Raw genomic sequence first — 57,671 nt, 5'->3', positions numbered from 1 at the left:
GATTGTGGGCATTTCGGTTTTCCATAGAGTTTTTGAAAGAAAATCAAGAAGATTTTGAATCAAAACTTATACTCAATATGGGACAAATATTATCTATACCTCTTATTGGAGCAGGTATATATTTATTTTATAAAATAAAAAAGAAAACTATTGAGAAACAACCACAAAAGGAGGGTAAGATTATAAAATAGAAATGAACGGTTTACAAACTCTGAAAGGATACCATTTATTTCACACTATCAATGTTTTAATTATTGGTAGGTTCTAAAAATTGATTTCTTCAAAAAATAGTAGAGACGTAATGCATTACGTCTCTACTATTGGTTTTTAAGAGATACAGTTTTTAGGATTTGAATTTTTAGAACCCCTCTATATTACATCGTAATTTTTAAAGCAAATGAGGAGACCATACTCTTATTTATTGAAAAGAGTAATTTCTACTCTTCTATTATAAGCTCTTTTCTCTTCGGATGCCTCTTGAGAGTAGAGAGGTCGTGTATTCCCGAATCCTTTACCTTCTAATCTCTGTTTATTGATGCCATTTTGTATCAAATACTTTATAATAGTATCTACTCTTTTTTGAGACAACAGCATATTGTGATTTTCATCTCCCAAAACATCGGTATGCCCCGCAATAAATATATGTATATCCTTATTTTTGTTGAGAAAAGAGAGCAAATTGTTTAACTCGGGAATGGAACTTTCTAATAAAACCTCTTTCCCTTGCTGAAAAAGGATAGTATTGAGAGTAATGGTCTGTCCTATTTTTGCAGAATCTAAATCTGCAAAAGTATTGTTTTGAGGAGATGCTTGTTGTATTCGTATTCTTTTTATATCACTATACCCAATAGAATTTTGAGTGGAAGAAAAATAAGCATATTCGGTTTCGGGAATAAAAAAAAAACCCAGCTCGGTTCCATTGGTATTCACAGGGGGTGAAACACTGATCACCTCAGTCCAATTTTTCCAAGTATCATCAACTCTTTGAGAGGTAAAAATATCAAAACTTCCTTTTCCATTTCTGCCATTTGTGGAAAAATAAAGAGTTTTTCCATCATTAAAAAGATAGGGGGTTTTTTCTTGCAAAGGCGTGTTTATTGTACTTCCTACATTTTTTAATTCTGTAAAAGAAGTATCGGAAGTTCTAAAACAGACATATATATCCTCTGCACCCTGTCGGGGAATGGATTCTATTGCGAGGATAAGCGTATATCCGTCTAATGTTATAGAGCCACTTATATGTTCGGAATATATTGGAAAATAGGGAATATGTAGTGGATTCGGTTTCTGCCATTGATTTTTATGTTGTTTACTTATTGCAATGAGGGAACGCTTTCTGCTTTGCGCATCTACAAAATTTATTGCAAGGAACATTTCATCTTGCTTGGTAAAACCCAATAGACGAGCGGAATGTCTGTCATTTAATGGAATACGTGTGGGTGAGGAAATACGATTGTTGTGCATTGTGGAAACCCAAATATCCCCTTCATCCGCTACTCCACCCACATTTTCAGAATGTTTTATGCGTGTGATATAGAGTTCTTTTTGAGAAGGATGGATTATAGGAGTTTCTTCATTGTACTTTGAGTTTACAGGGAGAGATTCTATATTCTCAAAAAAACTTATGGATTGAGATTTTGCAAAAAAAGAAAGAAAAAAAATAGAAGAGAGAATAAAAAATTTCATTTTGGATTCGTGAATTTATAATATTTTCCGGGAAGCGATTTTATATATCCCGCAAATTCTAATTGCAGTAAGGCATTAAATAATTGGTTTATGGGAATTTGTGTTGCCCAGCTCAGAAGATCTATATGTTCTCCGGTTTCTTTTTCTTGGAGATATTGTAGTATCTTTTTTTCTTCTATGGTAAAATCTTCGGGAATATTAAAAATAGAAGGAGTTTTTGTGTTGGCATTATTAGTATTCTTGCCCAAGTCCCAATTCATCAGAGCAGTAATATCTTCGGGTTTGGTATAGATATGTGCTTTATGATTGAGTATCAAATGATTACAGCCCTGGGAGAAAATTTGATTGATATTTCCTGGCACTGCTAAGATATCTTTTTCGTAAGAGTTTGCTATTTCAGCAGAGATTAAACTACCACCTTTCAGTGCGGTTTCTACTATTATAATAATGTCTGCAAGTGCCACAATAATTCTATTTCTTGCCGGAAAATTACCGGGGTCAGGGTCTGTACCAGGAGTAAATTCACTTACTACGCCGCTTCCGGCGGCATGTATCATTTTATCTGCTATTTTTTGATGGAGTTTTGGATATATTATATCTACTCCGCTTCCCATAATAGCAATAGTTGGCAATTCGTTATGGAGCGATTGTTTATGTGCCTCTATATCTATCCCGTAGGCGAGTCCGCTGACTATAAGAGGGTTATACTTTTTTACTCCTTCAATAATTTCTTTGGTGATTGTTTTCCCATAGTCGGTTGCATTGCGTGTGCCTATAATTGCTATGGATTTTTGAGGATTAAAATCTATATTTCCTTTTGAGAAAAGGATAACGGGAGAATCAATGATATTTTTAAAACGAGATGGGTAATTTGGATCGGTATAAAAAGTAATAGAAAGAGCATCTTTTTCACATTTTTTTAATATCTCTTCTGCTTTTTGAATCCATTGCTTGTCCTTTATACTATTCACTGTTTTTTCTCCTATTCCTGGTATTTTGAGGAGAGATGCTTTTGCGGATTTATAAACATTAGATGCACTCCCCGTATAGTTTATAAGGTTTTTTATACTTACAGGACCAACTCCAGGCGTAGCATTGAGAGCAAGCTGAAATATCTTTTCTTGCATAGAAGGATCTACTTAACCGATTCCGATATTTTTACTAAAAATTCCCTCAATCGCATCAAACTATCTATAAGCTTCATTTTTTGAGTAATTTCTTCTGAATCTTTTCTACTCAATTGTTCTTTTATGCCCTCCAAAGTAAAATGTTTATCTTTTAGATATTTTACTTTGAGTATCTTTTCAATATCTTCTTGAGTAAAACATCTATTTTTACTATTCGGAAATGTTCTGATACCTATGAGTTCTTCTAATTCGTGCTGCCAATATCTGATAGTTGCCTCGGAAACACCTGTTTTTTGTGTTACTTCTCCTATGGAATAGTATCTTTTTTCTATTATATGTGCTTTATATGGCATAATATTATAAATGGTATGTAATAACTGTTAATAATATATTTGTGATACATAATAATACATAATCTCTTTCTCTTTGTCGTATCCACTTCGCAAAGTTATGTATCTTTTTATAAATTTTAATATATACCAAATTACGAAATATAAATTGTAAATTATTTGATAGAAATAGGTTTGAATAATGAAAAAAAATATGTTTTTTTGTTATCCATATATATTATGCCATTTTGTCCTAAAAAGAATGAAAAAATGAAAGGCATTACATTTGTATTTTGGAATTACATATAAGTATAGAATTATTTACTCAATTAAAAACACACCATGTCAACAACAGAAAAAGGAACACTTTCCATCAATACGGAAAATATTTTTCCCATAATTAAAAAATTTTTATACTCTGACCAAGAGATATTTTTAAGAGAATTAGTTTCAAACGCAGTAGATGCCACGAGCAAACTGACACAATTAGCCAATCAAGGAGAATTTTCTCAAGATATAGGGGATACAAAAATTACAGTTTCTATCAATGAAGCCCTTAAAACTATTACTATTTCCGATAGAGGCATAGGTATGACCGGGGACGAGGTTAAAAAATACATAAATCAAATAGCATTTTCGGGTGCTACAGAATTTATAGAAAAATTCAAAGATGCTGACGCTCATAAGCAGATTATAGGGCATTTTGGTTTAGGTTTTTACTCGGCTTTTATGGTAGCAAAGAAAGTAGAAATCTATACTCTTTCTTATAAAGAAGGTGCGGAAGCAATTCGTTGGGAATGCGATGGTTCTACAGAATTTGAAATAACTCCTCATGTAAAACAAGAAAGAGGAACTGAGGTGGTTATCCATCTTATGGACGATTGTCTTGAGTTTTTAGAAAAAAATAAGATAGATACTATGCTCAAAAAGTATTGCAAGTTTTTGCCCGTAGAAATAGAATTTAATGGAAAGGTTATTAATAACCCAAAACCTCTTTGGACTAAGCCACCAATTGATTTGAAAGACGAGGACTATACTCAGTTTTACAAAGAATTATATCCTTTTGCGGAAGAACCTCTTTTTTGGATCCATCTCAATGTAGATTATCCTTTTAACCTCACCGGGGTATTGTATTTTCCGAGGATGAAGAAAGACTTTAGCACTTCCCAAGAGAAAATACAGCTCTATAGCCGACAAGTATTTATTACCGATGAAGTAAAAGATATAGTTCCTGAGTTTCTGACGCTTCTGCGAGGAGTTATAGATTCCCCCGATATACCTTTAAATGTTTCTCGAAGCTACTTACAAGCGGATTCTAACGTAAAAAAAATACATACCTATATTACTAAAAAAGTAGGGGACAAATTAGTAGAATTATCTAATAAAAATAGAGAAGAGTTTGAAAAAAAATGGAAAGATATAGGACTTTTTGTAAAATATGGAATGGTTACAGATGAAAAATTCCAAGAGAAGCTCAAGGATTCCCTCCTTATAGAGGATGTAAATGAAAAATTTTACACTCTCAAAGAAGCACAAGAATCATTTGGAACGAATCAATTAGATAAAGATGGAAATTTTGTGATTCTCTATACGAATGATTCAGAAAAACAACACAGTTACATTCAAAATGCCATAAAACAGGGCTTTACAGTCATAAAAATGGACAGTCCAATAGACAATCATTTTATGAATCATTTTGAAATGAAATTAGAAAAAATAAATTGGAAGCGAGTAGATGCAGACATATTAGAAAAATTAATCCCCAAAAATGAAGAAAGGCATTCTGTTTTATCCACATCGGAGGAAGAAAAAATAAAAGAATTATTCAAAAAAGTAATAAATAATAATTCTGTGACGATACATTTAGAAGGAATGTCTCCCGAGTTTTTTCCTGCGGTTATTACACTTCCTGAGTTTTTTAGACGAATGAAAGATATGTCCCTGATGATGGATAGAAGTGGAAGTAAAAATATGCCTGATATGTTCGATTTGTCTATAAATACAAATCATTCCGTAATATCAAAGATATTAAAAACAGAAACCGAAGAAGAGCAAATAAATATCGTAAGTCAGGTGTATGATTTAGCATTACTTTCTCAAAATATGCTCTTAGGAGAAAAACTCACAGCTTTTATGGAACGAAGTATCAAAATTATCTAATAGCAATAATAATTATTTCTATAATTTTGAATAAAACCCTTATTGTAATTGCGGGTGCTACAGGAGTAGGAAAGACAGAGGTCGCCTATTCCTTAGCAAAAGCATTTCAAACAGAAATTATTTCCGCTGATTCTCGTCAAATATATAAAGAATTAGAAATAGGCACTTCTAAACCTACTCTTTCTATGTTAGAAACCATTCCTCACCATTTTATAAATACAAAATCCATTACAGAATCTTATTCTGCGGGAAAATTTGGAGAAGAAGCAGAAAAAAAATTAAATGAATTATTTCAAAAACACGAAATAATTGTTATGGTAGGAGGTTCAGGGTTGTATATCCAATCTGTTTGTGATGGTTTTGATGAAATGCCCGAGGTAGAAGATAATATAAGAGAGAAATGGAATACCGTATATCAAGAAAGAGGACTTTTTTTTATTCAAGAATATATAAGAACTCATGATTTTTTCTACTATAATCGGGTAGATTTGCAGAATGCTCAACGTCTCATAAGAGCAGCAGAAATTATAGATTCTACAGGTATACCCTTTTCTACTTTTAGAAAACAAAAAAAATCTGCTAAAACATATTCTATATTGAAAATACTCTTGGAAAGAGAGAGAGAGGAACTCTATAACGTTATTAATAATCGTATGGATAGAATGATAGAAGATGGTTTATTTGAAGAGGCAACCAATTTGTATACTTTTAAGCAATACCCTGCATTACAAACGGTTGGTTATAAGGAAATTTTTGATTTTTTGGATAAAAGATATGATAAAAATATGGCTATACAGCTTTTGAAGCAACATAGTAGAAATTACGCCAAGAGACAAATTACTTGGTTTAAGAGAGATGCCGAATTTTCTTCGTTTCATCCTGCTAACACAAAAAAAATTTTTGAATTTATTGACTCTATAGTAGAAAAAAAGAGAGTGTTGAATATAGATAGATAAAAATATTTTTTGAAATTCGTTATATAAAGTATACTTTCATGCAAAGCCCAAACAATTCTTAATTTATATCAAACATCATAATTGATTTACTAACTACTTTTGTTCGTCTTGCCATTATAGATAAATAATGTCTTGTATTTGAATTGTTTTGTTCTATTTTATATCTGTTTTGTTTACCTTGTACAAAGGCGGGTTCTAAAAATTGATTTTTAGAACTCACATAACTTAGCCCTCCTATTTTTTTTTACAAAAGTAAATAACTTCCTCTATGGGTAATCCATATTTTTGGATTTCTTCTGGAGAAAGGGTTTTTATAAACATGTTTTCTTCTACATCAAATCCCACATTACTGATTCTCTTGGGGTAATCCTTACCGTATTTTCTCAAATGGTCATCTTGTCCGTAGTGTTGAAATCGTGCTTCGGGGGAAATGATATTTGGATCTTCTAAAGTTATTTCAGGTATAGGTTCAAAAAAAGGAACTTGTAAGATAGCCCAACCGCCTTTTTTTAATACCCTAAATAACTCGGATAAAACTTTTGTATCGGATTCTACATGCTCTAGTACATGGTTACAAAGAATAACGTCAAAAAAATTATCACTATAAGGTATGTGATGAATGTCCATTTTTACTTTTGCTAAAGGAGATTCTATGTCCGCTGTAATATAGGTATCGGTATGTACCTTTTCAAATTTTTTGAAGAAACAAACCTCAGGTGCTATGTGCAAAACATTGTTCTTTTGCTGAAAAAAAGAGGTCTTATGACTCATAAAGAGATATATTAATCGATGCCTTTCTAATGAGAGACAGTTCGGGCAAAGGGCATTATCTCGGGGGATCCTTCCGTATGGTAAAAACTTTTTCAAGCGTGTATGACAAAGAGGGCATTCTACTTTATTACCTCTATACAAAATTTTTATTATGAAAAAAAAGGAAGGTGAAAATATTTGAAGATATTTTCTCGGTATTTTTTTGAGTAGATAAGATATGATTATTTTCATTTTGTATATATAAGATAAGATGGTTAAATTTTTTTCCTTTGTGGTGTTTTTTATATCTATTTAAGATTATAACGTATTCAAAGTATCTCTAATTTTTGAAACAGAAAGCTTATTTTTCCATCCCGTAGAGAGAATTTGTATTTGTTTTCCTGTGAGTTTTATATCTTTTTGAGTCGTATACATGCTACCCTTCGTTTAATATGTCTAATCCTGATTCAACTGTTTTTTTTATTTTTTTTCTATTCTTGCTGTTCGGATGACATCTTTTTTTTGTAATTTCAAATTATTTTAGGAATGTATTATCTAAAAAAACTTAAAAATAAAAAAAATGTCAACATGTACTTTGTGAAAAATATTATTCTGTTAGTATTTTCTTTAATTTAACCAAAAATTAAAATAAAAATGGTACAAGTATATCACTAAAACAAAAAGACAAATAATAAATTCGTTTAGAAGAAAAAATGTTTTTAATCATTTTTGTAAAAAAAATAAAATCCAAAAAAAGATTTTACTGTAGAAAATTCAAAAATAAATGTTTTAAATCAATGAATCTATTTTGAAAAGTCATTTTCACAAAACTATTAAGTTTTAAAACCATTGGTAATCAAATAGTTGCCAAATTGAGACCGTTGCAAAACTAAATTAGAAAAAAATTGATACATTTTCATCAAAATGAATCGTTATATGACTCATTATATAAAATAAAGTAAAAATACACTATTTTAGTAAAAAAATAAAAATAAATAATTATGGAAATAAATACGAAATAAAAAGCATTTTCGAGTACATTGTTATTTCATCCTAAGAAGAAAAATACTTTTGATATCAAGTGAGTAAGCTTATAGATTGGGGTAAGATAAGATAGAAAATGTAATAAAAGATAATTATTTTTTTATCCTTTCGAGATTTTTTGTTTTTTAAGTTTCACAAAGACAAAAAAGTAAACACAAAAAACTAATGAAAAGAAACATATTTTTAATAAACTTTGTTTATACTAAAAAAACTATTATATTTGCATAGTTACTAAAAACGATTTTATTTTGATTTATAATTTTTTATAGATATAGAAGAGAAAAACCTAATTTTGAAATGGAACAAACAATTTTATTATTATTAATTTGCTTAATTGCAGCATGTGCTTTTGAATTCATTAATGGATTTCATGATACTGCAAATGCTGTTGCAACAGTTATATATAGTAAATCACTAAAACCTTGGAAAGCTGTGTTGTTAAGTGGGGTGATGAATAGCATAGGGGTTATACTAGGAGGAGTTGGTGTTGCAATGGGGATAACAAACTTAATTCCTATGGATATGCTTATAGCTTCTGGAACGGAACAAAGCGTAATACTAGTGATGGCATTACTTACAAGCGCTATTATATGGAATTTTACTACTTGGTATTTTGGTATTCCTTGTTCGAGTTCTCACACTCTTGTTGGTAGTATATTAGGTGCGGGGATTGCTTTTTCGTATATACAGGGGCAAGGATACGAAGGGGTGAATTGGTCTAAAGCAGGAGATATAGGATTGAGTTTATTAATATCTCCTTTTTTAGGATTTTGTTTAGCAATAATATGTTATATAATACTTCGGAAAATAATTAAAAATGACACTATATTTAAAGCACCGAAAGAAAAAACTTCTCCGCCTCTTTGGATAAGAGTATTGCTCATATTTACCTGCTCCAGCGTCAGCTATAGCCATGGAAGTAACGATGGGCAAAAAGGAATAGGACTCATTATGATATTTTTAATAATTCTTTTACCTGCATCAACGGTAATAAATCCAAATACACTTCCCGAAGACTTAATACAGAGCACAAGAAAAATAGAATCTATACTGCAAAAACAAAAAAATATAGATGGAGTAAATACGGAAAATTCTTACAGCAGGGAAATCCTACAATCTATTCAAAATATTAATACTCAAATACATTCTGCAACAGAATTGAAACAAATAGAAAATGCACAGTTATTTACGATAAGAAAAGAAATACAGAGAGTCATAAAACTGAGTAAGCTTTTAACAGAAGACAGGGTCATAAAAACAAAAGAAGATGTGAAAGAATACAAAAAAAATATCTCTTATTTGAAAAATAATATAGAATATGTTCCGTATTGGGTTGTAATTTTAGTATCTATTTCTTTAGGAATAGGTACTATGATTGGTTGGAAAAGAATAGTTGTGACCATCGGAGAAAAAATTGGAAAACAGGACCTTACATACGCTCAGGGAGCTTCCGCAGAATTAGTAGCAGCTGGAACAATATCTTTAGCAAGCATTTTTTCTCTTCCCGTCAGCACTACTCAAATACTTTCTTCGGGTATAATGGGAACAATGGTTGCAAGTAAAGGAATAAAAAACCTTCGTGCCAAAACAATAAAAAATATAATTCTTGCCTGGGTGCTTACTCTCCCGGTCACTATAATTTTATCTGCTTTATTGTTTATGATTTTTAAAAATATATTTCTAAAATAATTAGAGAATAAAAAAAAACAAAACAAAAATATAATATAACTTATGAATTTTAACACACACATAAAATTAGTAGTAGCAGTAGTAGTAGGGATATCATTATATACATATAAATCAAGTGCTCAGTGTACTGTCAGTATTGTTTCTCCTGCACCGGTGGGTAAAAGATATGAAGTTATTTCTAATTGTGCTAAGAATTGGGCAAGTGCATCCTCTGATGCTGTCAGTAGAGGAGGACGGCTTTTAGAAATTAATTCTTCTGCAGAATACGACACCATAAGAACGTATTTACAAAGTATCACTACCAGTTCTTATCCTACAGCGAATGACGGTGGAGGAGTTCGTTATGTATGGACAGGCGGTAGAAGAGGAACGTCGACAAATCAAGGGAATTTTTATTGGGATGGAAGAAATATTTCGTCTACTACAAGTCAATTTTGGCAGGGAAATGTAAGCGGTAATCGTGGAAGTACTTTTAACTCTGTTTACCAAAATTTTGGAAATCAAGAACCCGATAATTATACAGATGCGACCTATTCTCCATCAGGTCAAAAATCTGTAGCAATAGGACTTGCAGGATGGCCCGCAGCAAACCCTGGTGGGAATGGGAATGCGTATCAATGGAACGATTTAAATGATGCAGATATTCTCAATTATATAGTAGAATATCCACTCAATAATAATCTACTTATCACAACAGGAATTCTATCCCCTGCGGGGGTAGGTTCTACGGGATCGTCTGGAAATCTTATTCTATGGCTTGATGGACGAGATATAAATGGAAATGGAACCAATCCTACAGTAAATTCATCAGTTCAAACATGGACGGATAAATCAGGAAGAAGAAATAATGCTACGCAATCTACCCCTGCAAACCAAGCAACATTTATTTCTCTCACAAATAACGGTGGTGGACTCTTATTTGATGGAAGTAATGATAACTATCCCATGGGCACTTCGGGACTTCCTACCGGAACTTCCGCTAGATCTCTTTTTATAGTTGCACATACAAATGATATAAGTACTTCGGGATACAGACATATACTTGCTTATGCAGACAACGTTGGTAGTGCTAGTAAAAATTTTGGATTTGGAAAAACATCTGCTAATAAGGTGGGTTTTTTTGGATGGGCAAATGATGTGAATCCTGATAATGCAAATACGGATATACATCTATTCCATGCAAACATGGTTTCGGGAACCGCAAAATATAATTTTGATAATGATGTGAGATCTGATGCAACAGGATTAAATACTGGTAGCGGAGTATTTCGTTTAGGAAATAATAGAGCAGGAACCGAACATTGGCAAGGTTCTATTAGAGAAGCTATTTTATATAATAGAATAGTTAATGGGGCAGAACAAAATATAATAGCCAATTATCTATCCGCAAAATATAATTTTTCTATAACGAATGATTTTTATACCATGGATAATCCAGGAAATGGAAATTTAGATTTTAATGTCGCGGGTATAGGAAGAGCTGGTAGTGCTACAGATACTTTGAGAATATCCAGAGGAACGGGCATAGTAACTATTTCTAGTGCTGGTATAAGTAATACTAACTCCTATTTCTTATGGGGAGATAATAACTTATCTACCACTATAAATACCAATAGAAATGTAAGGATAAGGGACACGGGATATTTCCTTATGGAGAGAAGATATGGTTTTAATAATATAAATAATATAGGACAGATAACCATATCATTTGAAGTTCCTAATCCATCTGCTGCTTATAGATTGTTAATTTCTAGTGCTATAGATACCAGTTTTACCACACTTCCTCAGAATATTGTAGCCATTAAACCTTCAATAGTTGGTACTTCTCGAATAAGTTTTGTGTATAATCCTTCTATTACGACTGGTGTTTTTGTTCTATCTCAATCACTATTAAAACAAAGTATTACATTCCCTGCTATTATTTCAAAAGCAATTACAGATAATCCTTTTTTAGTAGGTGCTACCACAGATAGTTTTTTACCACTTACATATAGTAGTTCTAATACTTACGTAGCCAGTATTCAATCGGACACAATAGCTATAAATGGAGCTGGTACAACTGTTATAAAAGTATCCCAATCGGGTAATACCCAATATGATTCTGCTTCCGTTTCTCAAATTTTAAGAGTGGATAAACTGCCTCAAACCATCAGTTTTACTAATATTAGTCCTAAAACTTTTGGAGATACACCTTTTTTATTTACCGCATCTACTAATAGTGGTTTGGCACTTTCTTATTATTCTTCGGATACAAAAATTGCTATATATACATCTGGGAGCATTACTATTTTACAAAGTGGATCTACTTCTATAACTGTTTTTCAATCCGGAAATAGTATATATGATACCGCTTCAGTATCTCAAACTCTTTTTGTTTCTAAGCAACAACAAAATATTGTATGGAACCCTCCTTCTCAAAAAACGTATGGAGATCCTAATTTCTTTGTTTCCTATACGAACAGTTCTCCTTTATCTCTTGCTTTTAGTTCTTCTAATACCAATATAGTTCAATGTGTTAATGGCATAAATCAAATAAAAATTACAGGAGTAGGATCTGTAACTATTACGGCTTATAATTATGGAGATATAAACTATATTATGAAAGACACTACCTTTTCCCTGACAGTTGTAAAAGGTAATCAATCTATTTCTCTTCCTCAATTGAGAGATAGGAGTACATCGGAAGGAATTTTTTTAATGGATGCTACCAGTACTTCTGGTCTCCCTATAAGTTATTCCAGTTCCGATCCCTCAGTTGCGTCTATTAATGGAGCATCTATTACTATTACATCAGTTGGTACATGCACTATCACTGCTATTCAAACAGGAAATAGTAATTATAACCCTGCATTATCAGTTTCTAGAACTCTTCGTGTGGTAAATAATACAGTGCAAGTAATCACTTTTGATAATGAAACTACAAACTCTAAAATATACGGAGCAAATAAAAATATATTTGCTCTCAAATATACTGCTAATTCTACTTTACTCATTTCTTTTAGCAGTTCTTCTACCATTGCACAGATATTTTCTTCTTTGGGAAAAGATAGTATTCGTATATTAAGCACGGGAAGTACCTTTATTACCGCTTTTAATAGCGGAGATGCTACTTATAATCCTTTGAATCAATCCTTTCTTTTATATATAGATAAAGGAAGACAAACGGTATTATTTTCTATCGATCCTACTACATACGGAGCATCTCCGCTTGTAGTCCCACAGAATTCTGATGTGAATTTACCACTCATCTATTCGACTTCTAACACGAGAGTTATTTCTATTAATGGAAATACTCTTACTCTTATTGGAGCAGGGGAAGCTCTTATAACAGCATACAATACGGGAAATATTGGTTACTATCCCGTAGAATATTCACAAAATCTATCTGTATCTCAAAAAACATTACATATATTTCCTGTCGTTGGGTCTGATCACTTATTGGGGCATGCCGGACCTATAGAAACATTTACGTATTCGGGATTTGTAACAGGAGATAATCAAAATAATTCACTCTCTCGTTTACCTACTCCGAATTTTGCTTTGGTAGATACTTTTAGAATAGGAACGTATACTTTACAAGTAGATACTACAGGATTGAGAAGTAGTAAATACAGTATTGTAATAGAAAATACTACTTATAGAGTAGTAGAAGGAAATACTACTATCGGAGGAACCTCTTTAGAAAATTTAGTATTATGGCTTGATGGACGTGATATACATGGCAATGGTAACGCAGTTATTCCTTATAGTAGCGTTTCTCAATGGAGAGATAAATCAGGAAGAGGAAATCATGCTATGATACATAGTTCGGGATTAGGTTCTACCTTAGCAGATCCATTAGGTGGATTCTATTTTGATAGAACGAATCAAGAATATTTTGAAGTGCCATCTTTACAAGGATTTTCTTCAGGGGAAAGAACCATTATAGCAGTTTTAAAAAATAATATTACTTCTGGCGACGAGGTAGCACTTTCTTATGGAGTTCCACAATCAGGAAATGGTTTTTTCTTGGGTAAAAATAATAGTAATAATTATTTTACAGGTGCTTATAGTGGAACAGATATAAACACTTCTATTGCAGCAAATACCTTTGAAATACTATCACTTACAGAAGACGGTAATAATAACGGAACAGATATAAAGATAGGAGATAGTTTTTCATCGGGTTATGAAAACTATGGTTTTAATACTTCCGTAAATTCTCCATTCCGAATAGGTGCTGAAATAGGAACTGCTCAAAAATTCTGGAATGGAAACATCTATGAAGTTCTCTTCTTCAATACGGTATTAAGACAAATAGATTATAATATTCTACTCAATAATCTTTCTGCAAAATACAATACATTGCTTACTTCAAAAGATTTTTATATATTAGATAATCTTAATAGAGGAAATTTTGATTATAACGTAGCAGGAATAGGTATAGATACAGACGGAGAAACCCTTATTACAAGTAAAGGAACAGGAATATTAAGAGTATCTGTTCCTCTTGTATCTGGAGATGAGAAATATTTTATATGGGGAGATAATAATGAAAATGCCACTATACCCAACTCTACTACTAACATTGATGGAAAATCATATTATATAATGCATAAAAAATATGGATTTCAACAGTATAAAGCAAACTCTTCCGAAATATTTCATAATTTTACCTTTCATTTTTCTATTCCTAACTTAGATACTACTTACAGATTAATCATCAGTAAAAATCAAAATTTTGAAAATGCAAATATTCTAAAACCTATTACAGTATCCAATAACCAAATAGTATTTTCGACTTCTATTAATAGTATAGATACAGGTTATTTTGTGTTAGGAAAATATTCTACTATTTCAGTAGCACAGAGTTCAACAGGTACCACAACAAATATTGGAAATGTAAATAACACCTTTCATAATATTAGTTTTTCATCATTACCGCATAGAACTTATGGTAATGCATCATTCCGACTCACAGGCAGTGTGAGTTCAGAGATTCCTATTCTATTTAGTAGTTCTAACACTGCTATAGCCAGTGTTTTTGGAGATTCCATCAGAATAAATGGAGCAGGAACTACTCATATTACTGCCTACGTTAACACAAATGATTTTTTTGTTCCTGTTACTCATACTTTGAGAGTATTTCGTCAATCTTTGAATATACTGGTGGATAATAAACAAAAAATACAAACGAATCCTAACCCTCTATTTACCTACTCATATAATGGATTTGTAAATAATGACCTTTTTGTAAATATACTATATACACCAACTCTTTTCACTACTCCAGCAAATCCTAATGTAAATGGTAACTACACTATTTCTGTAGACACTACCACAAATGGGGGATGGACAGCTAATGTTCCTAATTATAAACTTACTTCTATAACTACGGGAACTTTAGAAGTATTATTACCAACACCTACGGTAACAAATGGGCCTGCAGGAGTCGATATTACTGGGAGTACAAGCAATTTGATTCTATGGCTTGATGGACGAGATATCAATGGAAATGGTATAAACCCTGCTGCATCGTCTTCTGTTGCCACATGGACAGATAAATCTGGGAGAGGGAATAACGCTACCCAATCTACTTCTGCAAACCAAGCAACATTTATTTCTCCCGCAAACAATGGAGGAGGACTCTTATTTGATGGTAGTAATGATAACTATCCCATGGGCACTTCGGGACTTCCTACCGGAACTTCCGCTCGATCTCTTTTTATAGTTGCACATACCAATGATATAAGTACTTCGGGATACAGACATATACTTGCTTATGGAGATAATGCTGGTACTGGTAATAAAAACTTTGGATTTGGAAAAACATCAACTAGTAGATTAGGTTTTTTTGGATGGGGAAATGATGTGTTTCCCGATAATGCAAATACAAATATACATCTATTCCATGCAAATATGGTTTCGGGAACGGCAAAATATAATTTTGATAATGGCGTGAGATCTGATGCAACAGGATTAAATACCGGTAGCGGAGTATTTCGTTTAGGAAATAACAGAATAGGAGGTGAATATTGGCAAGGTTCTATTAGAGAAGCTATTTTATATAATAGAATAGTTAATGGGGCAGAACAAAATATAATAGCCAATTATCTATCCGCAAAATATAATTTTTCTATAACGAATGATTTGTATAGTATGGACGATGCTGTCAGAGGAAATTTTGATTTTCAGGTTGCGGGTATAGGAAAAGATGCTTCAGGAAATCAAACATCTTTATCCGTACAAACCCATAGAAGTATTCTAAGAATAACAAAAACCCAAGATATACCATCAAACGGAACATATTTTATATGGGGGGAAAACAACACCGCAGACAGTACTTTTACAAACACTCCTACAACAGTAATCGGGACATTGTATGAAAACAGATTAGTAAAAACGTACGCTTTCCATCAAACAGGATCTATTGGAAATATGAATTTGCTATTCACTATACGAAATACTCATGCAGGATATAGATTAGTACTATCAGCGGACAGTACTTTTTCTACCACACCTTTGGTTCTTTCTCCTACTAATATAACTTCTACCACTATAGAATTTCAAAATATAAATGTAGGAAATAGAACATCCGGTTATTTTACTTTGGTAAGAAATAAAGCTGTTCAATCTCTTACTTTTTCAAATATAATTTCACAGAAAACATACGGAGATAAGAACATAAAACTCAGTATAACAGGTACGGTATCCGGCATCCCTTTATTATTTTCTAGTAGTAATACATCTGTAGTTTCTATTATATCTCCCGATTCTTTACGAATACAAGGTTCAGGTATTGCATCTGTTACTGCATACCATACAGGAAATGCATCTTATTCATCACAAAATGTAACCCAAACAATTACTGTTGTAAAAGCAAACCAAACTATTGATTTTGGAACCGTACCCATTTTATCTATCCTTCATAGAAGCTTTTATAATGTAAAACCTACTGCCAGTTCCCGATTACCAATTCAATATACATTGGACTTTCTGCCTATGATAGCAAGAATTGTTAATTCTAACGATAGCATAATAATAACAGGCACACCACCAGCTACTACTACCATTACCGCACAACAAACAGGAAATGCCAATTATAATCCCGCTGACCCTATTACTCAAACACTCATAATAACCAGTAAATATTTGAGTACAGTAACATTTTCAGGGATAACAAACCATACTTTTGGGGATGATCCTTTTCGTATTAACGGAAAAGCGAATACTTCTGATGGGAAAGTATTTCCTGTTTTATATAGCAGTTCTAATACCAATATTGCACAAGTAATAACCACACAAATCGATACCACAATAAAAATAAACGAAGGGGGAACTGTAACCATAACTGCTTATTACCCTGAGAATACAAATTATCTATCCAGCTCCACTACCCGTATTTTAAATATTACAAAAAACACACAGTATATAACATTTTTAGGAATCAATAATAAAGTATACGGCGATTCTCCTTTTATCCTTATAGCATCTACTTCTTCAGGATTACCCGTGTATTTTTCTAGTTCTAGTACTCTCATTTCTATACATTCAAATACTCTATCTATAAGAGGAGCAGGTAATAATATCCCTATTACTGCATATCAATCAGGAGCAAATCAATACTCGCCTGCATACCCCATTATTAGATATTTTTCTATAGATAAAGCCCCATTAACAATAAAAGCAGACGATAAAACAATTACTTCCATTCCTAATAATTCTTTATTTACTGTATCGTATTCAGGGTTTAAATACTCCGATGGGGAAGAAATTATATATCCAAAACCGCTTGTAACAACAACTATCCCTGTTACTACCAATGGTTCTTATCAAATAGATGTAAATATACCAAATAACCTTTCTTCTCAAAATTATTTTTTTATTATCCAATCGGGAACTTTAAATTTTGTAAATCCTAATGGCCCTGCAGGGATAGGATCTTCTCAAGATTTAGTATTATGGCTTGACGGAAAAGATATTTTTGGAACCGGAGAAAATCCATCCGCTTCTACCCCTGTGTATCAATGGAAAGATAAATCTAATAAAAATAATAATGCAACCCAAACTAATCAAGTTCCTCTATTTGCAGGTTCAAATGGAAATGAGGGAGGGTTTTTGTTTAACGGGAGCACCAATTTTTATGAATTTGGATCTAATGCTATTCCTGTTTCTAATCAAAATAGAACCATACTTATTGCCCTGAAAAATACAAATATTAAAAAGATTACCTCTTCTCAATATGCTTTGGCTTATGGAACGAATACCTCAAATAACCTTGTAGGATTGGGTATAGATACCTCTCAAAATCTTTCTTTTTTTGGAGGAGGTACCACTAGTATTGTATCTTCTATAAAATTAGCAACACCTCAAATAGCTATATGGAAGATGAATAATGGAAATGGTAGTTTTATAAATACTTCACAAAATATAAACACTTCCCTTTTTCTTACTCTTCCTAATAGTATGTATAGATTAGGAGTTTTAGATAATACAATCCCCAATCAATTCTTTAGAGGACAAATATACGAAGTCCTTATTTATAATAGGGCATTAAATAGCACCGAACAAAATATACTTCAAGAATATATTTCTGCAAAATACAATACTGAGGCACCACTACAGAATATTTATACTATGGATGAACCATCCAATGGAAATTTTGATTTTCATGTAGCTGGTATTGGTGCTGAAAACGATGGAATTGTACTATCCGCTAAAGGAACAAGTATTGCTCACATAACCTCACGAGATCTTCTTTCTCCAAATTCTTATTTTATATGGGGAGATAATAATTTATCTACAGATTTTTCAAATATTTCCGTAACCAAAAATTCACAAACTACCCATTTTTTATCCACTCATAAACAATTTGCATTTAGTAATAAAAACGGAAGTAAAAACATAAGCTTTCAATTCTATATTCCCAATCTCAACTCCCAATACCTACTACTCATAAGCTCACAAAAAGACCTATCAAATTACGATACCATTACCCCCACAAGTTTTAATAGCACAAGTATTACCTATAATGCAACAGTATCTTTACCCACAGGATATTTTACCATAATAAAAGTATTAAAACCACAATCAATACAATTCTCTTTATCATCCCAACAAACATACGGAAATCAGGTAGTATTAAATGCATCTGCTACATCAGGTCTACCAATTTCTTACGTATCCCAACAGACAAATGTAGTCCGTATCAATCAAAATAATTTTTACATGGTAGGAGTAGGCACATCTACTATATCTCTTATACAATCAGGTAATGAAAATTATTTTCCCACTACTATTAACATAGTGATTACAGTGGAAAAAGCACTCCTTACCGTAACCCCTGATAATAAAACTAAGTATGTCAATACCTCTAACCCAAGTTTGACAATATCTTACTCGGGATTTGTATGGAATGATAATGTATATAGTTTAGGAATTCAAAGACCCAATCTCACTACAACTGCTAATACCAATTCATCCATTGGTACATATCCCATTACTTTTATAGATACTTCGGGATTAAATAATGCTTCTACTCTGGCATATAGATATACATACAATCCATCCGGAACCCTTACGATTACTTCTAACACCAATGGACCAGGAGGAATAGGAAGTGTTTTATCAAATAATGATTTGGTCCTTTGGTTAGATGGGAGAGATATAAATGGAAATGCTACAAATCCAAGTAATGGAGTATCTGTTTCCACATGGACGGATAAATCAGGAAGAGGAAATAATGCTACGCAATCTACTTCTGCAAACCAAGCAACATTTATTTCTCTCGCAAACAACGGAGGAGGATTGTTATTCGACGGTAGTAATGATAACTATCCCATGGGCAATTCGGGACTTCCTACCGGAACTTCCGCTCGATCTCTTTTTATAGTTGCGCATACAAATGATATAAATGAATCAGTATATAGATGGCTTAATGCATATGGAGGAGTATCTGCCCAATCTCAGCATTTTGGTTTTGGGAAATATCCCACTAGTTTAGGTTTTATTGGGTGGCAGAATGACCATGCTACAGATAATGCGAACATCAATAATCACTTGTTCCAAGCAAACATGTCAAATACTGTAGCTGGAGATATTATTTACAATTTTGATAATGCATATAGAACAGCATTATCAAATTTCAATACAGGTACTACAACATTTAGATTAGGAAATAATGTATGGGGAACCGAGTTTTGGAAAGGGTCTATTCGTGAGTTTATTTTATATAATAGAGAAGTTAACACAGTAGAACAAAATATAATAGCCAATTATCTATCCGCAAAATATAATTTTTCTATAACGAATGATTTGTATAGTATGGACGATGTTGTCAGAGGAAATTTTGATTTTCATGTTGCGGGTATAGGAAGAAACTCTGCCACAGAAATCGTTACGAATACTAAAGGATCCGGAATCTTATTAGTATCGGTGCCACAAATTACCAACAATGGGTACTTTATATGGGGAGAAAATGATAGATCTACTAATATTGATAATACTCAAAAAACGATTATTAGCAATATACCCTACGCTCTTATGAATAAAAAATATGGGTTTAACCAAACCACCTACATGGGAGAAATAACATTTGTATTTTATGTAAATAATACAAACCCAAACAACTACAAATTGTTACTCTATCCAAATAGCACAGATACTACTTTTAGTAGTAATAATGTCGTAGTAATAGAACCGAATATTCAAAATAGTAATATATATCAAATAGAATACAAAATAAATACAACAGCAAGTTCCGGAATATTTGCCCTAGCAAAACCGATTATACCACAAACAATAACCTTCTCTCCTATAGCGTCTCGGCAGTATGGAAGTGGTTCTATACCATTACATGCATCTGCTTCTTCTGGATTACCCGTTTCTTATTCTATATCATCTATTCCAGCGTCTGGGGTTACTTCTCTTATCGGTAATACTCTTACACTCTTAGGAATAGGACAAGTAACAGTAACAGCTACACAATCAGGACGTCCGGATACCGCGGCCGCATCCCCAGTATCCAGAATTTTTCTCATAAATAAAGCCAACCAATCTCTCACATTTCCTCTCACCACAATATATAGAAATGCGAGCAATACAGCCCCTTATACACTCATCAGTACTACAAATGCAGGACTCCCCATAACATACAGCACATCTGCAACAAACTTAGTATTGATTTCTGGAAGTACGGTTCTTTTTAAAGGGATAGCAGGGACAGCTACTATTATTGCTTATCAACCAGGGAATGCCAATTATAGTCAACTAACACCTCATACAGCACTTATTATTAATATAAATAATCTTATTATTCCTCCTATTACTTTTGGAGGCAATCAACTGAACTCTATAACATATAGTGCAAATATACTCCCGGTGAAACTTACAGCCGCTTCCATAATCCCTTCCTCTCTTCCTGTTTTCTATAGTTCTTCTAATCCACAAGTAGCTACTATACATGGAACAACAATAGATACAATGAAAATTATTGGAGGAGGAACTACTATTATAACTGCTTATTACGAAACAAATGGGATAGACTATAGTAGTAATTCAAATAGTGTTGTATTTACCGTACATAAAAGAACTCAAACATATAATCTCGCTTCTCATAATATTAATATGATGTATGGAGATACTCCTATACCTCTTAATATAACAACAAGTGCAGGGTTACCAGTTTCTTTTTCCTCTAATAATACAAGTGTTGTTTTTATCCAAAATAATTCTATCCAAACTAATGGTAGCGGAATAGCAACTGTTACCGTATCTAATACGGGTAATGCGGTTTACGAAGCCATACCACCTGTAACAATAGGAATTCAAGTAGTAAAAACAAACCTTGTAGCAAAAGCAGAAGATATATCTATCAACAAAGGAACGACTCCAAAATATATTATTTCTTTTACAGGTTTTAAAAATAATGATAATATTTTAACATTAGGAAATATAAATATCCCTTTTGCTACCGTTAATTCACCCGTTGATATTTCTCAAAATGGACAGTATACTATAGATGTAAACAGTAATAATTTCTACTCTAACAAATATAATATTACCCCCGTATCTGGGATATTAACTCTATCTTTTCCAAATGGACCTGCAGGAATAGGCACATTAGGAACTTATAATGATGTTGTTTTATGGTTAGATGGGAGAGAAATATTAAAAAATGCATCTCTTTTATCTACTTATATTGTTCAATGGTCAGATAAATCAGGAAGAAATAATCATGCCATTCAAAATAACATCAACAATAGAGGAAGATATATAATGGGTTTGAATGAAAAAGGTGGTATTCTCTTTGATGGAAATAATGATTATTATGACTTTGGAAATAATGGAATCCCTACAGGTAATAATGCAAGATCTCTTTTTATAGTAGGAAAAACTCAAGAACTCTTCCCTCAATCGACTCAATATCTTTTTTCTTATGGTGATACCAGCGAGGCTTCAAAAAGAGTAAGTGCTTTTGGTATTAAAAATAATGGAACACAAAATAATTTCGTGTTCTTTAATGGAAATAACTATACAGATTTTGCTGAATTAGATGACTCTGACCATTTATTTAAAGGAATAGCACATAACAATAATGATATAACAGTTTCATTAGATAATAATTCTACTAACACCAGTATCATTAATAATACTGGAAATACTCATTTTAGAATAGGCTTAAAAGAATGGAACGGCTACTTGAGAGAAGCGCTTGTATTTAATAGATCCTTACACACAGTAGAAGAAAATATAATAACCAATTATCTCTCTTCAAAATATGGAACAAAACTATATGCAAATGACCTCTATACCCTTGATGAACCTGATAGTGGAAACTATGATTATAATTTAGCAGGTATTGGAAAAGAAAATAACATAGAAATATTCTCTTCTATAGGAACAGGGATACTCGGTGTAGAAAAAAAAGATGCTTTTGTTGGCTCTAAAAATTATTTTATTTGGGCGGATAATGATAGCTCTTCTCAAACATCGGGTATTAAATTATTACCTTCTATTTCCTACTTGCTTATACCACGAAAAATAGCATACGAAAGAACAGGAAATATTGGTACGATAGATCTTACTTTTAATATTTCACAAACAGATACCTCATGGCGCCTTTTTCTCTTTAAAGATAAAACACTACAATCACAAGGACTTCAGATAATAAAACCATCTCAAGCAACTCCTCAGAATATAACATTTACTCTTAACGGAGATAGTATATATAAAAAGGGGGTATTGGGTATAGGAACGAAAGGAATTTCTCAGACCCTTACTTTTGCAAGTATCCTCAACAAGACCTACGGAGATACTGATTTTATACTTCAGACCTATTCTTCTAACAGTAACCCTATAACCTTTTCTGTTTCCAATACTATTGTATCTTTAAATAACAATATAGCAACCATAAGAGGCACGGGAACAGTGTCTATCACAGCTACTTTGAGCGGAAGTGTGGCATATACTCCAGTTTCAATTACTCGTACTTTTACTATTAGCCGTAAAGTACTCGGTATAACCGCTGATAATTTGAACAAAATACAAGGGACTGCAAATCCTACTTTTACTATCACCTATACAGGATTAGGTAACCAAACAATTAATTTCCCACCCATTGCAACTACTACTGCAATTACTACCAGTCCTATTGGAAATTATACTATACGATTAGATACGGTATCGGGATTCAAAAATGCAAACCCTTATTATACCATATCCCTTACTCATGGAACACTTAATATTCGTTCAGCTATTACTACAAATAACACAGGACCAGGACCGGGAGGAATAGGAAATAGAGGAACAAACACAGATATAGTTCTTTGGTTAGACGGGAGAGATATAAATGCAAATAATACCAATCCTACAGCGGGAACATCAGTGGGTACATGGAGAGATAAATCAGGAAGAGGAAATAATGCTACGGGAGGAGGAAATTTTAATAATTTAATAAGTAATGGAGGGGGGGTTTCTATATCTAGTAGTTATTCAGGGAGTGTGAATGGATTCCCAGGTGGTGGAAACTCAAGATCTGCTTTTGTGGTAGCTAATAGCACAAATACAGGAATAGAGGGAAACACTGGTGGAAGAGCTGCTTTTGTGTATGGATACGATGGACAAGATTGTTTTACATCAACTGCTTTTTTTATAGGAAAAAGAACATCTTATGCAGCCGGGATAGGCTTTTCTATACCCGAACCGTCGATGTATGGTTGCCCACGCTTAGATAATGGATTTGTCTCTACTGCTTTTTCCAGTACTAATAATATTATAGTAGCTGCCATAGTAAATACCAGTAATTCTACACCAGTGTATGTAGCAAATAACCTTATAGGAACCAGAACCCGAGCAAACAATACAAACCTTAATAGATCCTACTTCATAGGAGAGAGGCTAACTCCAGAATCGGGTGATATTTTTGGTAATGCCGGACTATGGCAAGGTTCTATTAGAGAAGTAATACTCTATAATAGAGCAATAAATCATACCGAAAGAAATATCATATCTAACCACTTGGCCGCTAAATACAATACAGATGAAATAGGTAATAATTACTATACTATGGATAGTGTGGGGAGTAATTACGATTTTCATGTGATAGGTGTAGGAAGAGAATCTTCCATAGATTTTGTGAGCAGAACCCAAAGCCCTGGTGTCTTATCTGTTTCTGTTCCAAATATAAATAGTGCAGGTACAGGAACTTACTTTTTTTGTGGTGCTACTACTGATAATGTAACCCCTCCTGTTTTAGCAACCGGAACCAGCACTACTTTTGCAGATAATAGAACTTTTAACCTTCTCAATAGCAGCTACGGATTTAACCAACGCAGAGTATCAAATACAGGGATAGGAAATATCACTATAACATTTAGAATCACGGGATATAATTTTACTGCCAATGATAATCTTGTTATCACTTCTGCAAAGGCTTTCAATTCGGGAGTAAGTGTAACAGTTATAAACCCTTCTCATACAGATATATTTACAGATAGTATCCGATATAATGTGGACTTTGGAACCCTTACAAGCGGTGTATTTACTATAGGAAGGGAAACAGCAGGGTCAACCCCTCAAACAGTAGCTTTTAATAATTTTATTACCGACCATACTTATGGAGAACCATCTATACAACTAGAAGGACAGTCATCATCGGGATTAGCGGTCAGCTATTTTTCCCGAAATACCCTTGTGGCAACAATCTCTCAGAATACTTTGAACATAAACAATGTAGGAACTACTTATATACATATTATTCAAAATGGAAATGGAACATACCTTTCGGTAAGAGATAGTGTTCTATTAAGAGTACATAAATCATCCCAAATAATTACTTTTAATAGTACAGATATATTTTCTACCGGAGGATATACAAAACTACAAGCAGTACTTACAGCACCGTATAAAAATTCAGGTCTCCCTATTCTATACAGCTCTTCTGCCACTCAAATAGTAATAGTCAGAGATTCATTTAGAATCCAAGCCCCTGTTAATATAGTAAGTATTACCGCATACGAAACAGGAAATACAAATTACTTGCCCGTTTATCAGATAACAAATATAGGAATATTTAGGTCGTACCAAAGTGTCAATTTTAACTTAAATTATGTTCAGAAGCAAGTACTCCCTGCTTCTGCAAGTTCAGGACTACCCGTAGTATATAATAGTTCTAACACAAATATTGCTCTTGTTACAGGCAATACAGTCCAGATTGGTGCAGGAGTAGGAACTGTCAGTATTACCGCAAATGTAAATGAAAATATATACTATTTGCCTTTTACACAAAGTCAAACTATAGAAATAATTTCGGGAAAACAATTCCAAAGTATCACATTTTCAAACATAGCAAACACAACATTCCCGAATGGATTTAATGATGCAGTAGTATTTTTGAATGCATCTATTTCTTCTGGATTGGACATATCTTATAGTTCTTCTGATGGAAATACTTCTATACAAGGGAATACGGCAATTATAAGCAAAGTAGGAACATTTACTATTACCGCTATGCAATCAGGAAATACAAGTTTTTATCCTGCTTTGAGTGTATCAAAAACTTTCGTAGTCACGAAAATACCACAAACTATAACTCCTATTCCTGTTGCAGCTTTAACACAAGAATATGGAACCGATCCCTACTATTGTAATGCCACTTCTTCCGCAGGATTATTACTTACTTATTCCAGTTCTCACACAAATGTTGTGTCTTTTTCCTCCAATATAGCGATAGTAAGGTTCCCAGGAATTGCTACTATTACTATATCACAGCAAGGAAACGATAAAACAAACCCCGCTATCTCTGTAACTCAAATATTTACCGTCAAAAAAGCAAATCTTACTATAACAGTTGGTAATGTCACAAGACCTATAGGAAATACAGATAAAAATTTCACTCTGCTGTATAACGGACTTAAAAATAATGAAACAGAACTTCCTTTGGAAAATAGACCCACAGTGTCTGTAAATACAAATCAATACTCTCCTTCAGGAATGTATAACGTAACCCTTACCTCTCCTATATCTACAAAGCTACCACAGAATTATAATCTTATACTCCCGAATCCCGCAGGTACTCTCACTATTACTAATAACTATGGACAATTAGCAGGAGTGGGAAATATAGGAATAGATGGTGATGTATCGATTTGGCTTGATGGGCATGATATAAACGGAAATGGAAATACTTTTACACCCAACAACCCTGTAGAGATATGGAAAGACAAGTCAGGAAAAGGTTTCGATGCTATTCAAACTAATGCATCAAAACAAGCTACTTACTCTGCGAACGGAGGACTTTTATTTACGGACGGAAAATCATATCAAATGCCAAATATTCCAAGTATTAATAGAGCGAAGAGATCTCTTTTAGCCGTTATAAACAATACTGATGGAACAATCGGAGAAAGATATATACTATCTTTCGGAGTATCCCAAAGAGGTGGTGGTTTTTCCCTCGGAAAGAAAGATGATAAATTGGCTTTCTTTGGAAGTGGAGATCTGAAAATCACGGCTAACTCTACCCTTGCTACCAATCACCTTCTCTACGCTTATAGAGTAATATCTGCTGCAGATTCCGCATTATTATACCATGATAATACAAAAGTAGGATCCACATTTGTAAGCCAAACAAAAGATACACTTAAACTTGGAAGTTATTTTAATGGAACCCAATCGTGGAATGGAACTATAAAAGAAATTATTTTAATAAATAGAGATATCAATGTTGTAGAACGTAACATCCTTTCTAACCACCTTTCTGCAAAATATAATTTCTTGTTATCATCTCAAGATATATATACTATGGATGATACTACGAGAGGAAATTATGACTATAATGTTACAGGAATAGGAAAAGAAAATAACCAAACACTCTTAAACGTAAAGGGAAGCAGCAAAGTAAGAGCTGTATATTCAAATTCGGATGCTCTGCAAAACAATAACTACTTTATATACGGAGATAATAATAAAAAAGATACATTCCAAGAAACAAAAATAGGAACTCAAAAATATCATCTTTTAAAGAGAACTTTTGCATATAATAAAATCGGAACAGGAAATGATAGCATCTTTTTCACATTTGAAACAAATCGCACAAAAATAGATACTACCTATAAACTACTCCTTTCTCAAAACGATACTACTCTTTCTGCTAACCTTGTTTCTATCAAAGCTAATAGATTAGGAAATGATTCTCTTATAACATATAAACTTATTCCAACTCCCAATTCTTACGGAGTATTCAGTATAGGCAAATTATTAAAAAAACAAACTCTTACTTTTGTGAATATTCCTTCCGTAAAAACTTACGGAGATGCTCCTATTACTAATCTCAACGTATCTTCTACAGGTCTACCCGTTTCTACTATTATAGCTTTAGATACAAACATAGTATCTATAAGCCCTCCCAAAGGAACTGCTGTAGACTATACCTTGAAAATAAAAAAGAATGGAACAGTGACCATACTTGGTATTCAAACAGGTAGTACCGTGTATGCTTCTGATACAATAAAAGCAACTATTACTATTCAAAAAGCCCGTCTTTCTATTTCCGTAGACGATAAAACACGTTTTGTAAGAGTAAATAATCCTATTCTGACTTATACTTATGCAGGATTTAAAAATAACGATATAGACACAATATTAGCCATAAAACCAACGATAAGTACAAATGCTACTTTCTTGAGTCCTATTGGAACATATAGTATAACATTAGATACCACAAATTCTTATACAAACCCTTACTATACTTTTGTTCTTTCTAAAAGCACGGGAACTCTTACTATATCAGATATTACCAGATCACCCGGAGGAGTCGGTATTATTGGAAATTCAGGATCAGATGTAATATTATGGTTAGATGGAAGAGATATAACACCTCTCCAATCTATAAGTACATGGACAGATAAATCAGGACGAAGCAATAATGCAACGGGAACATCTACCCCGACTTCTAATAATAGAATAACCGGAGGAGTTAATTTTACAAGTTCTTCATCTCATGTCCTTACTCTCTCTACTTTTAATGGAATACCATTAGGAACATCCAATAAGAGTATGTTTATAGCAGTAAAAGGAACTATTACAAATAACAAGAAAGTATCCGTAGAATACGGCAATGCTGCAACTACTCCCGTAGCATTCGGAATGGGACAAACAGGCGGTAAATATAACTATTTTTCAAAAACCCAAAATATAGCAGACAATAACTCTCCTCTTATTGCAACAGATCAAAATGCAGTACTTTCGTCCACTGTTTTCAATAAAAATATACTATTTTCTGTTAATGGAAATACAAATAGAATAAGCACCTACAGAGCCGACACTACTATAGCAACAGGAGCTTCTTTTAGATTTAAAATAGGAGAAAGTGTTAGCACCTCTAACCTTGCCCGATGGGATGGAACTATTTATGAAATCATAATGTATAATCGTGCTATTGGAAATAATGCTACCTCATCCGCTGAACAAAATATCCTTTGGAATTACCTTGCTGCTAAATATAATACAGCTCTTACTTCTAACGTAGATATATACCAAATGGATAACAGCACCAAAGGAAATTTTGATTATAACGTAGTAGGAGTCGGAAAAGAAGCAATAGATAGCGTTACTGATGCGAGAGGGACAAACTCCGTTCGTGTAAATAATATTTTAAATATTCAAAATGGAGAATATTTCTTCTGGGGCGATAGCTCTCTGATATCTACAACAGATGCAATAGGAACAAGCTCTGTAACCTTAGGAAATAAATATTACCAACTGTCTCAAAAAAATCATGGCTTTCAACATAAAGGAAGTATAGATTCTCTCACTCTCAATATCTACTCTCAAATAGATTCTCTCAATTCCCGATATAAATTATTAATAAGATATAATAACGAAAGTGATGATAGCGTAAAAGTAATAAGTGCTAAAAATAATGAAACAAATATAGATACGGTTAATAACATTATATCTTACAGAATAGCACCAAAACCTAATTCTTTCGGAGTATTTACTATCGGAAAAGAGTATGATGCTCAAATAATCACCTTTGATTCAATCTCTCCAAAAACTTTTGGAATGACACAATTTAAAATAACTGCTACTTCCAATTCCGCACTTCCCGTATATTTCAGCAGTAGTAACACAAATATTGTCAAAATAAGAGGAACAAATACACCACAAGATTCTCTCATAATCCAAAACGCCGGAACTACTGTCATAACTGCATTTAATACAGGAAATGCAACTGTTAGACCAGGGTATACAAAACGAACTCTTATAATAAAAAAAAATACACCTTCTATAACATTTAACCTTCCATCTTCTAAAACTTTTGGAGATACTCCTATCAAACTCACCGCCTCTATTACAGCCAATCCATCTTCTATACAGGATACCATTCTACGTGTAAAATATATAAGTTCTAATACAAGCATAGCACAAATAATACAATCTCATACCACAGATACTCTCAAAATTATAGGAACCGGAACCGTACAGATAACCGCATATAACATATCTTATACAAATTATGACTCTACTGCTGTTATCAGAATAATGACTATAAGCAAAAATAGACCAACTATTATATTAAACACCCCCGATACGGTTACTTTCGGAACTGCTCCCATAAATTTACAAACCACATCTCTTCTAACCAATCCATCCATGCAGAATAATGGACTTACTATTTCTTATTCTACCTCCAAAACAATAGCAGAAATTTTAAGAAATACTACTAAAAAAAGAGATAGTATTTTCATAAAGGGAATAGGGTTATTCAAACTCACTGCCCGTATTACAGAAAATTCAAATTATGACACAGCGAGTGCCACAAAAAATATATTTGTAAAAAAATATACCCCAACTATAGCATTCTCTCTTCCTCAAAAAACCTACGGCGATGTTTCATTTCCTCTCACTGCTTCTATAAGCTCCGATACGCTGCAGACAAATACAGTATCTAATAATAATGGATTTGCTGTCTTATACAGTTCTTCCTCTACCCTTATCCAAATAAGAACCATATCAGGACAATTTCAAAAAGTAGATTCTATCAAAATACTGTCCGCAGGAACTTGTCTTGTTACCGCATACTACATAGGAGATAGCAATATTATTAGCACCAGTACTCAGAAAATATTAACCATCCATAAAAAACAACAAACAATACCAGACGCAAATGGAATACCCTCTTTTGTAAATATATTTCTAAAACCAGGTGTAAACTATACTATTCCTCGCTTTACTAATGCAGGATTAAGAGTAAAATATGTTACAAACCCTTCTATTCAAGGAAACATATCTATTACTAAAGACAGCGTAGTTCATACTATCAGTTTAGGAACAGTAACTATTACAGCGTATAATACAGGAAATCAAAATTATGATTCTATTGCACGTTCACAAGTTCTTGTTGTCCAAAATGGAAACTTCCAAAGTATAAGTTTTGCACCACTCCCTATAAAAACATTCGGAGATAGAACATGGAAATTAACTGCTTTCTCAGTAGATTCAACCAATACAATACTACCAATAGCAGATTTTCCTATAACATATTCCAGTGGGGATACAACAATCGCAAAAATAATAACCGTAGATAGTATTCAAATACTAAAAGCAGGCACCGTATACATTACAGCAAATCAAAGTGGAAACAATATTTATAATCCTGCTACAGCTATTACCCGAATATTTACTATTCACAAAGCAGGGCAAACCATTCAATTTACTTCTATACCATTACTCTATACTTTTGGAGATAATAATATACCCCTCTCTGCCTCTGCTTCTTCTCCTTTGTCCGTCTCTTTCCGTTCTTCTAACACTCATATTGCTTCTATTTTCAGGAATAATAATAAAGACAGTATCCAAATAAGAGGTAATGGAATCGTAATAATATCTGCTTTTCATACAGGAGACGAAAATTATATACTTTCCGATACTATCAGACAAATACTGACCATCAGCAAAAAATCAGTAGTATTCAGCTTTGGAATATTACCGAACAAAACTATCGGAGATCCTACATTTAAAATTACTACCGTAAGCATAAATCCATCTCTTTCGCTTACCTATACGAGCAGCTCTTCCATTGTTTCTATAAGTAATGACAGCATACATATTATAAAATCAGGAACAACTATCATCACCGCTTCCTACAATGGAGGAGATAACTACAATCCCGCTTCATCATCTTTCAACCAACCCTTAGTTATTTTCAAAAAATCCCAATCCATACATTTCCCTAATCTTTTACATAAAACTTATGGAGATAATGCATTTCTACTCCAAGCGACCTCATCATCATCTCTCCCCATAAGATTCACAAGTTCTCATCCCGAAAGATCTCTCATAACTACAAATAACTTTGGAACCCCTTCCCAAACAGATTCTCTACAAATAACAGAAATAGGAACCGTAAACATCACTGCTTCCGTAGATGGCACAGATGATTTTTATGCCGCTACCCCTGAAATCCGAACTTTTTCCATAAGCAAAGCAAATCAAACAATTACTCTCACAAATATTCCTGTATTAACTTACGGAAATAATAATAATATATTCACACTATCCGCAATTACTCAATATTCCCATATTACAAAACCTACCGGATTACCTCTTATATATAGCAGTAGCAATACTTTAGTAGGAAATATTATAAACACAAACCATCTCCAAATACTATCCATAGGAACTACCCTGATAACTGTAACCCAAACAGGCAATACCAATGTATCGGCAGCAAATTCTGTTTCTCAAATAGTAACCATAGTTCCACGGGTATTATCACTTTCTTTTGCTACTATAAATAACAGAACATTTGGTGATAATAATAATATTATCACTTTCAATGCTCTCTCCTCCGCTCAGCTACCTATTACATATTCATCATCAAATACGAATATAGTATTTTCAAATGATTCTACATATATAAACACCGCAGCAGGGGTTACAAGTGTGAATGCAACCATTTTGAATGCAGGAATATTTACAATATATGCTACTCATAACGGAGGAAATAATTATGACCCCTCCTCCCAAACAGTTTCTCATACATTTACTGTATCTAAAAACTCACAAAGTATAAATATCGCATTCATTCCTCAAAAAACCTTTGAAGATGCACCCTTCATAATAAACGCAAATCTTACATCTCCTAATAATTATAATGCTTCGCTCCCTATAATTTTCTCATCTGCAAACACCTCAGTATTAAGAATCGGTGCGGATACCATTCGTATATTAGGAGCAGGTACGGCAAGTATAACTGCTATCCAAACAGGTAATGCAAACTATGCATCTGCAACACCACTTGTATACACAATGAATATTCTTAGAAAAACACTCACCCTGGCTTTCTTAGATATACGAAAAACCTATGGAGACAATCCTTTTATCCTTCAATCTACAGCTAACTCATCACTCCTAAAGGTTGTATACTCCAGCCATAATACCCTTATCGCTTCTATAAACACCGATACTGTGAAAATAAAACAAGCAGGCACAGTAAATATTACCGCTCTTATATCAGGTGATCCAACTAACTATGCAAATTCCGTTTCTCTTACTCAAATATTAACTATTGACACTGCTATCCAAACTATTGTATTTCCCGCACTCGCTCATAAAAACCCTTTTGACCCTGATTTTATTATACCAGCTACTACTACCTCCGGACTCAAAATAATGTTCTCCATTTCTAATACAGACATAGCAAGATTCATAAACGACTCTACTCTAACCCTTGTAGACCCCGGAACCGTAACCATAACAGCTACTCAAACAGGAAACCATAACTATAAAGCTGCTCCCCCCGTATACCGAACCCTTGTAGTAAATAATAGATTATCAAATGTTATAGATTTTACCTTCCCAACAAGCTTTGTTTATGGAGATGGATTAAAAATACTCAATGCAACTGCCAGTTCTTCTCTTACTGTAACTTACTCCAATGCTAATACCCAAGTAATCAGAATTATAAATAACAACGGTAATTTTATTCAAATTTTATCCGCTGGAACTACCACCATAACGGCTATTCAAACAGGAAACTCTCAGTATAACGCTGCAATACCTGTTACAAGAACTCTTACTATCAACAAAGCAATCCTTACCGTTACCATTCCAAACATATCTCGCATTTATGGAAATAAAACACCATCATCAAACCCCTCTATTACCTATAATGGATTTAAAACTATCAACGGAATTACAGATAACAATTCTGCCATCACCACTACTCCTACAATAACATACGCCGATTCTACCCTTGAAGTAGGTACTTATAACGACTCTGTCAGAGTATCAGATGCCAGAGCAACGAATTATGAATTCTATTATATACCTTCTGACCTCACTATAACAAAACGAAACCTGACCCTTACTCCTGATAATAAAACAAAAGAATTTAACGAAGAAAACCCTCTATTTACTATCCAATACAATACCATCAACCCTTTCGATTCCCTCAAACTATCCGCTTTAGGTAGATTACCACAAGCACATTCTACCGCTATAAAAACATCTCCAATAGGAAATTATTCTATTACCATAGATACTACAGAAACCAAACTCAATAAAAATTATATCCTTACTCTCAATACAGCTCCATTTACTATAACCCCTAAAATAATTCATAATAACCTTGTTCTATGGCTTGATGGAAGAGATATAAACGCAAACAAAACGAATGCTTCCTATCAAATCGCTACTTGGAAAGATAAATCAGGAAAATATAATGACGCAACCCAAACCATATTTTCTAAAACCCCAACAGCTCTCCTCTCAAATCAAAATGATGGAGGACTTATTTTTAACGCATCGGAAGAACAATTCTATAATTTTGGCTCCACAGATATACCAACAGGAACGAATCCCAAATCAGTGTTTATCGTTACCTCTAACAATACCAATAACGGAAATCAAATAGCACTTTCTTGGGGAAGCACTTCCACAGGAAACAATATCAACATTGGCAAAATCAATAATAACTATGCATTTTTTAGCAATTCTCAAACAATATCTACTAATGCCACCAGTTCTAACAATACTCTTCTTTCAGTAATCAATAACGTAGTAAAAATTAATAATGATATAAACAATGCACAAATACTCAGCACATCTCCCGCAGCGAACGGTGCTTATAAACTAGGGAACAGCTCCATCAACGGAAATTCAGAATATTGGAACGGGAACCTGAAAGAAGTCCTTATTTACAACAAAACCCTCAATACTACTGAAGATATAATCATTCAAAATTATCTATCCGCAAAATATAACATCCCTCTAACATCCCAAGATATATATACTATGGATAACCCTGCAAACGGTAACTACGATTACAATGTTACAGGTATAGGAAAAACAGATAATAGCAATTATGTATCCGAAGCATCCCCAATAGATATTTTAAAAATTACAAACCCCATAGGATTAGAAGACAATGAATACTTCCTTGCAGGAGATAACGATTCATCAGCAACGCTCTCTTCCTATAATCTTACTATACAAACTAAAAACTACAATCCTTTCAAAAGAAAATGGGCATTTAATCACATCGGAAATATAGATTCTGTAACCCTTACTTTCTCTGCGAATTCTTTTAATGGGGATACCTTAAAACTCCTTTTAAATACATCAAATGTATTTGATAATACTACTCAGATAATAAACCCATTATTCTATTCAAATGAAAAAGTAACCTATAAAGTAAAAATAGGATCTCAATCCAATGGATACTTTACCTTAGCCGCAAGTAGAAGTAAAACAGCCCAAGTAATAACATATAATCAAATAACCCAAACAAAAGAGTATGCAGACGCTGACTTTATTATAAATGCCTCCGCAACCGGAAGCACATTCACCCCCGTAACTATAAGAAGCTTAGATACTACTCTTTTGAAATTAACAATGAGCGGCGCCACAGGAATATACAATGCTCAAATAAAAGGCGTAGGAATAGTCACTATTATAGCAGAAAAAGAAGGATACCAAACATACGACCACGCATTACCCGTATATAAAACAATTACCATAAACAAAGCACGAGCTACTATAAACTTAACACAAACCCCAATAAAAATATATGGAGATACTGCATTCGCAAATACGTTTAATCTCAATGCCTTCCAATTTAATGGACTCAAAACAGGTGAAACACCACAAAATATTCTTGTACAATATCCTACCGTAAAAGTAAAACAAGGAATAAACTTCAACGCAGGACTCAAACTCAATGCTCTTACTATTGCTAACGCCAAAGCAAATAACTATACCTTTGATTATAGAGAAGGAAATATAAAAATAGAACGTGCTACTCTCATCGCCACACCTCAAAGTAAAGCAGTTGTTATTGAAAACACTATTCCTACTATTCCAATAATATACCAAGGATTTGTAAATAATGAAACAGAATCTAACCTCAATACAAAACCACAAATCCAAATAGGAACTCCCAATATTATCGGAAATCATTCCATAACATTGGATACAACAGATGCTAACGCATCCATTTCAGGAAATAACTATAAAATCATTCCTCAAACAGGAACACTATCAATAGTAGAATCAAAAGGACCAGCAGGAATAGGAGCAATAAACTCATCCGTTCCCGATATAACTCTTTGGTTAGACGCAAATAGCATTGATAAAAATAATGCAAATACTACTCTATCCTTATGGAATGATAAATCTGGACAGAATAATAACGCACAAACAAGCAGAGGAACTATAACATTCACATTCCCAAATAAAAATTCACCTTCTCTCACATTTGACGGAACAAGTGGAATGACCTTTGGGAAAACAAACATTCCTACCAAACTACAACAAAGAACTATAATTGCTGTAGGAAACACCGATTTAGGAACTCGCTACATACTATCCATTGGAAATAGCACTACCCAGAAAAATTTTGCAATAGGAAAAGATGCACAAAATTTTTATGCTTTCTTATCAGGAAATAACTATAAAAAAATATCTTCCTCAAATAATACATCAACTACCGATATAATGTCTGTCGTGAGTATCCCGAATAACAATACAAATAAAGTATCTTTTAAAGTAGGAGGAAGAATACATAATTTCCAAGCTGATACTGTATCCATAGATTCTACTTCTCATGAATTTTTATCCATAGGATATGATGCCTCTAATAATTCTAAATATTGGAACGGCTCTATAAATGAAATTATAATATTTAATAGAACTCTCAGCACAGTAGAACAAATAATTCTATCTAACTACCTATCTGCAAAATACAACACTACTCTTTCTCAAAATAACTACTATACTCAAGATGAAATAACAAATGGATTTGATTATAATGTATCGGGTATAGGACAAGAAGCAGATGGAACTATTACTTCCGCAAAAGGAACAGGCATACTAAAAATTTCTCATCCACTAGGATTAGATGTAAATGGAGAATATTTTATCTGGGGGGATAATGATTCTCTAAACCTCTTTACAGATACACTTATTACAAACGGTGCAAGATTCAGCACTATCCAAAAGAAATGGTCATTTAATCAAAGAAATAGTGCAGGACCAAGTGCAAATGCTATTGACTCCCTCACCCTTACTTTTTACCTAACAAATACTACTACCCAACACCTCTTGATCATAAGTCCAAATAGAAACATGACCAATGCTGTGGAAATCTCTCCTAAAAATGTTCTTTCTGATAAAATTATTTTTAGAATAAAACCAAATACCTCAACAGGATTCTTCACTATTGCCAGCAGAGCAAATGCTACTCCACAAAGAATAACTATGAATATTCCTCCTATTTACTACGCCCAAGGAGAAATAAACCTGAATACATACATAACATCATCTTCCACAACCCCAATTACCTATATTTCCAGCAACACACAAGTCGCATCGGTAAATGGAAATACGCTTATCATAAAAAAAATAGGAACTATTTCTCTCATTGCACAACAAAATGCTGTTGATAATATACTTGCTTACGGATCCGCACAACAATCCATAACTATTAACAAATCCTCTCTTTCTATAACTATAGCTCCTATAAGCAGATCTTTTGGAACTACAGATACGATTTCTTTCAAACCATCAAACCTGAGTATAAATGGTTTGAAAACAGGACACACTTATGATAGCATTGACTTCTCTTCACCCATATCTCTTATTCCTATCCCTAAAACCATACCTATTGGAATATACGATACCATAAAACTTTCAGGTGGAGCTTCTTCTCGTTACAATTTTGTATACAATACAGGAAGATTAACAGTAACCCAAGCAACTGTTTTTGCAAAAGCCGATAGAAAAACAAAAACTGTATATCAAGAAAACCCTCTATTTACCATATCCTATAAAGGATTTATAACACCCGATGATCAAAATATCTATACTCTCAAACCTACTGCCACCATATCTACTACCCCTAATTCCATAGGAAAATACCCCATCACAGTAGATACAACAGGCGTTAATACTCGCAATAAAAATTATGTCATAATCCCTATCCATGACACCCTCTATGTAGAAAATCCTAATGGACCTGCAGGAATCGGCATTGTAAATGGACAAGAAACAGATGTAGTCCTTTGGTTAGACGGAAGAGACGTAAGTACTCCAAACCCAACAGCAGGCACGGTTGTTCAAACATGGAAAGATAAATCTAATAGAAATAATAATGCAATTCAATCTTCTACTTCTAATAGAGGTATATTTGTTGGAACACAGCCAAATAAAGGAGGTATCTATTTCAACGGAACAAATACCTATTACACCTTCGGAAATAACAGAATCCCATTCTATCAAGAAAGCAGAACTCTCATCACCGTTGCAAGTGACAGCGCTACTACCAACAATACAGCGTATATTATTTCTTACGGAGAAAAAAATAACCAAACCTCTTTCGGAATAGGAAAAAATACAAGCGATAAGTATACCCTATTTGCGAATAATAATACAAGTGCTTCTTCCTCTACCGCTCTCAATACTCCTACTATAACTGCCGCACTTTACAACAATGATTCTCTCTTATTCTCCATTAATAACACCTCTCCACTTTTCACACGTATAGATTCTACCCCTCATAATATATTCAGAATCGGTGCAAATTCTGAAATAACCCAAGGATCTCTCTGGAAAGGAACTATTCATGAAATAATTCTCTATAATAGAAAAATAAATACCGTAGAACACAATATTCTTACGAATTATCTCGCAGCTAAATATAATATAACTCTCACCCCAACGGTAGACTTATATACTCTAGATAATCCCGCTTTAGGAGATTTTGACCTCAATGTGGCAGGTATCGGAAAAATTTCTTCCCAAGAAAAAGTAACAGAAGCCCAAGGAACAGGTATACTCAAAATAAGATACAACAGCGAACCAACCAATAACTCTTATTTTATATGGGGAGATAATAACACAGGAACCTCTTCCTTTAGCGGTACAAGAGTAGATAGCGTGAACCATATCTATAATCCTCATAGATTATTAACAAGAGTATTTGCATACCAACATACAGGAAACATAGGAGAACTTACTTTGAACTTCGCTCTCTCAAATCTAGAAAACCCTTCTAAGTACAGTATGATCATTGCAGATAATAAAAATTTTAATAATGTAACCGTCATCAATCCAACCGCTAACTCTCATACCAACCAATTAGAATTTGTATTTACCCCAAGCACAACTATTGGATACTTTACCATTGGTTATAAAGTAAATACACAAACCATAACTTTTGCCATTACGAATAAAACTTATGGAGACCCTTCTTTTGTCTTAAATGCAACTGCCTCCTCTTTACTTCCCCTAAAATACAGCAGCTCTAACACACAAATAGCTCAAATAAGCGGATCTACAGTTATTATAAGAAATGCAGGAACAACATCTCTTGTTGCTTATCAAACCGGAAACAACATCTACGATGCTGCTCCTCCTATATCTCTTATTTTTACAGTATCCCAACAAAACCAAAATATACAATTTACATTAGCAAATAAAACATACAGAGATGCTCCATTTGTTATAGTGGCTACAAATAGTTCTACACTACCACTCTCTTACTCAAGTGCAAATACGAAGATAGATATAACCGGAAATACTATAACTATTTTGGAAGCAGGCACGACCTCCGTAACCATATACCAAACAGGAAATCAAAATTATAACCCCGCCTCTGTTACTCAAAATATTACTATTCACAGAGCATCACAATCTATAACCTTTGATACAACCTATGTTTTTGGTAGAAATGACACATCTCTTATATTTAATCCCGCAATTACCACCTCGGGATTACCTATAACATACTCATCTACAAATACAGGATTTACTATTATCGCTGCTGGAACTGTCACCCTTTCCTCCACAGCAAGAACCTTATTTGCATCCGGTGGCACGGTTTCTATAATTGCAAATCAAAGCGGAAATATAAATTATCAAGCAGCGAATACAGTCACCTACCCAATAAGCATCAACCTCCAAAAATCTTCTCAACAAATTACTACCACTTATCCTACCGAAACTACTATAGGGGTACCATTTACAATTACAGCTACCTCAACATCATTATTACCCGTATCTTTTAGCAGCAGCAATACAAATGTAAGTATAATAAGCAATACTGTTACTATTACCGCAGCGGGAACAAGTAAAACAATACAAATAACAGCATTTGAAACAGGAAATGCTAATTATTTCCCCGCAAGTATCACAAAAACCATATCTATAAATAAAGCAAATCAAACTATTATATTTACAAATCCCAATGTTTTTTTAGGTGATGCTCCTCTGAAATTAACTTATACAATTATCCCATCAGGAACAGTATCTTTTACCAGCTCTAATACTTCCGTAGCTTCTATAAAAGGCAACGATACTCTTGTAATGAAAGGAATAGGAAATACCACACTTACCGCAACGAACAATGGAAATTCAGAATATACTTCTTTGTATAATACATTTGTTATTCAAGTAAAACCAAGTATTACTAATGGAATAAATACAACAGTTGTAGATAATACAAAACGCTTTGCACCTATACCATCTTCACCCGCAGAAGGAAGTATATTACTCAACCAAACATCCGTATATGTAAATTCAATAGGAACTATATATACCGCTTTCCAAGACGGTAACGGCACCGCAGCAATACGAACATTAGAAAATAACGAATGGAAATACGTAGGTTCAAAATCGTTTTCCACAGCTTCACTTTCTTCCATAACTTTTGCTACAAATATATCCATCGCAGCTGACTCTGCCAATAATATATACACAAGTTTCCAAGATGCCTCAGAAAACAATAATATCACTGCAATGAAGTACGACGGAAATGAATGGAACGTATTAGGAAATAGGGGAGAGATACCAACAACAGGGAGAAATATTACCACCTACCACAAAGGAAAACCATATATATTTACAAACACAGGAACCAAATTATATCTCTATTTTTATAACACATCGCAAAACAAATGGGATACTATAAGAAGCATATCAAAAGACGGAAATAACATAGACATAACAATATCTGAACAAGATACAGCGTACGCCTCTCTCATAGATAACACAGGACTTAATATTTATAAAATAACTATACAGAATACCACTACAGGATGGGAAAATATAGGAAACATATCTACAAATGCTCTCTATACTTCTATTGCTGTTGCACCTAATGGTGATGTTTTTGTCGCTTTCAAAGAAACAGGAACAATCCAAAAATTGAGAGTAAAAAAATATAGCAAAAATATATGGACAGACTTAGGAAATAGTACATTCCAAGGAATAGCAGGAATCGTATGGAACAGTGCAGGAGCATCAGACCCATCAGGATGCCAATCTAACATATCCGAAAAACCAACTCTTGTGTTAGATAGAGATACCATACCGCACATAGTATTCAGAACAAATTCCCCATGTGGAATCGGAACAGATAACTTAATATATTACAGTAAATTTGATATAAATACAAATGCATGGAACACTCCTATTCCCATCTCATCAGGCATTTCATCCGATGCATCTCTCTCTGTAAATGTAAATAAAGAACCAATGATTGCATCTATATCTCGTAATTTTGCAAATACTCTCAGAGTTCAAACTATTAAAAATAATATCGTTTCAGACGTTACACCCGCTCCAGTACTCATAAAATCTACTGAACATTCATTAGGTATAGATAAAATCAATAACGTACCTTACCTATCTATTAGAAAAACAAATGGTTCTATATCTCTTTTAAAATACCAAGGACAATCTTTTGTAGATATAGGAAACGCAGGGGTAGGCACTAACTCTCTTATGAATCTTGATAATAATGGAAATCCATATATTGCTTACGTAGATGGAACGAATAAAGCAAATCTCAAAAAATATAATAAAATTACACAAACATGGGAAACCATCTTGAACTCTTCTTCCTTACCCGATAATATTAATTATATCCATTTTGCAATTGATAAATACGATACCCTCTATGTTTCTTTCCGAAAAATAACAGATAATGCTACTTATATAATAAAAAACAAAGGAACAAACTGGGTGAACTTAGGAACATCTATTACGAACTCCTATGGAAAACTGTCTTTTGATCACGATAATATACCTTATATTACTGTAAATAACGCGAGCTCGCTGAAAACATACAGATATCAAAATAATACATGGATAAGTGTAGGAGTTGTCGGCACAACTCTCACTTCCGGAAATGTAAGCTCCCCAATAATTTTTGGACCAGATAATATACCTTACATAGCATATCTTAATAACATATCCTCTCTCATTACAAAATATTATAACGGAAGCACATGGAACGACTTAGGAACACAAGGATTTGGAACCAGTTCTTACCCTCATATACTCATAGATAATGAAGGAATTATCTACAAATCCGCAATAGAAAACAACATACCACAAGTATGGATATATAAAAATAATATATGGAATACCATAGCACCATCTCCTTATAATCTCACTACAAACCACCTCACATCTACTATTGATAATACAGGATCAATATTTATATCCGCAGAAACAGGAACTACACCTAATGACGTTATACAAAGCTATACATACTCTGTCAATAAAAACTACCAAACCATATCAGAATTCTATGTAACTTCTCCTAAAAAATATACAGACAGCTCATTTGCTCTTAATGCACAAAGTTCTGCCCATCTTCCTATAAACTATATATCTTCTAATACATCTATTGTCAAAATACAAGGTACAACCGCTTCTATCGTAGGAACAGGAAAAGTATTCATAACAGCAACCCAAAATGGAAACGCAGAAACATACAAAACACAAATATCAATACCACTCACTATCCAAAAAGCAAACCAAACCATACATTATACCCCTACTACTCTCATCTATAGCAAAACCAAATATAAACTAAATACCATCACTGCTACTTCTTATTTACCTATTTCTCAATATGTATCCCACGACACAACAATCGTTTCTTTCATTCAAGATACCTTGGTAATAAAAGGAGCAGGAACAGTATCTATGACCGTATCCCAATCAGGAAATGAAAATTACAATCCTACTACTCAAACCTTTGTGATAACTATTCATAAAGCAAATCAAACTATCACAAACCTAAAAGATACTCTATTACAATACGCAGAAAGAAAAAAAATAAAACTAACCCCTTCTATAAACTCAGAACTCTCTGCTCGCTACAATATATCTAACTCTGCTGTCCTAGAACAAATACAGAACACAGATTCATTCCGTATCGTAGGAGCAGGCACTGCTCAGATAATAGTTTCTCAACCAGGAAACGCAAAATATAATCCCGCAACTCCTGTATCTATAAACCTAAGAGTGATACATGCAATCCAAACTATTAGTTTTAACCTTACCCCTCTCAATAGAACGGTAAATACTAAATTCAAACTTATAGCATCCGCATCATCATTGCTCCCCATTGCTTTCACAAGCTCTCATAGCCAAGTCGCTACCGTATTCAATGATTCCATTACTATTATTGGAAACGGAACTACTACTATCACCGCTTCCCAACCAGGAAATTATGCCTATTCACCAGCCCTTCCCATAGAACATATTCTGACCATATCAAGAATAAACCAAACTATAAATGGTTTGGTAAACATAACGACTTCTTCTACCGCACCTAATACTATAATACATGCATCCGCCTCTTCAGGACTTATAATTACATACACAAGCAGAAATACAAATCTCGCTACCATTCAAGGAAATGCCATCGTTCAAAAACAATTAGGAGCAATCGGCTCTGTCAATTCTACTACCATTGTAGCGTACCAAGCAGGGAATAGTACTTACAACCCTACTTCTGACTCTCTTATTATTACTGTTACGAACGACGGACCCAATCCACTATCTACACAAACACTTACATTTAATAATATAGATACACTACAAAGATATGGAAATCCTGCTTTCATCATATCTGTTACTTCTAACGCTTCTATCCCTACTCATTTTATAAGTTCCAATACAAATCTTATTTATCTTACAACTTCCCAATATATAAACGGAACAGGGATTACTTATACGAATGCCATAATAACAGGAGTTGGAGAAGTTTTGATAACCGCTTCTAACACAGGAAATGCAAACACAAACCCATCTTCTCAAACTATATATATACGAATAGAAAAAGCACCACAAGTAATCACTTTCCCGACAATCGCACCTCAAACATATCAAAATAGATTATTTGTCCTTTCCGCATACTCTTCCGCATCTATTCCTGTTTCTTACATATCATCCGATCCAAGTATAGTTTCTATAGCTCATGATACTGCATTCATAAAAAACACAGGACCCGTAACCATAACCGCACAACAAAATGGAAATCAATTGTATGCATCTGTAGCATTTCCTCAAAATATATTTATCCAAAAAGGAACTCAATCTATAACTTTTGATATTCCACAAAAAACTTTTGGCGACCAACCATTTACACTTACAGCTACTGCTACTTCCTCTCTCCCAATATCTTTCAGAAATAGAAATAACAACATATCTGATATAAATATTATTAATAATGCATATATACTTTCCATACTTTCTGCAGGAATAGATACTATATACGCAGAACAAGCAGGAAATAACGCATATAATTCTACCTCCATATACCAAATACTCTCTCTATCAAAAAAATCACAATCTATCTCATTGAATAGTATTCTTATAAAAACTTTTGGAGACCCATCATTTATCATTACCCAAGCAACCGCTTCCTCCGGATTGCCAATCACATACCAATCCACAGATACAAGAATTATTATAACAAACCAAAATAACGTTCAAATAAATGGAGCATATTCCAATAATTCCAATACTATTACCATAACCGCAACCCAAACAGGAAATCAAAACTACCTCTCTGCTAACTCTATCCCCCTTACACTCACAGTAGTAAAAGCAAACCAATCTATAACTACTACATCCACAATAATTACGAAAATATTTACTCCCAATAAATTTTCTCTCAGCCAATATGCATATTCTACATCAGACCTCCCCATATCTTTCTCATCATCAAATACTATCATAAGCATTATTAAAAGAGATACAGCACAAATACACAGCGTAGGAACCACACAACTATTCGCAATACAATCCGGAAATAATAACTATAACCCTACCCATACGCATATCACTCTCCAAATAGAAAAAGCAAATCAAAGCATTACCTTCCCATCAATCCCTACTAAAAATATATATGACACAAAGTTTAAACTGAACGCCTCCTCTTCCTCTCAACTCCCCGTCACCTTTATAAGCCAAAATACAAATATCGCCCAAATAATAGGACCATCTCAAGATTCCATACAACTCACAGGTATAGAAGGACAAGCAACCATACTTGCTATACAAACAGGCAACTCTAACTACTACCCCGCTTCTTTTCAACCAACTCAAATACTCAACGTTACCTCTTTGAACCCTCAAAATATCATATTCTTACCTTTGAGAGATACAAGTATTGTGGACACTACATTTGTGACCCTATTAAAAATAAAATTACAAGCAAAGGTATATTCTAATAATAATCTTACCGAAAATAACATTACTTACACCTCATCAAATATTAATATTGCTAGAGTATCTAACGACACCCTCATAGTAAATATTCCAGGTTCTGTTACTATTACTGCATACCAATACGGAAATGCCGATTATGCACCAGCTACCCCTGTTGCTCAAAAAATAAATATTCGTAAAATCAACCAATACCTCTCTTTTGATCTATCACCCTACACCCCGTCTCATGATACCACCGTCGCCTACCAATCAAATCTATTCATCAGATTAACCAATAGAAACATAAGCGGAGGAATCTCTTCAAGTCCTATTACCTTAAATAGTAGCAACACATCTGTCGCATCTATTATAAATACATCAGGAAATACCTTTATTAATGTAAAAAGTGTAGGATCTACTATGATAACCGCCTCTCAAAACGGAGATAATATTTATAACCCCGCAAACAGCGTTTCTCGAATACTCAACGTCAGAAAAGGACAACAAAGCATTTCTTTTACAATCCCTAACCCTCTTACCTTTAACCAAGAAAATATCTTTATCAATAATATCCAAACCACATCAGGAGAACCACTTATCTTTTCCATACTCCCCGATAACTCTGTAATAAAAGATTCTACATTTGTAGTAAATGGAAATACATTCACCAACCTAAAAATAAAATCAACAGGAACAACTACACTACATACCTACCAAAGTGGCAATGCATACTATGAATCTGCACGCACACAAACTATTATCACCGTCAATAAAGCATCTCAAACACTTTCTTTCCCCGATTCACTCATAGAAACATTTGGAAATACTCCTTTGTATATCCCCATTTCTTATTCAGGAAATAATATACCTATAGTATATTCTTCTTCCAACACAAGTATAGCACTCATAAACAATTCATCAATAAACATTCTCGGCGCAGGAACTGCTGTCATTAGTGTTTTCAAATCAGGAGATAATAATTACAACCAAACCCAAGGAGAAATAAAATTACGAATAAATAAAGCATCTCAATCTGTATCTCTCCCTCAAACGATATACCAAAATATTGGAGATTCTATCAAAGTAGACACACTTTCTACAGCACAACTCCGTATAAAACACTCTTTCCAACCACAAGATTCCGCACGAATATCTTCTTATAATAAAAATGTTATCAAATTACTTCTCAAACAACCAGGAACAGTAACCATAATCGCAAACCAAACAGGTAATTCTAACTATACCCCAGCGGACTCCGTATATAAAACAATAATTGTAAACAATCTGTCCCTCCAAACAATACAAATAAAAGAAACCCCCACAGGAACTATTGCCATCGATTCCATAGTAAAAACCTATGGTGACGCCAATTTTATACTAAAAGCAAAATCATCAAATACTATTCCATTTACCTGGACCATCTCAAATACCCCTATTGCTGATACTATCAATACTCCAACTGACTCCACAGTAAACATTCGTATAAAATCTGTCGGAAAAACAAACATAATAGCATCTAATACAGGTAACGCAATATATAACCCCGGACTAACATCGATTCCATTTATCGTAAAAAAACAAACACAAACTCTTACAATTACTAAAAATAACGGAACACCAATAGAAGACAGCTTAGTATATACAAACGAGATAGCTTTCACTATAAAAACTAACTCCACAAAATTACTGAACAATATCGTATATTCTGTTTCTAATACCAATGCCGCAAGCATTCAAAACGGAACAAACGGAAGAGCACTCCTCACTATAAAAAATGCAGGAAATATCATCATTACCGCTACCCAACCAGGAAACGACACTATCGCATCAGCATCTATAACACATCTCATAAACGTAAAATACAGACAAACCATCAACTTTCCCACAATCCCAACCCAAATATATGCAAACAAATATAAACTCCAAGCTACAGCCCACGATTCTATATCAGGAGATATAAACACACTTCCTATCAATTATACCTCATCTGATACCCGAATCCAAATAAATAATGACACCATGACTCTACGAGGAACAATACCTTTTGGAACCCTTGCATCTATTACAGCAAACCAAATTGGAAACTCTTCCTATAAATCAGCAACACCCATCACACAATCTTTCTCCATCAATAAAGCAAATCAATACTTTACTAATGATTTCCCTCTCTATAAAGAAACTACATACGCTCCTAATAAAATTATTACACTCGGCGACTCTCTCTCTTCCCAACAATCTGTAATAACATACACTTCTAATAATACAAACTTATTCACCATAGTCAATAGCAATAAAGCACTCCTAAAATCTACCGGAATAACAAGCTTTACCGCACAAGTTCTCCCCTCAGATCTCTATAATGCAATCGCCCCCGTAACTATAAACCTCGACATCAATAAATTAGACCAAACTATACATTTTGTTAATACACCAGCTACACGAAGAATCAGAACCTATAATCCCGATACTATTCACATATACGCAACATCTTCCTCAAAACTCCCTATTACTTTCAATTCTATGAGAAATGATATTATATCCATACAAGGAAATATTGCAAACATTCTTGAAACAGGACAAGACACAATAATAGCAACTTCCATAGGAAATACTTTTTATAACTCAAAAACCCAAAAATATTCTATAACCATAGATAATGGACAACAAACTATATCATTCCCAGGTCCCGATACCCTTATATACGGAGATAACTACACACTCCAAGCAACAGGAGGAATACCACAAACAACCTTCTCTTATACCAGCAGCAACACCGATATTATATCCATAATCAACGGAAAAGCAACCCCACAAAAAATAGGAAGTGCTACCATTACTGCCTTAAAACCAGGAAATAACCAATACGATATGAGCACTCTAACACGAATATTCTTTGTGAAAAAAGCAAACCAAAATATAGCAATAAATGGATACGGACAATTCAATACAAATCCTATATATATAGACAGCATCCAAGCAAATAATACCATCCCAATAGATTATGCAAATACCAACTACTACTATTCTATTTTTGCAAATTCTGACTCAAGTAATGCACCAGATCCAAGAATTAAATCTCTCTTACCCAATATTACTTTCATATCCCTTAACACAAATGTAGCCACCATAACATACCAAAATCAACAACCTATCATAACACTCAAAAGAACAGGAACATTTGCCATTGCACTGGAAAGAAATGGAAACGAATACATAAACCCAGCTACAAGCACCACAATTACTATTACCGTAGATACTATAACAAATGAATCATTATATAAAAATAGTACAGTAATAACAGGATTCTCTAATAGCACAAGAGAATATAGCCCTGAATATACTTTCTTCCCAACAGGAACTCTCACACCACCAAACTTAAATTACTCCTTTGTTTCCTCAAATGACTCAGTAATACAAGTACTATCTAACAAAGACTATTACACCTCTATTCGAGAACTAAAAATAAAAGGAATAGGAACTGCCTCTATATCTATCTTTTATAATGGAGACAATAACTACTATAGATCTCCCATATATACAATGAATATAACTGTAGATAGCGCAAACCAAAACCTAACTTTCCGCCAAATACCATCAACACAGTACCAATACGGACAAGGAAATGTAGATATAGCACAAGGATTTATTACCTCAAATTCCACTCTACCAATAAGATTCTCAAGCTCTAATACCTATGTAGCAGATACAATTACATTGTTTGGAAAACAATACATTACAATTAAAAATACAGGAACATCACAAATAACAGCATTCCAATACGGAAATCAATATTATAAAAATTCTATACCGCGATCCCAAATCTTAACCATTAATAAAGTAAACCAAAACATTGCCCTATCCCAAACAACAACCACTTTTACATATAAAAAAGATTCTCTGTTCAACCTTCTCTTTAATAAATATGGAAACACACTGAGTAATATCCCCATTTCTTATTCCAGCTCCGATACCAAAATTGTAACCATTATAAACATGAACGGAGAACAAAAAGGATCTATCAAAGGAATAGGTTCTATAACCCTAACCGCATGGATACATTCTGATACCAACTTTAACGCTTCTAATATACTCACGAGAACTATAAATATACTCCCTGTAAAACAAACAGTATCCTTTGTTATACCCGATAAAGTCACTTTTGCAAAAATAGATTCTACCCAAATCAATATCACAAACATAAAAACACTGTATCTAAACCTACTCCCAACAGAAGTATCTACTCAAAGAAATGTCTCTTTCACAGCACAAAATACAAATATCATAAGAATATTAGAAATCAATAACCAATGGATAGCAGAACCTCAAAATACAGGAACCGTAAACATAAGAGCTATAACTGAAAGCCCAATTGGAATCCCGCCACATCTAGACACTATAGCCAAAGATAGCACCTTCAGAACTATTATTATTACAAAAGCAAACCAAACTATAAACCCTATTTCTATTACTCATAAAACATTCGGAACAACTGACTCCCTATTCTCCATAGAACCTCAAGCAACCTCTTCTCTACCCATAACCATAACACCTGTCCATCCTACTCTACTACACCCTACAAATACAAATATTATCGCATATAAAACAAACCAAAATACAAACCAATGGACGATAAAACTCATAAGAGCAGGTAATACAGCAATAAAAATAACCCAAACAGGAAATAATAATTATAATAAAACGGACTCAATTATTATACCTTTTGTAATAAATAAAGGAACTCAAACACTTACATTCAATAAAAATACCCCTCAATATAATTATAACAATCTCACCAAACTTGCAAATGTAAAAATAGGTGATACTATTCCTATAAATATATCCGGCGGAAGATCTATAACACCTCTTAGAATCACCTCTTCAAATACACAAGCATATACTCTTATTTCACAAAATGGAAATAACAAAATAATATTCACAACAAAAACCACAAACCAACAACCAATCTCTCTCATTGCAACACAAGATGAGGATGATAACTTCTTAAATGCTATACCAGATACATTAAAATTCGCAGTAAGAGGAAATCAACAAACTATTACTTTTGCTAACATACCTACTATACTCTACGTCAGAGATTCTCTCATAAGAATTCAAGCAACAGGCGGAGGATCTGGAAATAATGTAAGATTTACATCCGCATCTACTAATATACTCGTTATAGATAGCGCTTTATTCGGAAGAAATTGTAACTGTGCATCTATAAGAATGTTATCCATAGGAACTTCTACTATACAAGCAACACAAGTAGGAAACCTAAACTATGATGACGCTACCCCAAAAAACTATATCCTTACCATATCCAAAGGAAATCAAAGAATAGAATTCCCACAAATAGCAGAAAAAACAACAAACTCACCTACTTTTAACCTGAACGCATCCACCAATTCTCTTCTACCTATCAAATATATACTATCCAATGGTGCAGATTCTGCTATCGTATCTCTTAACAACGATGTATTCGGAAATAACGGTATTGTTACCATTAAAAAAATAGGAACTGTGAACATATTGGCAACCCAAACAGGAAACCAAAACTATAATCCCGCAACTTCTATTACAAGACAACTTATAATCAAAAAAGGAACACAAACCCTCACTTTCAAACTCCAAAACTATGCAAATTACACCCCTCCTAATGCCACAGGACTAGATATTATCATAAATAACGATAAAAATAACACAAATAATATTGTAGCATATTCTACAATTACAAATAATAACAGCAACATTATATTCGAAAGCTCTAATACTCAAGTGGCAACTATAATACCTCCTAAAACTATCAGAATTATAGCAGCGGGAACCACTACTCTCAAAGCAAAACATATAGGAAACGAAAATTATGATTCCGCAATATCTGTTTCTCAAACCATCACTATTAATAAAATAAACTCTTCTTTCTCTATTGCTACCAGAAATCTCGTCTTTGGAGAAGCAACCGATACCCTCGTAACTATTGCCCAAAGAGATAATATAACAAACCTGCCATTACAATATTCTATAACTAATACACAAATAGCACAAATCGTTACCCGAAATAATACCCAATACATAAAAGTAAATAAAGCAGGAACAACTACTATCACAGCAACTAGAATAACAACTAATATCTATAACGCACACACAAACACAACCATTCTTACTATTAGTAAAAGTAATAACTATTTCATAAACTTTAACCCTAACTACACCACACAAACAGGATTCCGATACAGTGACACCACCACACTAAAAGCATATACCTCCAGCATACTAATCCCTCTTATATCCAATATACCTATCACTTTTATATCTTCTTCATCTATAGTAAGTATAACCCAAAGTAATGGAAAATACATAGCAAATTTCATAGGAGTCACCCCAACAGGACAATACCTCACACTAATTGCTGTATCCGCAGGAAATGAAAATTATTACCCTAAAACAGCTTCTATTACATGCACAGTTTCTAAAAAAGAACAATCCATAACATTTATAGAAACTCTACCAAGAAACTATGTCTATATTCCAAATCTTACCATTAATATAAATGCTACAGCATCCTCTTCCTTACCCATCACGCTTTCTACTTCAAACACAAGTATAGGTAATCCCATAAATAATACTCAAATCAAAGTATTGCAATTAGGACAAATGAATGTATATATAACCCAAGTGGGAAATGAATTTTACTTACCAAAAACTATAACGCATAGTGTCACAATTAATAGAGGAAACCAAACTATAAACCCATCTTTTACAATCCCTCAAAAAACGTATGGAGACGCTCCATTTATAGTTAACATATCCACAAGCGCAGCAATACCACTATTTTTCAGCTCATCCAGCACAAAAATAAACATACAGAACAATATAAATACAGGAGCTACTATTACCATTAAATCCGCACAACCATCAGGAATATCAATCAGAGCGTATCACCCAGGAAATAACAATTACAGCCCATCATCTAATACCGTAGAAACAACATTATCAGTACTAAAAGCAAACCAATCCATAACATTTAATGCCATTAACCCTACTTTAGTCGGAGACCAAGCAATCGCTTCAGCTAAAGCATCTTCTAAACTTCCCGTTATATTTACCTCTTTAGATAATGGATTAGCACAAGTAGTATTTGATAGTATTATCAATACAACCGCACCAGGAAGCACACTTATACTCGCCTCCCAACCAGGAAATGAAAACTATAATCCCGCACCACAAATATCACAAAACCTACTTATTGTAGATAACCAACTCCTCCCTAATACCATTGTTACAACCATACCTGACACCTTATACGCATCCGAAAACCCATATACTATAGTAGCATATTCTAATAGCTTATTACCACTCAGCTACAGCATTATAAAGCCAACCAACACAAACGATGTGTTTTTAAAACTATCAGGAACACAACCCATTTTATCATGGAACCCTACTTATACCGGATTTGTAACCATTCAAATAACACAACCTGGAAATGCAATCTATAGATTTACACAAATCACTAAAAAAATATTTATATCTCCCCATGAAGATACAAAAGTAGCACAAACAATTGTATTTACACTAGACCCCGCTGTTATAAATGATACTCTCATCCTTATCCCAAAAGAAACTCCAAAAAGAATACCATATAATGTAGCAGCTACATCAGGATTACCCGTAAATATAGAAATACAAGAAGGAAACGACATAATAACACATAACTCTGCAACCAAATCATTCTCCATAAATGGCACAGGAAGAATAATAATCAAACTCACTCAAACGGGAAATGGAATTTATAAATCATCTACCGTATTTAAAATAATAACCGTAAAATCTTATTACACACTCTCTGGAAATATAATAAAATCAGGTGTATCCTCTATTCAAGGCACAATACACCTCATATCTAAAAATCTAGGGTACTCCATAGATTCTGTAAAGATAACAAATGATAATTATGCATTTGCTTTCCATAAAACAGTAAAACCAGGATCCTATTATATAAGATTTACTCCTACCAACCTAAACATCTACATAATTACATACTACGGAGATGTCCCCACTTCTAAAGATGCTACAATAATTAATGTCACAAATGCAGACGTTCCCGATATATTTATAGATGTAATACCTATACCTAAAGGAAATACAGGAAAAGGAATTATTAGCGGAAAAATAACAGCCGCATCCACAGTCATAGTAGATGGAATAAAATACCCATCAGGAAATAATGTGCCAAATGTTCCCGTATATCTATATATAGTAGAAAATACCCCAAACAACAGAACAACAGAAACCATCATAAGAAACACAAAAACATCTGCATCAGGAGCATATATGTTCTCGCAATTAGAAATACCTAAAGTATACAAAGTCCGTGCCGAATTAGTAAATTATATAGAAGAAAAAACACCACCAACTATCAATGCTACCGAAAAAGAAAATAACTTTATTCTACAAATAAACCTTACAGATAATAAAATAGTATACGGACCCGTACAAATAGTAGTAGGTATCAAGAAAAATAATACAGAATATAAAATAACCATATTTCCCAATCCAATTCAAAACTATCTCTCTATAAGCATAACCCCATCAACAGCCGAAATACCCACTACATATAAAATAGTATCCATAGAAGGAAACACTATAATGTCGGGATACTTCTCACAATCTAAAACAATAATTAATACCACCAATATCCAAAAAGGAACATATATATTGACCCTCTACGATAACAACAATCAAATTATTGAAAACATAAAAATTATAAAATAAGAATCACCCTCACAAAAAATACGATAGTAAATTATAGAAGAGTGTTTACTGAAAGATGAATAAAAATATTTTTTGAAATTCGGTAACTACTTAACAAAAACAATGAAAAAATATAATTTTACATATACTCTATATAAAGGTTTAATTTATAAAAGCCTCATATTTTGTATAATAGTGGGTATAAACTATTCTTGCACAAAAAAGGTAATACCTTCACAAGGTCCATGTGCGAGAATACTCAAGCAGGCAAAATTACATTTAAACAAAGGATATTGTTATGGAGGAGTAGGTCCCAATTGTTTTGATTGTTCGGGGCTTCTAAATTATGTTTTCAAAAAGAATAACATAGATATTCCTCGAACCACAGAAGAACTATGTAAGATAAAAGAGATAAAACAAGAAAAAGCACAAAAATGTGATATTATTCTTTTTACAGGAAGTGATAAACACAAAAGAACATGCGGACATGCTGGAATAATAACAGATATTATTGATGGAATTATTTATTTTATTCACGCGGAAGGAAACCCGAAACACCCACATCCCAGTCATAAAGTAAAAATAAGTAACATGAAAAACAGGTATTATGCAGCAAGGATTATAAAAATAGTACGGGTATCTTCGGAATAATTACTAAATATTGATAATAGTGACTTTTCACAATAGATAGCTAATACAAAAAAGAGAGAATATGTATGCCATGTTTTTATCTTTTATTTACTAAAAGCATAAAAAACAGAGAAAAACAAAAATAAAGCAAGAAAAAATAAAAAACAACAAAATATACTCAATGACCTACATTTACCTACAAGAATTTTCTAAATTCAAATTGATTTAAGTATAAGAACGTAAAAATATCTCTTTTATAACCTAAAAAACAAGTAATGCAAATTCTATATATAACATAGTTTATAACTTAAAAAAATACTAACATAAAGTATTTGTTTAGGCAATTTTTTTTCAGCGTTATGAAGCATAGGTGACCCCTACAAGAGCAGAAATAGATTTCTTCACTCTATTTAATATTATTTTAGAATACTAACCAAGCTAATTATACTTTTTTTTAATGATAAAAAATCAAATAATTACCTATTTTTCTACTATTTTAATATTGACATCCCCATAACTGCTATTAATTTTTATAATTTTATCTCCTCCTCTCCCTATTTTTCCTTTATAATGCGTGCTATTAGAAGTTTTTACTTTGTAATACATATCTACATCAGCTTTCCCATCATCCACTGAAATATCACAAAACGAGGTTTGAGATTCAAATTGAGCATCCATTCCTTTTTCTATTCCTAAAATAACATCAGCAAATTTTGAATCTATCTTTGCCACAGAGCAATTTTTTTTTATTTTTTCTACTTTAAAGTCCCCATACCTTATATTTACATTCAGAGAATTCGTTACCACGGAGGACTTAAAATCATTAAAACTCAGTTCTCCATCTATACTATAAATACTATGAATAGTAGTATTCCCATAGTTTGCTTTTATATTCATATTTTCTACCTCGTCAATATTTACGTCAGAAAATGATTGATCTATAAGAGCGTTTCCTAATGTTTTAATTTCTAAATCGGAGTATTTGATTTTGAATTCCCCATTTTTCACTTTTTGAATTTCTCCGCTTCCAAAAGAAAGTCGGACATTACAAGTATTTGTAAAATTTTCTGCACGTATATGCCCGTATCCAATAATTAAATCTACCTGTCCATCATAAGAACTTATATATGCATCTCCAAAGCTATTTTCTATCCGCAAAGGAAGGTATGGTGGCATTTTTACTTCATAGTTTATCTCAAGATCATTCTTTTTTGAGGTATTTATCTTTGTTTCAAACTGAATACTACCTGGGGACTCTTGTATATCTATTTCTATATTTCGGAGCATTTCTTCTGCTTTTTTGGCATTTCCATCTTTTCTATCTACAATCATTGCTACTTTTACAAAAATTTCATTTTTTTCCCACGTAGTAATTACGACTTTTCCAAACTTGTTCTTGATAGAAAATTGGGTAGTTTTACCAGAAACAGAAAACTGTTTCTGTATATGTTTTTCCGCTTGAGAATATACTAATGTATAAGAAAAACTGATGAGCAGTAATAATATATTTTTGAGTTTCATGGTATGTTTTTATTAAGTATGTAATTATTATAAAGATATAACTTGTTGATTTCGTTTTTGTTTTATTTTTTTCAAAAGTGCTATTTGTTTATTTAAGATATGTATTCGGAGTTGCAGATTCATTATAGCGGCATCTATCATTTTTTCATTATAGTTTTGTGGATGAATACTTTTTTTCAATTCTAAATAGAGGTTATCTAATTCGTACATATCTTTCAAAAAACCTTTTTCCATAAAGACACTATCGGTCTTGTAAGAATATAATTCTGTTTTTTTTTCTGATATCAGTTGTATATAAAAATCTTCTGCCTCTTGAAATTCTTCTAAAGAATAATCCACTTGCTTTGTATCTTGCACAGAAGTACTATTTTCAGAAAAGTAATGATTATAAAATACTACCCCACTCCCTATTAAAATAAGAAAAACCGCAGATATTCTCGCAAAGTTATTATTCCAAAGTATACTTAAGCCACCCTTTTTTTCCTTGTGTAGCCGTACTTCTATTTTTTTCCAAACCTCATCCGATGGAGATTCATCAAAAAACATATCTCTATTCTTGCGTATAAAATACTCTACATTATCTCTATTGTCTTTTTTACCCATAAACATTAAATTCTTTTAGTATAGTTCTTAATTTTTCTTTTGCTCTATTCAATTGTGATTTTGACGTAGATTCTGTTATGTTGAGCAGTTGCGCAATTTCTTTATGGTCGTATCCTTCAAAAAGGTAGAGAGTGAAAACCGCTCTAAACCCATCGGGCAAAAGTAAGACAGCTTTCTTTACCTTTTCTATACTCATAGAGATTGTTTCTTCATCTACCGATTCCTCAGTTCTCTCTAAGTATTCTTCGGGAGAAAAGCAATCCTGTTTTTTTGACTTTATTCTTATCTGATTCAAACTTTTGTTAATTACAATTCTTTTCAGCCATGCTCCAAAAGTAGAATCCCCCCTATACGTTTCCAAATTCTGAAAGACACTTACAAAAGAATCTTGTAAAACATCTTCGGCATCATATTTATTGCCTAATATTCTATAAGCAATATGAAACATTGCTTTGCTATAATGATTATAGAGTTGAAACTGTGCATCTCTATTTCCTTTTTTACAGAGAAGTATAAGATGCGAGTCCCTTTCAAAAGTATTATTTTCTTTCACGGAAATGGTATAGTATAAAGAATATTATATTTCTATTCTCTTTAATAATTATTTTCATATTCTCATAAAGACAGAATATTTTGTGTAAGGTTGCATAGTATATTTTTATTGTGTGAATATTTTTTTGATGTATATTATAAATAAAAAAACCAATACATCAAACAACATATTGATTCTGTATGTATTTTTTAATTATAAAAATAATATTTTCTACTTCTTTTCCCTCTAAAAGAACATAAAACGTATTGCAACTATTAAAAAAAACAGAAAAATATAGTTAGTTTGCTTTTTTTAATTTAAAAAATATTATATAAAATAATCAAAATCAATTTTTAGAACCTACCTTGTATAATACAGGGCAACTAAATTTTTTCATTTC

The 57,671-nt window shown here is 33.1% G+C and carries 13 protein-coding genes (1 of these 13 running past the window's edge); 6 read left to right on the top strand and 7 right to left on the bottom strand.

Features of this window, described 5'->3' with window-relative positions; genetic code table 11:
• Positions 1–191, top strand: the end of a protein-coding gene (locus QM536_00065; GenBank protein ID MDI9355410.1) for a prolipoprotein diacylglyceryl transferase. 964 nt of this gene lie to the left of the window's left edge; 191 of the gene's 1,155 nt are visible here — the last part of the coding sequence; its start codon lies off the left edge, out of view; its stop codon occupies positions 189–191.
• Between the two features lie 223 nt (positions 192–414).
• On the opposite strand, the gene QM536_00060 is transcribed toward QM536_00065, so the two are convergent.
• Genes QM536_00060 through QM536_00050 form a run of 3 tightly spaced genes read right to left on the bottom strand, consistent with a single transcriptional unit; the run spans position 415 to position 3,166 of the window.
• Positions 415–1,686 (bottom strand): OmpA family protein, encoded by a 1,272-nt coding sequence (locus tag QM536_00060; protein MDI9355409.1) that lies wholly within the window; start codon positions 1,684–1,686, stop codon positions 415–417.
• Positions 1,683–2,813, bottom strand: a complete 1,131-nt coding sequence (gene dprA, locus QM536_00055) for a DNA-processing protein DprA (protein ID MDI9355408.1) — start codon at positions 2,811–2,813, stop codon at positions 1,683–1,685. Before dprA ends, QM536_00060 begins: the two co-directional genes overlap by 4 nt.
• Before the next feature lie 8 nt (positions 2,814–2,821).
• The gene (locus QM536_00050) at positions 2,822–3,166 is read right to left on the bottom strand and encodes a MerR family transcriptional regulator (protein MDI9355407.1); all 345 of its coding nucleotides are present in this window, start codon (positions 3,164–3,166) and stop codon (positions 2,822–2,824) included.
• 318 nt (positions 3,167–3,484) lie between these two features.
• On the opposite strand from QM536_00050, the gene htpG reads away from it, so the two are divergent.
• Together htpG and miaA are read left to right on the top strand one after the other, a co-directional pair.
• Positions 3,485–5,302: a molecular chaperone HtpG gene (htpG, locus tag QM536_00045; protein ID MDI9355406.1), complete on the top strand. Its 1,818-nt coding sequence runs from the start codon at positions 3,485–3,487 to the stop codon at positions 5,300–5,302.
• A 26-nt stretch (positions 5,303–5,328) separates the two neighbouring features.
• Entirely contained in the window at positions 5,329–6,258 is a 930-nt protein-coding gene (miaA, locus tag QM536_00040) for a tRNA (adenosine(37)-N6)-dimethylallyltransferase MiaA (GenBank protein ID MDI9355405.1), read from the top strand.
• A 234-nt stretch (positions 6,259–6,492) separates the two neighbouring features.
• Here the strand turns inward: miaA and QM536_00035 are convergent, their stop codons facing one another.
• Positions 6,493–7,260 carry a class I SAM-dependent methyltransferase gene (locus QM536_00035; protein ID MDI9355404.1) on the bottom strand — a complete coding sequence of 256 codons (768 nt, stop codon included), beginning with the start codon at positions 7,258–7,260 and terminating at the stop codon, positions 6,493–6,495.
• Positions 7,261–8,349: 1,089 nt separating this feature from the next.
• On the opposite strand from QM536_00035, the gene QM536_00030 reads away from it, so the two are divergent.
• The 3 genes from QM536_00030 (at position 8,350) to QM536_00020 (ending at position 54,636) form a co-directional block, all read left to right on the top strand.
• Entirely contained in the window at positions 8,350–9,741 is a 1,392-nt protein-coding gene (locus QM536_00030) for an inorganic phosphate transporter (GenBank protein MDI9355403.1), read from the top strand.
• A gap of 42 nt (positions 9,742–9,783) precedes the next feature.
• The gene (locus QM536_00025; GenBank protein ID MDI9355402.1) at positions 9,784–54,006 is read left to right on the top strand and encodes an MBG domain-containing protein; all 44,223 of its coding nucleotides are present in this window, start codon (positions 9,784–9,786) and stop codon (positions 54,004–54,006) included.
• A gap of 102 nt (positions 54,007–54,108) precedes the next feature.
• Complete coding sequence (locus QM536_00020) at positions 54,109–54,636, top strand: NlpC/P60 family protein (GenBank protein MDI9355401.1); 528 nt, start codon at positions 54,109–54,111, stop codon at positions 54,634–54,636.
• A 459-nt stretch (positions 54,637–55,095) separates the two neighbouring features.
• Here the strand turns inward: QM536_00020 and QM536_00015 are convergent, their stop codons facing one another.
• The 3 genes from QM536_00015 to QM536_00005 are packed head-to-tail and all read right to left on the bottom strand — an operon-like array spanning position 55,096 to position 57,292.
• Positions 55,096–56,136 (bottom strand): hypothetical protein, encoded by a 1,041-nt coding sequence (locus QM536_00015; GenBank protein ID MDI9355400.1) that lies wholly within the window; start codon positions 56,134–56,136, stop codon positions 55,096–55,098.
• Between the two features lie 27 nt (positions 56,137–56,163).
• Positions 56,164–56,739 (bottom strand): hypothetical protein, encoded by a 576-nt coding sequence (locus QM536_00010; protein ID MDI9355399.1) that lies wholly within the window; start codon positions 56,737–56,739, stop codon positions 56,164–56,166.
• Entirely contained in the window at positions 56,732–57,292 is a 561-nt protein-coding gene (locus tag QM536_00005) for an RNA polymerase sigma factor (protein MDI9355398.1), read from the bottom strand. Before QM536_00005 ends, QM536_00010 begins: the two co-directional genes overlap by 8 nt.
• Positions 57,293–57,671: the final 379 nt, after the last annotated feature.

The organism is Chitinophagaceae bacterium (assembly GCA_030053935.1).
Taxonomy (GTDB): domain Bacteria; phylum Bacteroidota; class Bacteroidia; order Cytophagales; family JASGCU01; genus JASGCU01.
The sequence above is the reverse complement of the archived record's forward strand: the minus strand, read 5'-3'. Positions and strand labels throughout refer to the sequence as shown.

Bases quoted from the DNA above. Each gene is read 5' to 3' on its own strand.
- QM536_00060 (MDI9355409.1), bottom strand. From the start codon at position 1,686: ATGAAATTTTTTATTCTCTCTTCTATTTTTTTTCTTTCTTTTTTTGCA.
- QM536_00030 (MDI9355403.1), top strand. From the start codon at position 8,350: ATGGAACAAACAATTTTATTATTATTAATTTGCTTAATTGCAGCATGT.
- htpG (MDI9355406.1), top strand. From the start codon at position 3,485: ATGTCAACAACAGAAAAAGGAACACTTTCCATCAATACGGAAAATATT.
- QM536_00050 (MDI9355407.1), bottom strand. From the start codon at position 3,166: ATGCCATATAAAGCACATATAATAGAAAAAAGATACTATTCCATAGGA.
- QM536_00010 (MDI9355399.1), bottom strand. From the start codon at position 56,739: ATGGGTAAAAAAGACAATAGAGATAATGTAGAGTATTTTATACGCAAG.
- QM536_00015 (MDI9355400.1), bottom strand. From the start codon at position 56,136: ATGAAACTCAAAAATATATTATTACTGCTCATCAGTTTTTCTTATACA.
- QM536_00035 (MDI9355404.1), bottom strand. From the start codon at position 7,260: ATGAAAATAATCATATCTTATCTACTCAAAAAAATACCGAGAAAATAT.
- dprA (MDI9355408.1), bottom strand. From the start codon at position 2,813: ATGCAAGAAAAGATATTTCAGCTTGCTCTCAATGCTACGCCTGGAGTT.
- QM536_00025 (MDI9355402.1), top strand. From the start codon at position 9,784: ATGAATTTTAACACACACATAAAATTAGTAGTAGCAGTAGTAGTAGGG.
- QM536_00020 (MDI9355401.1), top strand. From the start codon at position 54,109: ATGAAAAAATATAATTTTACATATACTCTATATAAAGGTTTAATTTAT.